Here is a 57671-nt window from a genome sequence, read left to right on the forward strand (position 1 = left end):
CGGCGTAAGGATCATGATCGCCAGCAGATAGCCGGCCACCCCGCCGGCCGCGCCGGTGAACGCCAGCAGCAGGGTCCCGCAGGCCATCAGCGTCAGCCCGAGCCGTTGCGTGTAGCGGTGACCGAACCGATCGACCAGCCGCCCGGCGGGCACGCCGCAGCACATGCCGATCAACGGCCCGGCCGCCATTACTATCCCCGCCTGGCCGTCCGCCAGCCGCAGCCCCTGGCTCAGATAAAACGGGCCGACCACCAGCGTGGTCATCATCACCGCCGCCACCAGCAGATTCACCGCCAGGGTGTTGAGCATGGCGCGGTCCAGCACCTGACGCAGGCCGGGCGATGCGCTTCGACCCGCCGGTGGTTGACCCGGCAGGGCGACCAGCAGCAGCAGCGCGACGATCGCCAGCGGCAGCGGCATCCAGAACAGCCCGCGCCAGCCGGTCAGCGGCAGCAGCAGACCGCCGAGCGCCGGGCCGAGCGCCGTTCCCAGCGCGGAGACGCTGCCCATCAGCCCCATGCTGCGGCCGAGCCGCCCGGCCGTGCTGGTCTGGCGCATCAGCGCCATCGACAACGTCATCATAAAGGCGGCCCCGATGCCCTGCAGTAGCCGCGCCAGCACCAGCAGCGACAGCTGGCTGGCAAGGCTACAGAGCAGAGACGCCGCCGCGAACAGCAGCAGCCCGGTGGCCAGCATAGGCCGCAGCCCGAAGCGATCGCCGAGCCGCCCGGCATACACCGCGGCGACGGTTAATCCCGCCAGGTAGGCCACCACCACCCTCTGTACCGCAGAGAACGGGGCGGCAAACGCCGTCCCCAGCACCGGCAGGGCGATATTGGCGATGCTGGTGCCGAGCGACGCCAGCAGCATCGCCAGCACCAGCGCGGTAGTGAGTCGCGCAGAGGCTAGCGGTGGGGCGGAAGGAGTGATCTGAGTCATAGGGACATTCTCTTGTTAAAGGCGGGGTGTCACGTTAGTCTACGAATTGAAGTCGACTTGAGGTCAAGTATGAAATTACTCGATATTGCCGAGGTGGCGGCGCAGTCCGGGATGAGCCCCTCCGCGCTGCGTTACTATGAGAAAAGCGGTCTGATTCACGCGGTAGCGCGCCACGGCCTGCGGCGGCAGTACGCGCCCGAGGTACTGTTACAGCTGCGGCTGATTGCGATGGGGCAAACGGCGGGATTTTCGCTGCAGGAGATCGGCGGCCTGTTTGGCCGCGGTGGGGTGAGCGAACTGCCGCGGGATAAGCTGCACGCCCGCGCCGACGAGCTGGATAATCAGATTCTTGAGCTGACGGCGCTGCGCGACACTCTGCGCCACGTGGCGGACTGCGGTGCGCCCAGCCATTTTGAATGCCCGAATTTCCGACGGCTGATGGAGATCTCAGCGGACCAGGCCAGAAGTGCCCGGGCGATTAAGCAAGGAAAACCCGAAAGAAAGACCTGACGGAAGGGCGTGGCACAGGGTGGGTCGGATATGCAGCGTCCGGGCGTTGCGGGTAGCGGTGGTCTGTAAATGGTGAGCGGACAGAGGAGTATGAACCCCGGGGGCCGCTGCTTCACCCCCGGAACAGCCAGCCCCGCGCTTATTTCACGTCAAAAATCACGTACAGCTTGCGCATCTGCGTTTCCATCACCCAGGTGCCTTCGGTGTTGGCCTCAAAGAAAAAGGTGTCACCGGCTTTATAAGTCAGCGTCTCTTCCCCGTCCGGGGTGAACGATCCGCTGCCGAACAGAAAGTGCATCACTTCCGCCTGCTTAACCCCACGGCGATAGCTGCCCGGCCCGCACTCGAAAATGCCGGTATCAATGCCGCTGGTGCCGGGAATGGTTTTCTCCAGCCCGAACAGCTTAATTTCCGGTGAGCCGGGCAGTCCGGCAATGCTGCCCTGCGGATCCAGCGCGGGGATAGCGGCGGGTTGTTCGATTTTTTGCACTTTCATGATGGCGTGATCCTTTTTGATGGCGGCATAACGGCAGAAATGGGCGCGCGGCAAGCCCTTCAGGGGGGCTGCCCGTTAACAACCAGCTTAACGGAGTGGCTGAATACTTTATGAAATATCCGCAGCCATGAATAACATAACTGCGGGTAAATGAGGGCGGGTTTGGCAGAAACGGTTGCGGGTGGCCTGACAAACGGGTTCACCCGTTGAGCATGCTGCACAACAACACCTGACCGCATAGCAAGTCTGATGTTATTCAACGCGATGGCATTATTGACCCCGAAGCAGGATGCCAGGTTTAACAGACGGCTAATAGAATCAGGTGATTACCGCTAATCCTCCGGGGTTGCAATGTTTAACGCCTGGCGAAAGCCAGCAAGTCAGGGTTAATTATTTCAGGGTTGGTCGAGCACATACCATGCGGCAGACCGGGATAGGTTTTCAGGGTGCCCTGTTTCAACAGTTTGACTGACTTATGTGCGGAGTCATCAATCGGCACTATCTGGTCATCTTCACCATGCATAACTAATACCGGAACGGTGATGGCTTTCAGGTCCTCAGTAAAATCAGTTTCTGAGAACGCGGCAATACAGTCATATTGCGCTTTAGCGCCGCCAGCCATTCCCTGTCGCCACCAGTTGTTTATCAATCCCTGGCTGACTTTCGCGCCAGGGCGGTTAAAACCATAAAATGGGCCTGCCGGCACGTCCATATAGAATTGCGCACGGTTTGCGACCAGAGCAGAGCGGAAACCGTCAAATACCGTTAACGGTAAACCTTGCGGATTGGCGGCTGTTTTCAACATGATTGGGGGGACAGCACCGATCAAAACCGCTTTTGCGACCCGGCCTTTTTCAGCATGTGCGACATAACGCGCCACTTCGCCGCCGCCGGTAGAGTGGCCGATATGAATGGCGTTCTTCAGATTCAGCGTCCTGGCAAGTTCGGCCACGTCTGCTGCGTAGGTCGTCATATCATTACCTGCATCGGTTTGATCGGAACGTCCGTGGCCACGGCGGTCGTGGGCTATTACGCGAAAACCTTCAGATAGGAAGAACAACATCTGGTTGTCCCAGTCATCAGCGCTTAACGGCCAGCCATGGTGGAAGACGACAGGTTGTGCACTCTTCGGGCCCCAGTCTTTGTAGAAAATTCGGGTGCCGTCTTTGGTAGTAATGATGCCGTTGCTCATAGGGATATCTCCTGAAGGTGATGATAAAAATGTTATGCCCTGGGCGAGGGATGAGTGAGAGAGCCCAATACCTGCCGACAGCGTGCTGCCGAGGATCAAAAGGTTACGCCGTGAAATTTTTAACTTTTCTATTTCTGCGCCTGACATATGCGCTCCTTTACAGTTTTCAGGCCATCGCGGTGATGACTTGTTGAACATGATTGTCAGGCATTACGTGAGGCGTTACACTTGTCATATATGACATTATAAGCGTTGAAAATGACAAATCTCAGTTCTGTTAAAAGCACGGTTATAGCTGAAATCGGTGTGTTGATTTACCGGGACTGCCAACTCGCCGCAGTGTACGGCCTGACCGATATGTTCAGGATCGCCGCTGACTGGGCTATGAGCATTTCCGGAGAGGAGCGTAAACGGGCGATACGGGTTTCGCACTGGCAGGTTACTGAAGGCGCTAATACCGTGGAATGTGTCTGGGACAGCCATCCGGATGAACCCCATCGTATGAGCTATCTGATTGCGCCGCCAAGCCTGGTGATGCCAGCACTGATGACTTCAATGAAGGTGCCCGCTGACTGGATGAATACACTTTATAACAAGGGTGTCACGCTGTGTTCGGTTTGTGCCGGTGCATTTGTTCTGGCCGAAACCGGGTTGATTAACCACCGTCGCGCAACAACGCACTGGGCTTTTGCGCAGGCATTATCCGATCGTTTCCCAGCGATTGACGTGGTAGCGGAAAAAATGGTCATCGACGATGGCGATATAATTACCGCTGGCGGGATCCTGGCCTGGATAGATCTGGGGCTGACGTTGATCGAGAAAATATCAGGAACGGGCACAATGCTTGCCACCGCCCGATTTTTGCTGGTCGATCCCCCAAGGCGTGAACAAAGTCCCTACAGCGTTTTTATCCCTGATTTCGAGCATGGTGACAGCAAGATTTTACTTATCCAGCATCATCTGCATGCCCACTATTCCGAGCAGCACAGTATTGAAAAGATGGCAGAACGGGTGTCACTGTCACCACGCACCTTTCTCCGCCATTTCCAGAAAGCTACGGGATTAAGGCCGACGGATTACCTGCAACAGGTGCGGATAATGAAAGCGCGAGACGCGCTGGAGCTTACAGGGCAGGCTGTCGATGTGATTGCCTGGGAAGTGGGATATACCGACGCTTCTGCCTTCCGCAAGGTCTTCCGCAAAATAATGGGTGTGACGCCCAGCCAGCATCGACAACGCTTTAACCATGAATAACGTGAAGACGCTCTGTTATTTTCCACTTCCCCAGCGGTCTCTGAGGTAGTTAACCGCGCTCTGCGTCTGTGGCAGGTTCAGGTAGTTCTCGCGGAACAGGATGGTGCCGTCGATCTGCGGCTGCGACTCGTTCATATCCAGCTGTTTTTTCAGCTCCGGTACGCCGTTGCCGAGGGTCCAGTCTGGCTCTACCTTTGAGGCCTCACCGACCTTATACAGCGCTACGCCGATATAGAGGCGGGTACGGGTCGGTTTCACCACTTCGGCCCACCAGTTGGCCAGCACGCCGTAGCTGGCGGCCTTACGCGAGAACGGCCAGTAAATCTGCGGGGCGATATAGTCGAGCAGCCCGCTCTGTACCCAGCGGCGGGTGTCGGCGAAGGATTCATCATAGGCGGCCGCGCCGCGCGTATCGGAGCCGGCGGCATCGTGCGACAGGTTGCGCCACACCCCGGCCGGGCTGACGCCAAACTCGACACCCGGCTTCAGCTGCTTAATGGTACGCGACACCTGTTCGATCAGCTGCTGGGTATTGTGTCGACGCCAGTCCGCCTTGCTGGCAAACCCCTGACCGTAGCGGCTGAAGGTCTGGCTGTCGTTGAGCATCGAACCCGGAGAGTCGGCGTAGAAGTAGTCGTCAAACTGCACGCCGTCGACGTTATAGCGGGAAACCACTTCCGCCACGATGCTGGTGATCCAGTCACGCGCCTCCGGAATGCCCGGGTCCAGCACGTAGCGCTCGCCGGAGATACGGATCCAGTCGCGGTGCAGCACAAACACGCTGGCCGGCTGCTGCGACAGGGTGCGGTTCAGCTCGGCGGTGGTTGAGGCTTTGGTATTCACCGACACCCGGTACGGATTGAGCCAGGCATGTACCTTCATGCCACGCTTGTGCGCTTCATCGAGGATAAACTGCAGCGGATCGTAACCCGGATCCTCGCCGATTTGCCCGGTCAGCATATCGGACCACGGCAGGATCTCAGATGGCCACAGCGCGGTGCCGTCGGGTTTTACCTGAAAGAATACCGCGTTAATCCCCAGCCCCTTCAGCTTATCCAGCTTAGCGATGAGCGCCTGCTGCTGCAGGCGAATGCGCTGCTCAGGGCGGGCGTTAACCGAGGCGATCGGCGGCCAGTCCAGCCGCGAGACGGTCGCCAGCCATACGCCGCGCAGCGGACCCTGCATCGGCGCGGGGTTGACCGGCAGCGGAGGCTTAACCACCACCGTCGGCGGCGGCGTCACCAGCGAACGCGGCGGGGTAGAGGAGCAGCTGGTTAACAACAGCGCGGCGGCGGTCAGTGCCGCGAGCCGTTTGACTGTGATTAGCGAAGTGAGGCGGTCAGCGCTGGCGATGGTAAGCTCCGAAACTAAGCGATATCCTAAGTGAATCCCTCTTTTTACGGCAATCGGCGGGGGGAATAAAGGATTTCATTTGGGGGTATGTATTGAATGAACAGGCCAAAACAGCAGAGCAAGAGAGTTATCGACGCACGGAGTGATTTGGCTTAAACAGGCCGCAAGACCTGTTGAAGCCTGTTTTAAGCCGAACTGTACGTTGTAAATGAAGGTTAACTTCAGGTGGTGAGTGTTCCGCGTGGGGTTAATTATGCGATTAGAATGTTGTAACTAGTAGCGCGTCAGTATTGCACGGGGCCGATCGTCTGCACGCGGCTGGTGATTTGCGACGAAGCTGTCTCCGCACTGGACGTCTCGGTACATCGCCGTACTGGCTTCATAACCAATGTTCTATACTGAACAAAATACCAGCAGCTGTTCAGTCCCTGATGCCTTACGCCCATCCTGAGAGAACATTTCTGAACTGATTTCGCAACTGCTCCTGCACGTTAACGTCGAATCAGAGCAACCCGATGAAAATGAAACCTGTAGCGTGGTTTAAGCGCGCTCGCATTCTGCCCGAAGATGGCGAACGCGTGCCGTTCCCGGCAAACGATACGGGAGCTGAAAATGGCTTACGAGCGGAGTTATTTTCAACGCCCCAGCTGGAGCGTTTCGGCCAAAGGCTGGCTCGTACACATAAGTTGTCCCGCGACAAACTACCGTACTACCTGCTTAAGCGACTCAGTGACAATGAGGCGGTGATTACACAAAGCTGTTACGCACTCAACGCCGGTAAAAAAACCAGTATCATGCCCGCAGGCGAGTGGCTGCTGGACAACTACTATCTGATTGAAGAGCAGATCCGCATGGTTCGCCAGCACCTGCCGAAAAGCTTCGGTAAAGGTCTTCCGGCACTGGCCATTCCTCATCAATGTCCGCGAATTTATGATATCGCCTCAGAGGCCATCGCCCATGGCGACGGGCGCTGGGATACCGCCAGTCTGACCAGCTATCTCACCGCCTATCAACAGCTAACGCCGCTGACGTTGGGGGAAGTCTGGGCTCTGCCGGGCATGCTGCGTCTGGCGCTGATTGAAAACCTGCGCCGGGTGAGTTGCGAGGTGGCTCAGGCACAGCAGGAACGCAGCCTTGCGGATACGTGGGTAACGCGAATTTTTGAATGTGCTGAGCATACCCCCGCCGACGTAATCATGGTTATCGCCGACATGGCGCGTTCTCATCCTCCGCTGAGTAGCGCTTTTGTCGCAGAGCTGGTCCGCCGCCTGCAGGGACATGGCAACGCGCTGGCGCTTCCTCTTAGCTGGGTTGAACAACGTCTTGCCGCGCAGGGAGTGACGACTGAGGCTCTGATTCATCGCTTCAATCAGCAGCTTGCTGCCAGCCAGCTCTCCGTCAGCAACAGCATTGCCGGTTTGCGCTTGCTGAGTGAAACAAACTGGGCGGAGTTCGCCGAGAGCATCAGCGTAGTGGAGCAGACGTTACGTCGTGATCCTGCGGGTATCTATTCCCGTATGCACTTCGATACCCGGGACCATTACCGCCACGTGATCGAGACGCTGGCCAGAGAGAGTCGTTTCAGTGAACCGGAAGTCGCAAACCGCGTGCTGTCACTGTCTGGTGAAATGGCCGCAGACACTGCGCACCGACACATTGGTTATTTTCTGCTCGGAGAGGGGCGCGCGCAGCTCGAAGAGTTACTGTCGGCTGAGAGGTCGGGTATCAAACGGCTGCGACAGAGTTTAAACAAACTGCCCCTGCTGTCATGGCTCGGCAGCATAAGCCTTTTAACCACGGCCGTTACGGCCGCCGTATTGTATGAGACGGCGCAGCAGGCGATCTCCTGGCTGCTGATACCGCTGGCGTTTCCTCTTATTGTTGCTGTCAGCCAGCTGGTGAGCGATATGCTCAGCGAAGCAACCACGCGTTTTCGCATCCCCAGCCCTCTGCCGCGGATGGACTTTTCAGACGGCATTCCTGTTGAGTATGCCACCATGGTGGCGATCCCCTGCATGCTGACAAGCCATGAAGGCCTCAGCAAGCTTCTCACTCGTCTCGAAGTGTGCTGCCTGGGTAATCAGGATGACCATCTCTGCTTCGCGCTTCTCACCGATTTTGCTGATTCATTAACCGAAAATACCCGTAAAAACAGTGCCCTGTTAAGCCAGGCAATTGCAGAGACGCAAAAGCTTAACCGGCGCTACCCCGGCAGCCGGCCTCGCTTTTATTTACTGCACCGCCAGCCCGAATGGAACGATACACAGGGGATATGGATGGGGTATGAACGCAAGCGGGGCAAGCTAGCGCTGCTGAACAGCTGGTTACGCCAGCCGGGAGCACAGTTTTCAAGCGCTGCAGGCTTGCCCCCGCACATGTTACCCGGACAGATTAAATACGTGATCACGCTGGACAGCGATACGCTCCTGCCACGCGATACCGCGCATAAACTGGTGGCCACGATGGCGCACCCGCTGAACAAGCCAGAATACGATCCGACGCGCCAGAGAGTCATTAAAGGGTACGGGATTTTACAGCCCGGCCTGGCGGAGGAGATGCCCCGAAACGGGCAAGGACGCTACGCCGCCCTGCGCAGCAGTGTGCCGGGTAATAATCCCTACTCGATGATGTCTTCCGATGTCTATCAGGACCTCTTCGGCGAGGGATCGTTCGTTGGCAAAGGTATTTATGATGTGGATATTTTTGTCCAGTCCACCGCCAACGTCTGCCCGGAAAATCTCGTTCTCAGCCACGATCTGCTGGAAGGTTGCTACGCTCGCTCCGGTCTGTTGAGCGAAGTCTTACTCTACGAACAGTATCCGAATGATTATCTCTCCGACGTCGCGCGCCGTACGCGCTGGATCCGCGGGGACTGGCAATTACTCAACTGGCTCAGGCTCTGGGTGAGAAAAGCAGACGGAACCAGGGATAAAAATCCGCTCTCCGCGCTTTCCCGCTGGAAGTTATTTGATAATCTGCGACGCAGCCTGGTGGCGCCTTCCTTCCTGCTGTTGCTGTTTAGCACGCTGCTGTGGGTCCCCAATCCGCAGTACTGGCTTGGCGTGCTGATGCTGATACTGCTGCTGCCTGCGGCGTTAAGCATCGTCTGGGATCTCTTGCATAAACCGCTTCGCCGTCCCTTCAGGCAGCATCTGATGCTGGTCGCAGCCGGAGCACTGAAGCGCGTTTCCCGTATCGGGCTGACCGTGGTGATAATGCCGCACGAAGCCGGTTACTCGATATATGCGATCGGCGTTACGCTCTGGCGTCTTGGCGTAAGCCAGCGCAATCTCACCCAGTGGGTAAGCCATAGCCCGGATAACGGCCAGAATAACGTCTCTGCATTGGGCTTCTGTCGGGCTATGTGGTTGAACGTCGCCTGCGGTCTGGCGCTTACGGCTCTGACGTCTGTTTTTGCACCGCTGCTGCTGACCATCGCGATAGCCATCGGCGTCACGTGGTGCCTGACACCCCTTCTGATGAGCTGGCTGAGCCAGCCGGCTGTCCGTAAGGCCTCCTTGCCGAATCAGCAACAGAAACAGCTGCTGCGGCAGACAAGTCGGGAAATCTGGGCCTTCTTTGAAACGTTTGCCACGGCGAAAGAGAACTGGCTCCCCCCTGACAATTATCAGGAAATCCCCCAGCCTGCGGTCGCGCATCGTACGTCACCCACCAACATTGGCCTCTCTCTGCTGGCTAACCTGACGGCCTGGGACTTTGGCTATCTGCACGGCGGCGGCGTGCTGCAGCGCATCATGCTGACCCTGGACACGCTGGATAAGATGGAACACTTCCGCGGTCATTTATATAACTGGTATGACACCCGTACGCTTGCGCCGCTCAGCCCGCGCTACGTCTCAAGCGTTGACAGCGGCAACATGGCCGGACATCTGCTGACGCTGCGTGAAGGGGTGTCAGGCATGCGTAATCAGCCGGTTTTGAACGGCGAAAGGATATTAGCCGGCCTGGACGATACGCTTTCCCTTCTGGAAAAACACTGGGGGCCGGGTGCCCCCGGTGCGCTGAAACTGCTGCGCAGTCAGTGCGCCAGTGCGGCGGCGCTGCCTTTGGGGCGACTGTATGACGCGCTTAAAAATATGCGCGCACAGTGCAACCATCTCACCGGCGCGTGTCGGCAGGAGGGGCACCTTGTGGTGCGCTGGACGGAGCGTCTGGAGCAACAGCTGGTCGAACTTTGCCATGAATGGTCGCATCTGCTCGGCTGGTTACCCCCGGCGTACTGCGGCGAGACGCTGCCGACGCTGAGCTGGCTGGCGGGCGCGACCTGCGCAGGTGAAGGGACGCCTCCGGCATCGGTTATTACCTACGCCCGCCTGCGGCTGGATATGATCGGCGAGCTTGAACAGCGGCTGAGCGACCATGCGCGTATGGATTTTGCGTTTCTTTACAGCGAAGCGACCAGCCTGCTCAGCGTCGGATTTAACCGTGACACGAATACGGCCGACAAAAGCCACTATGACCTTCTGCCCTCTGAAATCCGTCTGACCAGCTTTGTCGCCATCGCAACGAATCAGCTACCGATGAAAAGCTGGTACGCGCTCGGAAGGCTGTTCACCACCATCGATAATGAAACCGCGCTGATGTCCTGGAGCGGCTCGATGTTCGAATATCTGATGCCGAATCTGGTGATGCCGGCCTGGCACGGCAGTCTGCTTGATAAGATGAGCAAATCCGCGGTGATGCGCCAGATCCACTGGGGCAAGGAGCGCGGCGTGCCGTGGGGCGTCTCTGAGTCCGGCTATCATGCCTTTGATGTTCAACACAATTATCAGTATCAGGCATTTGGCGTACCCGGCCTGGGTCTGCGTCGGGGGCTTGCCGACGATATGGTCGTCGCGCCGTACGCTACGCTGCTGGCGCTGCTGGTTTCTCCGCAGAAGGCCTGCGAAAACTTGCTCAGGCTGGAGCAGAGCGGTGCGCGCGGCGAATATGGGTTTTATGAAGCGCTGGACTATACGCCATCACGGCTTGCTACCGGGCAACTGTACGCCGTGGTGCAATCGTGGATGGCACATCATCAGGGCATGGGATTTCAGGCGCTGGCGCATCTTCTGCTGGACGCTCCGATGACCGCTCGATTTATGGCGAGCCCTGCCTTTATGTCGGCAAACCTGCTGCTCCAGGAGCGCGTACCGGATGTGGTCGATCTCTACAGTCCCCGCCGTCATTTTGAATCCCACGACGGGAGGGTGAAACCGGTGCGCTATGAGCCGCGAGTCTTCACCCGTGCGGACAGCCCGACGCCCGAGGTACAGCTGCTATCCAACGGACACTACCACCTGATGATGACGCCGGGCGGCGGCGGATACAGCCGCTGGAACTCGATTTCCCTTACCCGCTGGCGCAGCGACACGACCCGTGATTGCTGGGGATCGTTCTGTTATATCCGCGACCCGCTTACGGATGAGGTCTGGAGCAACACCTGGCACCCCGTGGGCGGACACGCTGACGGCAACGATGAGATGATATTCACCGACGCGTGCGCGGAATTCAGGCGCACCTTCGGCACTCTGAGCATCAGAACGCAGGTTGTGGTCTCTCCGGAAGATGACATAGAGCTGCGGCGGATTACCCTGGTACACCGTGGGCGACTGCCGCGAACGCTTGAACTGACGACGTACGCCGAAGTAGTGATGGCCCCAGAGGCCAGCGATCTGGCACACCCGGCGTTCAGCAATTTATTTATCGAAACTGAGATTGACCCAGGCCGGGACGCTATTCTGTGCCACCGGCGTCCGCGTTCGCCGGATGAACCGAGTCCGTACCTGTTTCACATGATGGTCGTACATGGCGATAACGGCGCAGGCGCCTCGTTTGAAACCGACCGGGCTAAGTTTATCGGCAGGGGCAGAAGTCCGGCTGATGCCGCTGCTGCCCATGAAAACGGGCCGCTCAGCAATACGTCGGGTGCGGTGCTGGATCCCATCCTGGCAATACGCCACACCGTGACGCTCCTGCCAGGAGTGCCGGTAACCATTGATATCATTTATGGCATCAGCGAGAGCCGTCAGCACAGCCTGGCGTTGCTGGAAAAATACCGCGATTACCCGATTGCCGAGCGCGTCTTTGAGCTGGCCTGGTCGCACAGTCTGGTGGTGTTACGGCAGATGAACGCCAGCGAAGATGACGCCACGCTGTTTAACCGTCTCGCCAGCGCGGTGCTTTATCCCAGCCAGGAATTACGCGCCGACGGCGAGGTCATCAGCCGGAACAGGCGCGGTCAGTCCGCGCTGTGGGGCTGGGCTATTTCAGGCGATCTGCCGATTGTGCTGCTCAGCGCCGCCAGCGAGGAGAGTATGGCCTCCGTCACCACGCTGATTCAGGCGCATCGCTACTGGCGGCTGAAAGGGCTGGAGGTGGATCTTGTTATCCTCAATAACAGCCCCGGCGGCTACCAGCAGGTGTTGCAGACGCAGATTATGGATCTAATCTATGCCGGTTCAGAAGCCAGCATGCTGGATAAATCGGGCGGGATTTTTGTGCGTAACGGCGAGCATCTGTCTGCCGATGATAAGCAATTGTTAATGAGTGTGGCCTGTCTGTATCTCGACGATCGTGCCGGCGGTCTTAACGAGCAGCTTAACCAGCGGATCCACTCGTCGAAAAAAACGCTCAGGCCTTTTGTGCCGGGCAGCGCGGCAGGGAGTAATCAACACACGGACTGGACGCCAGAGACCGACAGGCTGCGACATTTCAACGGTCATGGCGGATTTTCTGAAGATGGTCGGGAGTATCAGATTGTCCTGAAGGAAAACCAGCCGACGCCTGCTCCCTGGGCAAACGTGCTGGCAAACGCCTGTTTTGGAAGCGTGATATCTGAAGCAGGACAGGCCTACAGCTGGTGCGAGAACGCCCATGAATACCGCCTGACGCCCTGGGAAAACGATCCGGTAAGCGACCGCAGCGGTGAAGCTTTTTATATTCGTGATGAAGAAAGCGGCGAGTGCTGGTCGCCCACTGCGTTACCCGTACGCGGGCGCGGCGATTATCTGACCCGCCATGGCTTTGGCTACAGCGTATTCGCCCACCGCGAGAGCGGGATAGACAGTGAGCTGACGGTGCTGGTCGCCGAACATGCCCCGCTTAAGCTGGCGATTCTGACGCTCAGTAATAATTCGGGCCGTGCGCGGCAGCTATCGGTCACAGGGTACGTGGAGTGGACGCTTGGCGAATCGCGCACGCGTTCAGCCCCCCACATTGTGACGCATGCGGTAAGCGTGCCGGGTGGTAGCAGCGTGATGGCCAGTAACTTTTACGGCGCTAGCGGTGAAGGGCGCACCGCATTTTTCGCCGTCAACGACCCCCATGGTTCCTTTACGGCCGACCGCCGCGAGTTTATTGGCCGCAACGGCTCTCTGCAAAACCCAGCCGCCATGAAGCTACGCAGGCTGTCAGGTAACGTGGGCGCCGGTCTCGATCCGTGCGGCGCAATCCAGTCTGTCACTACCCTGATTGATGGCGATCAAAAGACCTTTATTTTTATACTCGGCAGCGAGGAAAATTCTGCCCAGGCGCAGACGGTGCTTGCCCGCTATCTGGATGAGGATAACGCTCGCCGGGAGCTTAACGCCGTTCACCAACACTGGCACCGCATGCTTGATAACATCGTGGTCAACACCCCGGATAGCACCGTTAACTTACTGGTTAACGGCTGGCTGCTGTATCAGACGATGGCCTGTCGTCTGATGGCCCGCAGTGGTTATTACCAGTCCGGCGGCGCGTTTGGTTTTCGCGATCAGCTTCAGGATACGCTGGCGCTGAGCCACAGCGCGCCGGAACGACTGCACGACCAGATTGTGCTGTGCGCCTCCAGGCAGTTTATTGAGGGCGATGTGCAGCACTGGTGGCATCCTCCGCACGGCAACGGCGTAAGGACGCGTTGTTCGGATGATTATCTCTGGCTGCCGCTCGCGGTCTGTCACTACGTCGAAACGTCCGGGAATACCGGGATACTGGAACAATGCATCCCCTGGCTGGAAGGGCGCCAGCTCCAGCCAGGCGAGGAGTCCGTTTACGATACGCCGCTCATCAGCCACACCGAAGAGACGCTCTGGCTGCACTGCGTTAAGGCGATTAAGCACGGGCTACGGTTTGGCCAGCATGGTTTGCCGCTTATGGGTGCGGGCGACTGGAATGACGGGATGAACCGGGTCGGCATCGACGGTAAAGGGGAGAGTGTCTGGCTCGGATTCTTCCTGTACGACATTTTACAGCGTTTCGCGGCGCTCGCTGAGCGGCGGCAGGATGAACATGTTGCGTCGCTGTGCCGTATGGAGGCGCTGCGCCTGCAGAAAAATCTCAATGCCGCCGCCTGGGATGGCGAGTGGTTCCGGCGTGGCTATTTTGACGATGGCACGCCTCTGGGATCCAAAGACTCGCAGGACTGCCGGATTGATGCCATCGCGCAAAGCTGGTCCGTTCTCTCCGGGGCAGCCGATCCTGAACGCGCCGTTAAGGCGATGCAGGCGCTGGACAAGCACCTGGTCGATACCGATGTCGGGTTAATTAAGCTGCTTTCCCCTCCATTTGACGGTCATGGACCGAATCCCGGTTACATACAGGGTTATCTGCCGGGCGTGCGGGAAAACGGCGGGCAGTATACCCATGGAGCCATCTGGGCCGTGATGGCATTTGCCCGAATGGGGAATGCAGAGCGCGCGTGGCAACTCTGGTCTGCGATCAACCCGATACACCACACGCTGGATGCCAAAGGCGTGGAGAGATATAAAGCGGAGCCCTATGTCATGAGTGCTGATGTGTACAGCGTCGCGCCGCATACCGGTCGGGCAGGGTGGAGCTGGTATACCGGGTCCGCAGGCTGGGCGTACCGTCTGCTGACAGAAGAGCTGTTGGGGATAAAACGTTACGGTAATTCCCTTACCGTTCACTCTCTGTTGCCGGACAGCTGGCCGTCATTTAGCATGACTTATCAGCATGGCAGCAGTCTGTATCACATTACTGTTTCACGTGGCGAGGTAAGCTATCAGGTTACTCTGGATGGCATCCTCCTCGCGGATGACAGAATCCCGCTGATGGATGACGGAAAAGTTCATACGATTGAAATCATTCAGAACTGACGCAGGCATCTGATGCGCATTAACATCTGCCGTTAATGCGCTGATTGTCCCTGAGAACATCAATTGCAGTTTTCATCGCGACTTTATCATCTCTTCTTTTTTGTTTGCCTTGCATCACCTGCAAGTATTCAAGCAAAGTTCGGGTATTGATAGGCCTTCCCTGTCTTCCTACGGCGAGTACGGCTTCACCAAGGATTATTTTAACCGGAGGCAACTGTGCCGGATACCAGTCAAGGGTGTCTTCTGATTTCATCATAAATTTCTCACGGAAGGGTATCATATCATAAATTACGCACCTGCATTGAGAGCATCTGGAATCAGAATTTATTATAAATCAACACAATATGTGAGCACGTCATCCCTTGATTTAACATAATTAGTATTATGCGTATCAACCATGTAGTAGCTAAATTCAGATGTCCGCCTCTGACCAAATAGACATGTCCGCGCTACAGTCTCACCACAGCGATCGCTGCTTTCAAAGGATGAGACTCATGACGGCATACGGAACGGAGTTTTTCTCGATGAACGATGTGAACCGACTCAGGATCCTTCAGGACGTGATTGACCGGCGTCTGACAACACGCCTTGCAGCCAGCCGGCTGGAGATCTCTGACAGGCACTGCCGCCGATTGCTTGAACGCTACTGTGAACACGGACCGCTTTATCTTGTTAACCGCCGTCGTGGCCAGCCCGGGAACCGACAACTGATGCCAGGCCTCGCCGAACGTGCATTGCGCATCATTCGTGAACGTTACGCTGATTTTGGTCCGACATTAGCCTGCGAAAAGCTCGCTGAAGTTCATGATTTGTACCTTGCTAAAGAGACCGTGCGTAAGCTGATGACCCGGGCCGGTTTATGGATCCCCCCGTAAGCTACGACCGTCGCGTGTCCATCAGCCTCGCCCACGACGCGCCTGTACTGGTGAGCTGATACAGATTGATGGCAGTGACCATCGCTGGTTCGAGGATCGTGGCCCGGCCTGTACGCTCCTTGTTTATGTCGATGATGCAACCAGCCGGCTGATGCAGCTTCTGTTCGTCAGTTCTGAGTCTACTTTCACCTATTTTGAAGCCACTCGCGGTTATCTGGAGCGATACGGCAAGCCTCTGGCGTTCTACAGCGACAAGGCCAGTGTCTTCAGGATCAACAACAAACAGGCTACCGGCGGCGATGGCCAGACCCAGTTTGGCCGTGCAATGAACGAGCTGAACATTACCGGTATCTGCGCCAATACGAGTTCAGCCAAGGGCCGCGTTGAGCGGGCTCACCTGACATTACAGGACCGCCTGGTCAAGGAGCTGCGGTTGCGCGGTATCAGTACTCCTGAAGCTCCCAACGCCTTTGCTGATGAGTTTATGGCAGATTACAACCGCCGCTTCGCAAAGCTGCCCCGGCACGATTTTGACGTACATCGCCCGCTGGAGAATGGCGAAAACCTGCAGGCGACATTTACCTGGCGTGAACAGCGTAAGGTCTCAAAAAACCTGACTTTACAGTATGATAAAAAGCTTTATCTACTTGAGGATAATGAAGGAAACCGGCGTTTTCAGGGGAAATACATCGATGTCTGGCAGTATCCGGACGGCACTATTGAGCTCCGGGCCAATGGTACTTCCCTGCCCTTCATCACTTACGACCGGCTGGGAGAACTTGACCAGGGTGCCATCGTCGACAACAAGCGCCTGGGACGTACTCTGGAGATGATAAAGCTGGTTCAGGACAAGCGGGACAACACCCGCTCACAGGCCCTGCCATCACTGGACGGCCATACCTCACGCAGAAAGAAACAACCCGGCAAGAAATCACAGCGAAGTCTAAATCAGAACGACATGCTGGAAGCCCTGCAGCAACTTCAGACAAGGAGCAAGGAAATCTTCGGCCAGAGCTGAAACCTGACCCACATGCGGACGTCTTAATTTAGCTACAAAGCGGACCTCTGAAAACAGGCCAGACAGGGTGTGTAACTGCAATATTCTAATGTCACTTTTAACCCATTTAGAGATGTCACTTTTTATGGCATAAAGGATCCAATCCTCAGGCCATGGAGACATCAGGATGCTTGTGACCATGTCAGATAAAGAACTCAGTCGGATCAACCTCATTCAGTCAGTTGTTGAAAAGCGCATGCGCCGTCGTGATGCTGCTCATCAGCTTGCTCTGACCGAACGTCAGACACAGCGGTTAATGAACCGCTTTCGTGAGTCTGGCGCTGCGGGACTGTCATCCCTGAAACGCGGCAGACCCGCAAATAATCGTGCTCCGGATGAACTGCGGTTCAAAATTCTGACGCTGCTGCGAGAAAACTACAGCGATTTGGGACCGACTCTCTGGCAGCCGAGAAGCTCACTGAACGCCATGGCATTACCATTTCGACAGAAACGCTGAGAAAATGGATGACCGCTGACGGACTCTGGAGTTGTGGTCAAGACCCCGGAAATCACGCCCTTAACGTCGCACGCGCCGTTAAGTCCGCCCATCGGGGTTTCGGGTTTAATGGAGGCTGATTTATCGCTGCTCGTACGCTGCCCTGCCAGAGGTAAAACGAACCCTTTTCAAACAACGTTGTTTCGGTCAAAGCGTTTGGGGACATTATAAGCTGTGAACTGCCATGAACCATCCTTACGTTAAAAACGAGCATCGACCTTAACAACCCATCGTATCCCCTACAAAAAATACGCCATCAAGATCATTTAAAACAGGAGGATAGAAGCCAGTAAATAAGACTGGACTTAAATTTGTATGTATTTATAATTTGCTCAAATTTTAAGCAAATCGTAAGAGAGATTGCTGTGTGTATCAACAGGGAACGTTGTGCCGGAGCAGCCGTGCTCCTGATTTTATCCTGCCTTGCCCCCGCGACTGAGGCCGCCGTTCAGACGCTCAGCCCCGCCGATCAGAGCATTATTGAAAACCGTCAAAGAGCCCTGCTCGAACAGGCGAAGGCGCTGCGTGAGTCGCTGCAGAACCAGACGGATCTTCCTGTCGTAACGTCTTCATCACAGGCTAACGCCGGTGATGCCTGCCATCCGGTAAAGCAGATTCGTTTCCGTCAGTCAGCTCATCTGCCGGCCGGCGTGCAGGCTGCGCTTGCCCGCTCCTGGCAGAACCGCTGCCTGACTCTGGCGCAAATCAACACGCTGATACGGGAAACTACCGCTGCTTACCTGGAAAGAGGCTATATCACCTCGCAGGCCTGGCTCCCAGAACAGGATATTTCAGGCGGGGAGCTCATCATCGCCGTCAGCGAAGGACGTATCGAGTCCGTCACGCTTAACGGTGACACGCCGCTGGCGGTAAGAATGGCGATGCCGGCAGGAGCGGAACAGGTGCTGAACCTGCGGGACCTGGAACAGGGGCTTGAGCAGCTTAACCGGCTGCGTTCAGCGCAGGTGACCATTGATATTCAGCCGGGCACGCTTCCGGGCTATTCCCGCGTGGTACTGGTGCCGGCAGATAAAAAATCATCCGTCGGTGTCAGCGTGAGCGCCGACAACAGCGGGCAGAAGAGTACCGGTACGGCACAGCTGGCCGCCTCACTGACCGTTGAAAACCCGCTGCATCTGGCCGACCTGTGGCAGTTTTCCGCCTCGCGCGACGGCGAGTTCCGACACGACCGGCGCAGCCGCAGCCTGACCGGCAGCGTCAGCATCCCTTACGGATACTGGCTGCTGAGCGGGCAGACCGGCTGGAACGATTTCTATCAGCAGATCCCACTGCAGCAGGCCAGCTACCGCTATGCCGGCAGCGCTCTCAGCCAGCGTTTCTCCGTTGGCCGCACCCTGCTGCGTGACGGCAGACAGAAGCTGGCGTTTGAAACCGCGCTGAGCCGCAGGCGCAGCGAAAACAGGCTGGCCGGAGAAAAACTCAGCGTCAGCAGCCCGACCATAACCGGCCTGAGCGGCACCCTCAACTACAGCCGCAGCGCGGGCGGGGGGTGGCTCACATTAAGCCCGTCGCTCAGCCACGGCCTGCATGTGCTGGGTGCCACGCCGGACGCACCCGATCGGCCAGGGCTGCCCCGCAGCGGCTTTCGCAAATACAGCCTCAGCGCCAGCTACTTCCTGCCGCTTTCCTCCTCCGTTTGGTATCTGACCTCTTTCTACGGCCAGACCACGCCGGACAACCTTTGGGCCAGCGAGCGGATCTCCGTCGGCGGCCAGTACTCGGTGCGCGGCTTTAAGGAGCAGTACCTCACCGGCAACCGCGGAGCCTACTGGCGCAATGAGCTCACCTGGCAGATTGCCAGCTCTGCAAGCTTCGGCGGCCTGTCGCTGACCGGTGCGCTGGATATCGGCCGGGTGCAGAAGGAAGCCGAACGGGTGGAAGGCGGCAGCGTGGCCGGTGCGGCGCTGGGCCTCGGCCTCAGCGGCGGTCTGTTCAGCCAGTCGGTCACTGTGGGCAAGCCCCTTTTATCGCCGGACAGCCTGCAGCCGGACGCCTGGGTGGCGTGGTGGCAGGCCGGCATCACGTTTTAGCAACAGCACACAGCCGGGCACCGCAACGTGCTCTTTTTAACATCCTTCGAGGGAATGACGATGGACAAACTCAATAATCCGCTGGCCCGGGGGGCCAGCTATCTGCTGATTTACCTGACGGCGCTGCAGCCGCTGAACCCGGCGATTGCGGCAGGCATTACCGCCGCGGTCAGCGGTACGCAGGTGCAGTCCGGCACGGTACCGGTGGTGAATATAGCCCCCCCCAACGGGGCCGGGATTTCGCACAACACCTACAAAGATTTTAATGTCGCTACGCCAGGCGCGGTGCTGAACAACGCCACGGCGGCGGGCAAGTCTCAGCTGGCCGGTCAGCTGAACGCTAACCCGAATCTTAAAGGTAAAGCGGCAGAGCTGATTATTAACGAAGTGACCGGTGCCAGCCGATCGGAGCTGAACGGTAAGCTGGAGGTGTTTGGCAGCAAGGCGAACGTAATGATCGCCAACCCGAACGGTATTACCTGTGACGGCTGCGGGTTTATTAATACCCCCGCCGTAACGCTGACCACCGGCAAGCCGGTCATGGGTAAAGATGGCACAATGGAAGCGCTGGAGGTTAAAAAGGGCAGCGTCGTTATCGGCAGCAAGGGGTTGGACGGCAATAACGCGGATTACGTCGACATCATCAGCCGTGCGACTGAGATGAACGGCAAAATAAACGCAAAGACCCTGTCCCTGACGCAGGGCGCTAACCGCATCAGCTACGTGGATGGCACCCTGAAGCCAGTCAGTGGTGAAGGAACCAAACCGCAGCTGGCCGTGGACACCAAAGCGCTGGGCGGCATGTACGCCGGTAAGATCCGTCTCGTGGCGACTGAAGAGGGCGTGGGCGTCAACCTTCGCGATCTGACCACTAACCAGAAAGACATCAGCCTGAGCGTCAAAGGTCTGGTGGCCTTCACTGGCTCAGCCCAGGTTAAAACCGATCTCAACATCACGGCTAAGGAACTGCAAATCTCTTCAGCCAGCAGCATCAAGGCTGGAAGAGATATCACAGTGGACAGCCCCCGGCTGGCAAATGAAGGACAGTTCAGCAGCGCCGAAGATATGCGCATCTTCAGCGACGAAGCGCGAACCACCGGCGAGAAAACACTGATTCAGGCAGGAAAAAATCTGTGGATACAGAAGGATGCGACGGGAAATAAATCCACCTATCTGACCAATCTTTCCGGAACGATCAAAACGACGACCGGTGATTTGATCATCCGAACCAACAGGCTGGATAACGACCGACATAAGTTAGTTGTTGCCATGGCTACAGCGCCTAAAGATAACAAGGACTTTGACCGCTACGCGGGAGCTGGTTTCTATAATCACCCTACGGATTTTGTGGGATTCGATTACACTGCTGACATTGATGACAAGAGTTTTAAATGGGTAGGTCACATTGATTTCAAAAAATCTCTGGCAGTTAACAGCGACAGGGAAACATGGTCTGTTATTTCTGACAACAAACCAGCAGAAATCAGCGCAGGCAGCAATGCATATATCAATGCATCAGAACTTCGCAATCGCGCCAGTGAGATAAAATCCGGGAAAGACCTTATTATTACTGGAGGCAATCTTGAAGTTATTACAGAATCAACCGGGACTTATAACGAATACGCTAATTTCGAACGTATAACAAATCCTGAACCCCCACTTTACCATTACAACCCAACAGATCCCCGCAGTTCATACTTTAAAGATGATCCTGCTAATGCATACTTTCTCCTTATTTACAGCCAGAAAGGAAAAGAGGGTAGCTGGTCAGCAACAGCAAACAGGTCATCACTGCTGCAGGCTGGCGGCAATCTCACCGCAGATTTCAATAATTCAATCATCAGCAAAAGTAATACAAATTATAACCCAGCATCGGTTAGCGACATTACATCGATTGAAAACCCTGTAGTGTTTTCAGCCAACAATATCTTACTGAATAGCAAAAATATCACGCTGAGTGAAGGATTAAAAGCGACCGGCGATATCACCCTGATTGCAGGCGATAAAGCCAGTGTCAAGGAATCTACCTGGACCGCCGGAGGGGCCATTTCCCTCGCTGCCGGGAGCAATATTGACCTGCTGCAAAGCAACCTGAAAGCGCAGGATATCACGCTTATCAGCCGTGAGGGGGATATTAAATCAGCCACCAGCAGCAGTCCGTCTTATTTCCGCACTGACGGAACGCGCTGGCAGACCAACCTGGATGCATCCCGCGATCTGACCCTGAGTGCCGGTAAGTCAATTACTTTGAACAATGCGTTGTTGTCTACCCAGGGGCGAAATATTTCAATGACCTCTGCGGGAAATATTTCGTTAGTCCGTGATGATGCAATTTTGCAACGCGCGCGGCCAATGGAAACACTGCCAGCGACTAAGGCACAAGAGTACTTCAATAAATTACTCACCGCAGGGGCCATCAACGTCACTGATTCCGTGTTGATCAACAGCGGTGGCGACCTTGCACTTCGCGGCGTCAATATTAAAGCCGGCAAGGATATCACCTTGCTGGCCGGTAAAAGTGTCGACCTCAGCGTAAGGCCATTAGGAGAACAGTTTGACCCTCTGTTTGCTAACGTCCGTGTTGCGGAACTGCGAAGTACGGTAAACGCCAGTGGCAATCTGCTTTTAAGTGCCGCACAGAACATCACCGCCCAGGGGGCATCACTTGCTGCCACAGGCAATGCCACGTTGATGGCCGGTAAGGATCTGCTGCTTTCAGCAGTGGCCTGGTCAGCTATCGACAGCCAGAACGACAACAATAAGGATGACCGTAATCTGACCGCCAGCCTGAAAGCCGGTAAGGCACTGACGGCAGCAGCTAACGAAAACTTTATCGCAACGGGCACCGAGTTTACCTCCGGTAGTGATATGACGCTGAGCTCCGGCGGCAAGATGGAGTTTAACGCGGTGGCCAGTCATATCTACCGCGAGCGTAGCGATGGCTACAGCGAAGAGGTCACCCAGCAGAACAGTAAACTGAACAGTGGCGGCGTGCTTACCCTGCTGTCGAACGGCAGCATTCTTTTCCAGGCGACTTCGCTGATAGCGAAAGGCGCTATGGACGTGGCGGCGAAGGGGGGCTTCCTGTATGCCCAGGCGATGGAAGAGTCCAGCAGCTACGAAAAAACCACCACCAGTCGTAAATGGTACGGCAAAAAAACCACCATTAAGCAGACCAGCCATAAGGTAACCAATAAGGTCACCGAGTTTACCGCTGACGGCAATATAAACCTGCTCAGCCGTGATGACAGCACCTACCAGGCCAGCAAAATCAACGCCGGTAAAAATGCCACGCTGACCAGTACCAACGGTAAAGTGATTTTCGAAGCGGTAAAGAACACCACCTTTGAACAGCGCATTACCAATTCAAAAGGTTTCTGGATTAAGAATGCAGATAAGGGGTATACAGAAAGCAGATGGATTATGCCCTCGGTTTATACCGGCGGTATTCTGACGGTAAATGCGGCAACCGGTATCACTGCCGATATCAAAACAAAAAATGCACAGTCGCTGAACGAAGCCGTCACGCTGCTCGGCAATACCACCGGCACTGACTGGCTGAAGGGACTGAACACCCGTAAAGACGTGCAGTGGCAGCCAGTGCAGGACGCCTACAACAGCTGGGATTACAAGAGCCAGTCGCTGAATCCTGTCGCGTCAGCAATCATAGCCGTAGCTGTTGCGGCCGTTACCGCCGGCACAGGGCTGGCCGCCTGGGCTGGTGAAGCAGCGGTTACCGCCAGCGGCTCGGCTGCTGCAACCACTGCGGGTGCTGCCGCTTACGGTGTGGGAGCAGCCGGTATGACGGCGCTGACCTCGCAGGCGGCCGTCGCGCTGGTCGAAAACAAAGGTAACTTATCGAAGACACTGCAGGCGTTAGGCAGTTCATCTTCAGTAAAATCTCTGGCGACCTCAATGGTGGTTGGCGGAACCCTGGCGGGTTTTGACCAGGCAGTATTTGGTATTAATGCCACAGCATCGTCCACAAAGCTTCCACTTCTGAGTAAGGGTGACTGGGGTAAAATAGTCCAGCGTGTGGCAGGACAATCCATCCTCAGTTCAAGCCTGAATACCACAATCAATGGCGGCAGTTTTAAAGATCAGTTAACAAGCGGATTGCTGAGTAATGTTGCCGGTCAGATTAATGCTGAAGGTGCGAAATTTGTTGGAGACCGCGGGGGAGTATTAGGGATTCCTGGAAAGACTTTGTCACATATGGTTGTCTCAGGCATTGCCGCTGAAATTGGCCAAGGAAATGTTAAAGGTGCGGTAGCAGGAGCACTGGCAGCAGAGTTAGCTGGGATTATAATTAATGACAATCTTTTTAAAACTGTAGGCTGGCGGGAACGAGATGCACAGATCAGCCGTGTAGCAGGGGCTTTGGCCGGAGCGCTGGCAACTAACCAGGCTAACGGAGTAAATAGTGGTGCCAACGCAGCGGAGATAATAGAGAGGTTTAACCGACAGTTACATCAAGATGAATTAATCGCCATAAAAGAACTATCTAAAGGAGATAAGATATCTGAAGAAAAACTATTGGCTGCATCATGTCGCCAGACAAATTGCACCTATCAGGAAGCATTAAGCTCAGTTGAGAGAGATTTTTATGACACCTTAATGAAAAAATATCCAATCACATTATATGAAGATAGTATTCTATCAGGTTATTGGGTGAGCAAATCAAAAAACAGATATGGAAATTACCCTGCGCACACTGAAAATTACATAGAGCAGTTATTCACTTACACCGTAAATGATAGTATTACTGATAGTGAAACTTTTGCAAAAAACCAGTGGATAAGTGAGGCAAGAAATAAATTTGGATTATCTAATTCAACATTAACATCCGTGCATAATATGTTAGCAGTGGGTGCAATTGTCTTAGGTTCGAGAAAGGGGAATGTTAATGGCAGGCCTATTACTTTAGAAAATGGATTCTACGTAGCCGACGGGCTAAAAATAAGTACAAGTTACTACGACCGTTTGTGGCAACAAGGTAGAAAAGCGCCGTTCCTTCAGGCCAGGGAGATACTCAACAGTAACCCTAAAGTCATGCAAGACCCTAGAGGGGCCCCCGGATATATGAGATATGAAGTCGGAGGCATTGAAATGGTGTATAATCCCACTACAGGCCAAATTGGCCACATTCAACCACTGAAAAAATAAATTTGAGGATAAACATGGATATTTGGCCAGTAATGCAGGAAGATCTCATTCGATATCGAGATCTACGCGGTTCGATTGAGTTACATCTCTTGCATTATGAAAAAAGATGCACCGAAATCATTCAAAAAATTAGCCAATTATCATTTGATGAAAGTCAACTGCTGATTGATGAACTTTTTAGTATACAGAACGCACTTGCAATCTGTCAGTACAAGTACAAATTTCCATTAAATGAAAAATTACGGGGCTATGTTTATGAACTTGACCAACAGGATGATTTCACCAGAAAATACTGGTATGAAAGATTTACCAACGGAATGACATGGCCAACTTCTTAGCAAAGTAAGACTAAAGAAAATATATAACAGACAAGTGAATAAGCAGGTATAGAAGATTATTTTTATGGATCAACACACCGAGCCAAAAAATAAAAACTATACCTGTTAGTCGATAATAAAAATAACATTATGCCTCCCCCTCCCTCCGTTAAACGGAACACAATGCATCAAGCTATCCACCTTACTCGGAGCACCAGCGGGTGCTTCCACGGGGGCTAGCCTTGCGTCAGCGCCGTTCCCTCCGGTGAAGGCCATCGCACAGTTATCCCAGACTACGCGGCACAATAGCGCATTACTGTGCGGACAGATTCAGTTCCGGTTGTTCTCTTAATTGGTAAGAAGTGGTTACTGCCTCCCGTTAATATTCCCCGCGCCCACCACCAGCCAGACCCTGACATGTCATGTAGCCCAGCAGGAATTCTGGCCCAGCTCCGGCACCAGCATCAGCATCAGCATCAGCATCAGCATCAGCATCAGCATCAGCATCATAGAGCCTTCCAGCCGATTACTACAGCCGATAACCGGCCTCCAATACCTCAGTTCGCAACAAAAATGTGACGGGAATCACCGCCTTCATGTTGCATCCTTGTTAGCATTCGAAGCAACAAAACTTACGAACGAAGGTTTTTTGATGTTCGTTCGGAAAATGATGCAGCTTAATCCGGAGGAGTTACCATGAACATTTTTACATCGACCACATTGCCAGAAGACCACAAGGCCAGTATCCGTCTGATGAAACAACAGCTGCGCCAGCAGATCGGAGACGTTGAGGGGTTGTTCCAGAAAGTAAAAACCAGGATTATTCAGGAGATTGCAGCGGCAAAAGCCGATGAAGCAAAATATGGCACGGCATGGCCAGAGGTCAGCTGGGCTGATATCGCTGAAAAGAGAGTGAGCCCGGAAGCCGTTGAGCATATCAGACGCCGTGGCTGCCTTGTGGTTCGCCAGAACTTTGAACGGAGTAAGGCCCTGGCCTGGGATCGCTCCATGCTTGAGTATCTTGAGCGCAATAATTTCGATGCGCAGTACAAAGGCCCTGGCGACGCATTCTTTGGCAGTCTGGAGGCCTCCCGCCCGGAGATATACCCCATTTACTGGTCAAACGCGCAAATGGAGGCGCGTCAAAGCAGCGCGATGGCGCTGACGCAGTCTTTTCTTAATCGTCTGTGGAAATTTGAATCTGCGGGGGTTAACTGGTTCGATCCCGATGTAAACATCATTTATCCGGACCGTATCCGTCGCCGCCTGCCGGGGACCACATCGAAGGGGCTTGGCGCGCATACCGACTCAGGCGCGCTGGAACGCTGGTTACTCCCGGCTTATCAGAAGGTCTTCCGTAAAATCTTCACCGGTCAGTTCGACGATTACGATCCCTGGGATGCGGCTTACCGTTCAGAAGTAAATGAGTATGACGTTGATAATACGACTAAATGCTCAGTTTTCAGGACGTTCCAGGGATGGACGGCGCTGTCGGATATGGCGATCGGTCAGGGCCTGTTGCACGTCGTCCCTGTGCCGGTGGCGATGGCGTATGTTCTTCTGCGCCCCTTACTGAAGGATGTGCCGGAAGATGAACTCTGCGGCGTTGGGCCGGGTAAAGTTCTGCCCATTTCAGCGCAGTGGCATCCTGACCTGGTCGAAGGGCTGTGTTCAATTCCTGCATTACAGGCCGGGGACTCGGTCTGGTGGCATTGCGATATCATTCATTCCGTTGCGCCGGTCGAGGATCAGCAGGGCTGGGGCAATGTGATGTATATTCCTGCAGCACCGCTGTGTGAGAAAAACCTGGCTTATGCACGAAGCGTTGCCGATGCTCTGGACAAAGGAGCGTCGCCGGCAGACTTCCCCCGCGAGAATTACGAACAGGACTGGCAGTCGCGTTTCACCACGGCTGATTTAAACGCCATCGGCAAAAGAAGCCTGGGGCTTAGCTGATCGCGATCGCAGAGTTGCCCTGTCCGATAACGAACAGGGCAACTGCTTGTTATCTATGAATCTGCTAGACTCGACGTACTTATCCCTGCAAGCCTGAACTGAAATGAACAACAGACACGAACAGATAATACGGTTAGTCAATGAAAGAGGCAGCGTCAGCGTCAGCGAACTGTCTCAGCTAACCGGCGTTTCTGAAGTCACCATTCGTCAGGACCTGAACACGCTTGAAAAAAGTAACTTCCTGAAACGTATTCATGGTTCGGCGGTTACGCCAGACAGTGATGACGTCAGTTCGCGCCTGCGGACAAGATACAGCGTGAAACAGTCAATCGCTGAGTTTGCCGCTTCTCAAATTGTTGATGGCGAATCCGTGTTCATTGAGGGAGGCAGCACCAATGCCCTGCTGGCCAGAACGCTGGCAACCCGATCGAACTTAACCATCATTACGGTAAGCCATTACATTGCTCACCTGTTAAGGGATTCCCAGTGTGAAGTGATCATTATCGGTGGCCAGTTACAGAAGAGCAGTGAATCCGTTGTCGGTCCGTTAGCACGCTATTGCATCCAGCAGTTACACTTCCACAAGGCCTTTATCGGCGTCGACGGCTGGCATCCGCAAACAGGGTTTACCGGACGAAATATGTTGCGGTGCGATGTTGTTAATGCGGTGATGGGAAAAGTCACCCACACGGTGGCATTAACTGACTCCTCCAAGTTTGGCCTGGTGCATCCCTACCCTGTTTCAATTGAGCATACTTTCAACCAGGTGATCACTGATGATGCCATCCCTGATGATGCCAGGAAGCTGTTAATTAAACAAAATATCCGGTTAGATCTGGTTGCTGAGAGCCACCAGCCTGGGTGATTTCCATCGCCAGCCCGGCCGGACAGGTCCGGGCCGACGGCTCACACCATCGCTGTTTTACGGCGTCATTCTATGAGTGCGGCCGCGATTGATTCGACCTCTTTAACGTCTTTTGAGGCGCTGGCTCTTAGCGCCATTTCAGGAAGAGCCGGCTGCCCACCGGTTTCTTGCGGCCCCCCCACCACGGATGAGGTCTCTACGCGATCTGAGTGCTATTGCGCTGCACAATCTTGCCGCAGCCTGTAACATCGGCCTGCCCCAGTGTGCTAAGGGCTCCCGAGGGAGCAAGCGTGTCGCTGTTCACATTATTCTTTACTGGATAACGTTATTTATAGTGCTATTAAAGGCGCTTTTAAAAGCACCTTTTAAAGACCTAAAAAAAGCACTATCATCAGTACTGCTATTTACGTCTGATACGCAGACCGGAGGATGCATGATCACCGAAAACATTCTGAGTAGAAAAACCGCGTCCATCACCGAGTTCAAAAAGAACCCGACGGCCGCTATGAACGAGTCGCACGGCGAACCCGTTGCCGTGCTCAACCACAACAAACCCGCGTTTTACTGCGTGCCACCGGCGATGTTTGAGCTGATGTTCGAGCACGTGAGCGATGCGCTGCTGCTGCAAAAAGCGCTGGACAGAGCCGGAGACGACGAGCTCGACGTAAGCTGGGACGATCTCTGATGTCCGATACCTTCAAGGCCACCCTGAAGTTTAAGGCGCTGGCCAAAAAAGAGTGGGACTCTCTGAACCCGTCTATCCGGGAGAAGTTTGCCAAGGTGCTGAAGAAGCGCGCGGCGTCATATGAAGCGCTGACGATGCCGGCCAACCGGCTTTCTCTCCAGCATAACTGCTACAAAATCAAACTGAGAAACGACGGCTTCCGGCTGGCGTATACCGTCACCTCTGATGACGCGGGAAACGTCAGGGTTACGGTTACCGTGGTTGCCGTCGACAGACGCGACGAGATCTACGAAGACCTGAACAGGCGGCTGGCCGGAAAATAACCGTGCGAGGATAATAGGCCAGCATACACGCCGCCGTTCTGCCAAAGGCCACCGCTTCCCCGGCCACTCGATATCTGAGCCAGATCCCCGGGTTCACCAGCGGCAAACCCGGCACGCCCCATGTGACTAACGCACTGCGCCTCCCTGATACTCACCCACCAACGTAAAAGCCCGCAGATCACGACTTCACGCTGGCAATAAACGTTTTACGTGCGGTTTTTGATCCAAGCCGTTCCGCCTCATCCAGCAGCTTCAGCGCCTTATCGACATCGCCCACCTTCACTGCTTTCCTGATCGCATCGTTAAAGTAGCTTTCGGAATCGTCGAGCATCGGCGCATCCGGTTTGACCGGGGCTGGTGCTGGTGCCGCCGCAGGCACGCTGCTGCCCACCACCACCGGTGCGGCTGCCGGGGCCGGTGCCGGGAAGATCTGGCCAATCATCACGTTGCCGGTTTTCTGTTCGGCGGTTACCTTCAGGCTCAGCGTGCCGGTCGGCGTATGGCGCGCCACCGGATCGGGAATATCCGGCACGGCGTTACCCACGCCCGCCGCATAGGCTTTCGCCGGGTTAACCATCTGCGTGCTGCCGGCCAGATCCTGACGCGTGGTGTAGACCAGCAGGAAAATCTGCTTCTGTCCCAGCGCCGGCGTCAGCTTGAGGGTGCCTTCCAGCCGGTCGCTGGAGACAATCCCCGGCTGCTGATACGGGAAATAGCCTGAAGGGTAAAAGGCCGCCGGGCGCATCTGTTCATCCAGCACTAACACATTCGGCGCATACAGCGTTTTGCCGGCGGCAATGCTGGTCAGGGTGATCTCCAGCGATCCCCGATCGGCAGGCAGGGCAAAGGCCGCCACCGCGCCCTGGATATCCCCCTGATTAATTTCAGCGCTGGCGGTTCCCAGCGTGACGTCCTGCGTCACCGGCGGCACCAGCGGCGTCCATGACAGGTTGCGCAGGGTCTGGCTGGCGATCGCCGGTGCGGTATTCACATCATTCTGCGCGGCAGCCACCAGGGCAGGCGACGCCGCCATCAGGCTCAGCGACAGACACAGCGACAGCAGATTTTTTCTCATCGTGGTTTCCTTTTGCTCACAATAAAGGCTGGCGGATATCCACCGATAATCCACCAGCCAGCACGTCTCAGCTCATGTAAAACGCTACCACCACACTTCCATCTGCGCGCCGAAGGTGACTTCATCGTCATTGCCGCGGCTGAAGGTACGGGCGCTGGTGTCGTTCATCGCTAACCCGTTGCCGGCACCGCTATCGGTGTTGTAGCCCCACTTCTCGTCCCAGTTGGCATAGGTGGCAAACACGCGGATAGCCGGGCGCGACCAGATGCTGCTGCCCGCCTGCCACTGCTGGGCCAGAGTCACTTTATACTGACCGTTGCGGTCGCCGGTACGCTGCGACTTGACGTTGTCGTAGCCCACCTCCAGCAGGGTGCTCATGATCGGCGTCCATTTGTACATCGGGCGCATACCCACGGTGTACCAGGTGGTGCCGTTGTTGTTGTCACGGTCAACGTCCTGATACATCCCGACGTACATCAGGCTCCAGGTGTCGTTGAAGTCCATCGCACCGTGGTCCAGCACGCGCACCATGCTGCCGTTGTTGTTGATCGCCGAGCCGTTGGCGTGGCCGTTCGCCGCGCCCTGCCCCGGATCGGTCATCGCGTCGGCGGCATACTGCACCACAAACTTGTTAAAGCCGTTCCAGATGCTCTGCGTGTGCTCCGCCGTCAGCAACCAGCCGTCTTTGGTGGCATCGTCAGCCAGCGAGTAGCCGTCGCGCGCGTTGGCCCGGCCGTAATCGACGCCCAGCTCCAGCACGCCGCCCGGGTTGGTGTTCAGCCCGGCCAGGCGCACGTCGAACACGTCGTTAGAGGTGGCAACTTCATTACGCTGGTCGGCGATATAGCCGAACGAACCGCCGCTCTCGGTGTTGCGCGTTGCGGCCAGCGACAGCTTACCAAAGCCGAGGTCGATATCTTCCAGACCGGCGCCCGGGCCCGAGATATCCCAGTAGTAGAAGTCGATCATATGCACGTCATGGCGCTGATAGAAGCGCTTACCAGCCCAGATGGTGGAGCCCGGCAGCCAGTCGATCAGGTTTTTCCCCTTTACGTTGGCTTCGCGGAAGGCCGGGTCGGTTGACTCCCAGTCGTTCTGCTGTGAGACGGAGTAGGCCACGTTGGTATCGAAGTAGAAGCTCTTATCCCCCTCTTTCCACACTTCCTGGCCCAGCTTTAACTCGGCATAGGTCTCACACTCGTTGCCCAGACGGTATTTGCTGTCGGCGCCGGTGGCCTTGAAGCACTGCTGCTCGCCGCCGCTGCCGGACCAGCCAATCCCGGAACGGGCATAGCCGGTGAAATCAACCGCCAGGGCGGGCGTCGAGAGGATACCCGCAGCCACTGCCAGCGACAGGGAAGCTTTACGCATTGTTGTCATCTTTTTCTCCTGTAGGGGGATCGCGTGCTTTCAGACGCCGGGTTCGGGATGCAGCCGGCGACATGCCGTTCCGTCTTCGCGGAACAGATGGCAGCGGTGTGGCGGCAAACCGATGGCGAATGTTGCACCTTCTTCTACCAGCACCACGTCATTCTGGCGGTAGACCAGGTTCTGACGGATGGCCGGAATTTGGATATGAATCTGGGTTTCGTTGCCCAGCTGCTCAACCACCTGGACCTCACCGGACAGCGTCACCTCAGCGACGTCGCCCGGCAGCAGATGTTCAGGGCGCACGCCCAGCGACAGGTTGCTGCCGACGATGACGCCGCTGCCCTCGACCGGCAGCCAGACCCGCTGGCCGTTGGGCAGCTCAACCTGCACGCGCTGCGGCTCCGCACCGGTGACTTTGACCGGCAGGAAATTCATCTTTGGCGAGCCGATAAACCCGGCGACAAAACGGTTTGCCGGGTAGTGATACAGCTCAAGCGGTTTGCCGACCTGGGCGATATGCCCGGCGTCGAGCACCACGATTTTGTCGGCCAGCGTCATCGCTTCGACCTGGTCGTGGGTCACGTAGATCATGGTGCGCTTCAGGCGCTTATGCAGACGCGAGATCTCAATGCGCATCTGCACGCGCAGCGCGGCATCCAGGTTGGAGAGCGGTTCATCCAGCAGGAAAACCGTCGGTTCCGCCACCAGCGTGCGGCCAATCGCCACGCGCTGGCGCTGCCCACCCGACAGGGCTTTCGGGCGGCGTTCGAGCAGGTGCGCCAGCTGTAGCACCTCGGAGACCTGATTCACCCGCTGGGCGATGTCGGCTTTCTTCGCCCCGGCCAGCTTCAGGCCGAACGACATGTTCTCGGCCACCGACAGGTGGGGATACAACGCATAGGACTGGAAGACCATGCCGATACCGCGCCCGGCGGGCGGTACCTCGTTCATACGCCGGTCGCCAATTTTCAACTCACCGGAGGTAATGTCCTCCAGGCCGGCAATCATGCGCAGCAGCGTGGACTTACCGCAGCCGGAGGGGCCGACAAACACCACGAACTCGCCTTCTTTAATCTCCAGGTTGATGTCGCTGGAGATCACCGTTTTATCAAAGGCCTTGTACACGCCGTTAAGGGAAACGCTCGCCATGCTGAACTCCTGTACCTGACGCCTGCGGGAAAACTCGATGCAACGAAGAGTGAGGGATTAGCGGATAAGCGTAATCATCCGTAACAAAGTTTTTCACGGCGGAGGCGCAGGGAGGAACGGCGAGACAGGCAGCCGGAAAAAAGTTCCGGCCGGGTGGCAAATTCGTGATCGGGGTTGCAAAAAATGAAGGGGATTGCTGCGCGGTAAGCCACATAACGCCAGAGAGTGTCGGTGGGATCACACTCTGTGCGGTGGGGGCGTAGAGGGGGGGATGATGAAGCCGCGCCGGGTTGAATCCACACTGGCGCGGTACCCTGTCATTGCGTCTGTGACATCAGCATTACCGACTCCTAACAGAGAATAAAAGGACTGGATTATGACTCTCAGCATTAAGGCCCCTTCCATTAAACAAATCGTTAAAAATGCCCTGGCCGTGTCCGCGCTGGCATCGATGGTGTTGTCCTCTTCCGCCTTTGCCAGAATTGAAGAAGGCAAGCTGGTTGTCTGGATCAACGGTGACAAAGGCTATAACGGCCTGGCGGAAGTCGGTAAGCGGTTTGAAAAAGAGACCGGCATCAAAGTCACGGTTGAACACCCGGACAAGCTGGAAGAGAAGTATCCGCAGGTGGCGGCCACCGGCGGCGGCCCTGACATTATTTTCTGGGCGCACGACCGTTTCGGCGGTTACGCCGAGTCCGGCCTGCTGGCGGAAATCAGCCCGGATCAGGCGTTTAAAGACAAACTGTTCCCGTTCACCTGGGACGCCGTCACCTTTAACGGCAAGCTGATCGGCTACCCGGTGGCGGTGGAAGCGCTGTCGCTGATTTACAACAAAGACCTGATCAAAGAGGCGCCGAAAACCTGGGAAGAGATCCCGGCGCTGGACACCTCGCTGCGTGCCAAAGGCAAAAGCGCCATCATGTGGAACCTGCAGGAACCCTACTTCACCTGGCCCCTCATCGCCGCCGACGGCGGATATGCCTGGAGGTATGAAAACGGCAAATACAACATCAAAGACACCGGGGTGAATAACGACGGCTCCCGCGCCGGCCTGCAGTTCATTATCGATCTGGTGAAGAACAAACACATTAACGCCGACACCGACTACTCGATCGCCGAAGCGGCCTTTAACAAGGGCCAGACCGCGATGACCATCGACGGGCCGTGGGCGTGGTCAAACCTCGATAAGAGCAAAATCAACTACGGCGTGGCGCTGCTGCCCTCCTTCCACGGCAAACCCTCTAAGCCGTTCGTTGGCGTGCTGACCGCCGGCATTAACGCCGCCAGCCCGAACAAGGAGCTGGCCAAAGAGTTCCTGGAAACCTACCTGATCACCGACGAGGGTCTGGGCTCGGTCAACAAAGACAAACCGCTCGGGGCGGTGGCGCTGAAATCGTACCAGCAAACGCTGGAGAAGGATCCGCGCATCGCCGCCACCATGGCCAACTCGAAAAACGGTGAAATCATGCCGAACATCCCGCAGATGAGCGCGTTCTGGTATGCCGAACGCAGCGCTATTATCAACGCGGTGAACGGCCGTCAGACCGTATCGCAGGCGCTGCAGGACGCTGAGTCACGCATTACCAGATAAATCACCTCACCAGCTGATGCCGTTGAAGTCATGAAACAGAGGGTGCGGAGCCTGCGGGCTCCGCACCCTGCCTACAAGGAAGCCCCTATGCCAGTAGCCCAAACCGGTCTGACCGCTGAAAAAAAACGGCCGTTGAGTCATGTGCTGAAATGGCCGGCCATCGGCCTGCTCGCCTGCTTAACCGGTTATCTGATCGTGCTGATGTATGCGCAGGGTGAATACCTGTTTGCCGTTCTGGCCCTGATCCTCTCCAGCAGCGGCCTCTGGATTTACGCCAACCGCCGCGCCTTTGCGTGGCGCTATGTCTATCCCGGCCTGGCCGGAATGGCGCTGTTTGTGCTGTTCCCGCTGGTCTGCACCATCGCCATCGCTTTTACCAACTACAGCAGCACCAATCAGCTGACGTTTGAGCGCGCGCAGTCGGTGCTGATGGGCCGTGAATTCCAGGGGGGCAAAGCGCTAAACTTTGCCCTCTATCCCGCCGGCGATCGCTGGCAGCTGGCGCTGACCTCGGCGGAGAGCGCTGAGGTGCTGGTCTCACCGCCCTTCGCCTTTGATGCCGCCGTGCAGACGCTAACCCTGACGCCGCAGGCGCTTCCCGCCGGCGAGAAGGCCGGGCTGCGGGTGGTAACCCAGAACCGTCAGGCGCTCGGCAGGCTGATGGCCCGGCTGCCGGATGGCGCCACGCTGCGGATGAGTTCGCTGCGCCAGTTCTCCGGCACGCAGCCGCTCTACCGCCTGAATCAGCAGAACCAGCAGCTGACCGACGCGCAGTCCGGGGTGGTCTACCGGCCGAATATGCACAGCGGCTTTTATCAGGCGATCGACGCCGGCGGGGAGTGGCAGGCGGAGAAACTCAGCCCCGGCTTTACCGTCGGCATCGGCTGGGGCAACTTCCTGCGCGTGCTGCACGATGAGGGCATTCAGCAGCCGTTCCTGTCGATCTTTGTCTGGACGGTGGTGTTCGCGTTGCTGACCGTGGTGCTGACCGTCGCCGTCGGCATGGTGCTGGCCTGCGTGGTGCAGTGGGAAGCGCTGAGAGGCAGGGCGGTGTACCGCATCCTGCTGATCCTGCCCTACGCCGTACCGGCGTTTATCTCCATCCTGATTTTCAAGGGGCTGTTTAACCAGAGCTTCGGCGAGATCAACCTGATGCTTAACGCGCTGTTTGGCATCAAACCGGCGTGGTTCAGCGATCCCTGGACCGCCAGATGCATGATTATCATCGTCAATACCTGGCTGGGGTATCCCTACATGATGATCCTGTGCATGGGCCTGCTGAAGGCGATCCCGGATGACCTCTACGAAGCCTCGGCGATGGACGGCGCGACCCCGATGCAGAACTTCTTCCGCATCACGCTGCCGCTGCTGATTAAACCGCTGACGCCGCTGATGATCGCCAGCTTTGCGTTTAACTTTAACAACTTCGTGCTGATCCAGCTGCTGACCAACGGCGGGCCGGACATGATCGGCACCACCACGCCGGCCGGGCATACCGACCTGCTGGTCAGCTACACCTACCGTATCGCCTTTGAGGGCGGCGGCGGGCAGGACTTCGGTCTGGCCGCGGCGATCGCCACGCTGATCTTCCTGCTGGTCGGCGCGCTGGCTGTCATCAATCTGAAAGCCTCACGTATGAAATTCGATTAAGGAGCAACACCCATGCCGATGGTCAAACCAAGGTCGCAAAAAGCCAGGCTGCTGGTAACGCATCTGTTACTGCTGTGCTTTCTGGCGCTGATCCTGTTCCCGCTGCTGATGGTGTTCACCATCTCACTGCGGCCGGGCAACTTTGCCACCGGGAGCCTGATCCCGGATCAGGTCTCTTGGGATCACTGGAAGCTGGCGCTGGGCATCAGCGTGACCAGCGCCGACGGCAGCCTGACCCCGCCACCGTTCCCGGTGCTGCTGTGGCTGTGGAACTCGATCAAAATCGCCGGCATCACGGCGGTGGGCATCGTGGCGCTCTCCACCACCTGCGCCTATGCCTTTGCCCGCATGAAATTCCGTGGCAAAAGTTCACTGCTGAAGGGCATGCTGATCTTCCAGATGTTTCCGGCGGTGCTGTCGCTGGTGGCGCTCTACGCCCTGTTTGACCGGCTGGGTATTTACGTGCCGTTCCTCGGGCTGAACACCCACGGCGGGGTAATTTTCGCCTATATGGGCGGCATTGCGCTGCACGTGTGGACCATCAAGGGCTATTTCGAAACCATCGACGGTTCGCTGGAGGAAGCCGCGGCGCTGGACGGCGCATCGCCGTGGCAGGCGTTCCGCCTGGTGCTGCTGCCGCTGTCGGTGCCGATCCTGGCGGTGGTGTTTATCCTGTCGTTTATCGCCGCGATCACCGAGGTGCCGGTGGCCTCGCTGCTGCTGCGCGACGTCAACAGCTATACGCTGGCCGTGGGGATGCAGCAGTACCTTAATCCGCAGAACTACCTGTGGGGTGACTTCGCCGCCGCCGCGATCCTCTCCGCCATTCCGATCACCGCGGTGTTCCTGATTGCCCAGCGCTGGCTGGTCGGTGGCCTGACGGCCGGCGGGGTAAAAGGCTAGTTTACCGCACGCTTTTTTGCGCGTTATCCCGGCAACGGGTGTACTACTTTTCCTGTGTCCTCTGGGTGGCTGAATAAGCCGCCCTTTTTTATGCCGGGTCGGTCATTACCGGGATGCCGCTCCCGGTGCTGAACAGCCATGCCGTGCCGTGCTGGCCTGGCGCAGGGGCCGCCCTCTGTTCCGATACCGCAGTCTGCTTTCGCCTGTTTTATAACGAAAAAAAAGGGTTTCCCCCGGCGGGAGAAACCCTTTTCTTACTGCGTTACCCTCAGCTGACCGACACGCCGCGCCGCCGCTTATCGAGGTCCTTAATCAGCTTATTGACCCGATGGTCGGCGAACATCTCCTCCAGCGTGTGGCTGAGCTTACGTCGCCAGTTGGGATACTCATCGCTGGTGCCCGGAACGTTCACCGGCGCGGCCATATCCAGCCAGTCTTCCGGCTGCAGGCCCAGCAGCGCGCAGGCGCTGTCGGCGACATAGCGCTGCAGCCCGCGGTTGATCACCGGGGTCATCGCCATCAGTTCAGCGTGGCTGCCGGTTCTTTTGGGGATACAGCCGTAGTGATGCAGCCCGTCAAGCAGCCCCTGACGCGCGCGCGCGCGGTCCTGGTACAGCCCCTGCAGCACGCTGTCATCACGGTACAGCCCGAGCTTTTTGCCCAGCGTCAGATCGTCCGCCTGCCAGTAGCCGCGCAGCGTCGGCAGATCGTGGGTGGTGACGGTCGCCATCGCCTGCACCGGATAGGACTGCGGCGCGCGGAAGTGATGCTCCTCGTCGCGCTCGAAATAGAGCACCTTGTAGGAGTAGACGCCGCCTTCGCGCAGCCTGCTGACGATCTCCACCGGCACCGTCCCGAGGTCTTCGCCAATCACCATGCAGCGATGGCGCTGGCTCTCCAGCGCGAGGATCGCCAGCAGGTCGTCCAGCGGATAGTGTACGTATGCGCCCTTATCCGCCGTCTCGCCCGCCGGGATCCACCACAGGCGCAGCAGCGCCATCACGTGATCGATGCGCAGCGCACCGCAGCGGGTCATACTGGCGCGCAGCAGGTCGATAAACGGCTGATAGCCGCGCTGTACCAGCACCTGCGGATCCAGCGGCGGCAGATCCCAGTTCTGCCCCTGCGGGCCGAGGATATCCGGCGGTGCGCCCACCGAGGCTTTCAGGCAGTAGAGTTCGCCGTCGCTCCAGGTCTCCGCGCCGTCGCGGACCACGCCTACCGCCAGATCGCGGTACAGCCCCAGCGACATCGCCAGCTGCTGGCTGGTGTGATAACAGTCCGCCAGCTGCGTCTCCGCCAGCCACTGTAACCAGAGATAAAACTCCACCTCCTGCCTGTGCTGCTCGCAGAAGGCCCTCACCGCCGGGCCGCGCGCGTCCTGCCATTCTTCGGGCCAGTCGGCCCAGCCGCCGGTCGCGCCGCTGCGCAGCGCCAGGTGCGCGTGCAGCGCGTCAAAGGCGGCCTGCAACCGGAGGCACTCGCCCCCCTGGCGGGTAAAGTTCGCCAGCGCCTTGACCTGCGCATCCTGCGGTTTACGCATGAGGAAATGCGCCCAGGCCAGCCGCAGCCCCTCCAGTTTCAGCGGCATTACGCTGGCGTAATCCACCTCATCGCTGGCCCGTACGGCCTGCAGACGCTGCCGGGTCTCGGGCAGCTGCCACCAGCGCTGTGCCGCCTCACTCTGGCGGAAATCCTCCAGCGCGCCGACGTCGATATAAATCACGTTCAGCCAGCGGCGTGACGACGGGCTGTAGGGGCTGGCCGCCGCCGGGTTGGCCGGGTAGAGCGCATGGATCGGGTTCAGCCCGACAAAATCCCCGCCGCGTGCGGCAATCTGCCGCAGCAGCAGGGTCAGATCGCCAAAATCACCGATGCCCCAGTTGCTCTCCGAGCGCAGCGTATAGAGCTGCACGCAGGCGCCCCACAGCTTTTTGCCGGCCAGCAGCGCGTCCGGTTCATAGCAGCGTTTCGGGGCGATAATCACCCGGCACGTCCATGATTCCGCCGCCTGGGTCAGCGTCAGCTGGTGGTAACCGGGCGGGATTTTCCCCGCCAGCACCAGCGTCATCCTGCCGCTGATGCGGCCACGCTGCGTGGCGCCGCTCTCCGGCTGCAGCGTCCACAGGTACTCCCCGTCGCCCTCGACCGGCAGCGCCAGGCGTTGCCCGGCGACAAAGACTTTGACCGCCGGCACCGGCGTGGCCAGCGGGCGACGATCCGACCGCCAGCCCATCGCCGTCAGCAGCTCGCGTTTGGTTTCCGGCGCGGTGGCCTGCTGCTGGCCGTGGGCGTTAATAAACCCGGGGGCGATCCCCGCGTCCCTCGCCGCCTGCTCCAGCGTAATATTCTCCATGCGGACTCCTTAGCGTTTCGCCTGCCAGATGCGCTGCTGATAATCGCGGATCGACCGATCCGAACTGAACATGCCGACGCGGGCGGTGTTAAGAATGGTTTTGCGCGTCCACGCATCGCGATCGCGGTACAGCGCATCGACCTGCTGCTGCGCGGCGCAGTAGCTGGCAAAGTCAGCCAGCACCAGATACGGGTCGCCGCCGCCGAGCAGGCTGTCGAGCATCAGGCTGAACGCCTGTTTATCGCCGTTGCTGAAGAAGCCGTTTTCCAGCTCCTGCAGGATGCGGTCCAGATGCTTATCTTTTTCACGGACCTGTAACGGGTCGTACCCGCCCGCCTGCAGCGCTTTCACCTCATCGACGGTGTTGCCGAAAATAAAGATGTTCTCTTCACCCACCTGTTCGGCGATCTCCACATTGGCCCCGTCGAGGGTGCCAACGGTCAGCGCGCCGTTCAGCGCAAGTTTCATATTGCCGGTGCCGGAGGCCTCTTTACCGGCGGTGGAGATCTGCTCGGAGACGTCCGCCGCCGGGATCATCAGCTCGGCCACCGATACGCGGTAGTCCGGGATAAACACCACTTTCAGGCGGTCGCGCACCAGCGGGTCGTTATTCACCTTCTCCGCCACCTGGTTGATGGCGTAGATGATGTTTTTCGCCAGGTAATAGCCCGGCGCCGCCTTAGCCGCAAACAGGAACACGCGCGGCACCCTGTCCATCTCCGGGTTATCGCGCAGCTGGCGGTAGAGCGACAGAATGTGCAGCAGGTTAAGGTGCTGACGTTTGTACTCGTGCAGGCGTTTGATCTGCACGTCGAAGATCGCCTCCGGGTTCAGCGTCAGTCCGGTGACCTGCTTAACGTAAGCGGCCAGCGCGATTTTGTTGTCACGCTTGATCTGCTGGTAACGCTGGCGGAACGTCGCATCGTCCAGCGATTTTTCCAGCCCCTGCAACGCATCGAGATCGGTCACCCACCCGGTGTTCAGCTGCGTATCGATCAGCGCAGAGAGCGCCGGGTTGCACTGCTTTAACCAGCGGCGCGGGGTGATGCCGTTGGTGACGTTGTGGAATTTCGTCGGCCACAGCTGGTGATACTCCGGGAACAGGTCGTTGACCACCAGCTCGGAGTGCAGCGCCGCCACGCCGTTAACGGCAAAGCCGCTGACCACGCACAGGTTGGCCATGCGCACCTGGCGGTGCTGATGCACCGACAGTTTCTCCCACACCGCTTTGTCGCCCGGCCAGCGTTGTTCCACCACTTTTTTAAAGCGGGCGTTGATGGCTTTAATCAGCGAGAAGTGGCGCGGCAGCAGGCTGCGCACCAGCTTCTCATCCCAGCACTCCAGCGCTTCCGGCATCAGCGTGTGGTTGGTGTAGGCAAAGGTTCTCTGGACGATATCCCAGGCCGCGTCCCACGCCAGCCGGTGCTCGTCAAGCAGGATGCGCAGCAGCTCCGGGATGGCAATGGTCGGATGGGTATCGTTCAGCTGGATCACCTCATACGCCGGCAGATCCTCAATCCTGCGCCCGAGGAGATGATGGCGGCGCAGAATGTCGGCGACCGAACAGGCGCACTGGAAATACTGCTGCATCAGGCGCAGGCGTTTACCGGCGTCGTGGTGGTCATTCGGGTAGAGCACCTTGGTCAGCTTCGCGGCGTCGATGCCCTGCTGTTCCGCCTTCAGGAACGCGCCGTCGTTAAACAGCGTCAGGTCGAACGGCTGCACGTCGCTGGCCTGCCACAGGCGCAGCGGCTGGGTGACGCCGTTCTGATAGCCGACCACCGGCAGATCCCAGGCCTCGCCGCGCAGCGCATAAGCGGGCTGCCAGCGCTCGGCGCCCTGCGCATCTTTCACCAGCCTGCCGCCGAAGGCGACGTCCACCGCCAGCGCGCTGTTGTGGCTGAACCACGGATAGCTTTCGCGCTGCCAGTTGTCCGGCGCTTCCTGCTGCTGCCCCTGCTGAAACGACTGGCGGAACAGGCCGTACTGATAGTTTAAGCCGTAGCCGGTGGCGGACTGGCCGACGGTGGCCATTGAATCAAGGAAGCAGGCCGCCAGACGCCCCAGCCCGCCGTTGCCCAGCGCCGGATCGGTCTCCTGCTCCAGCACGTCGGCCAGCACCACGCCCTGCTCCTGCAGCGCCTGGCTGACCTCATCATACCAGCCGAGGTTAATCAGGTTGTTGGCGGTCAGGCGGCCGATCAGAAACTCCATCGAAATATAGTTCACATGACGCTGCGGCTGCTGCGTTGCCGCGGGTTCAGGCAGCGCGTTCAGCTGCTCTGACAGCGCCGCGCTGGTCGCCTGCCACCACTGGTGCGGCGTCATCTGCTCTGCCCGGCGTAAACCAAAGCCCTGCCACCGGCGTTTTAGCGCGGCGGTAAACTGCGTTTTATCAAAAGTCACCTGCATCACATGCCTCTTTATTCGCGGATCTGTAGGAAAATGGAGTGTTATTACGCGCTATGCTGCCGCCTTCAGCGCGGGGCGGCATCCTCCCGCCGGCAATCAGGCAGGGAGGAGAAACGGGGCGTAGCCGGAGGAGGCGGCCGGTGAGGAGGATGGGGGGTAAAATCAGCCTTAAAAAATGTGATGCAGAGCAAGTTAACGACATGTAACTCCTCAACATTGTTGCATTCAGGGTTTCAAAGGAGGACTTTAGAAAAAGTGATTAATTACGCGCTGCGAAATAAAGATTACGCCTCCTGATCACCTTCAACAGAATCGAAAAAAATGCTGATCCCATCAAAACTGAGCCGCCCGGTGCGGCAGCAAAATACCGTGGTTCGTGACCGACTGTTGGCCAGGCTCTCGGCGGCACCGAACTATCGCCTGACCCTGGTGGCCGGCCCGGCGGGCTATGGCAAGACCACCCTGGTGGCCCACTGGGCAGCGGGTAAGAGCGATCTTGGCTGGTATTCTCTTGATGAAAGCGACAACCTGCCCGAGCGTTTCGCCAGTTATCTGATCGCCGCCATTCAGCAGGCCTGCGGCGGCCACTGCGGCAAAAGTGAGGCGCTCAGCCAGAAACATCAGTATGCCAGCCTGCCGGCGCTGTTCGCCCAGCTGTTTGTCGAGCTGTCGGACTGGCACCGCCCGCTGCTGCTGGTGATTGATGATTATCATCTGATTACCAGTGAGGCGATCCACGCCGGGATGCGCTTCTTCCTGCGGCATCAGCCGGAGAACCTGTCGCTGGTAGTGCTGTCCCGCACCCTGCCGCCGCTGGGCATCGCCAACCTGCGCGTGCGCGAGCAGCTGCTGGAGCTGAACGCCGCGCAGCTGGCGTTCACCCACCCGGAAACGCAGCAGTTTTTCGACAACCGCCTGAACGACCCGATCGATCCGGCCGACAGCAGCCGCCTGTGCGATGAGGTTGCCGGCTGGGCTACCGCCCTGCAGCTGATTGCCCTCTCTGCCCGCCAGTCCAGTACGCCGTCACGCCAGTCCACCCGGCAGTCGGCGCGTAAGCTGGCGGGGCTGAACGCCAGCCACCTGTCCGACTATCTGGTGGAGGAAGTGCTGGACCGCATTGATGCGCCGACGCGGGATTTTCTGCTGCGCTGCTCGCTGCTGCGCTCGATGAATGATGCCCTGATCGTGCGCCTGACCGGCGACAGCAACGGCCAGCAGCGGCTGGAGGAGCTAGAGCGCCAGGGCCTGTTTATTCACCGTATGGATGACACCGGCGAGTGGTTTAACTTCCATCCGCTGTTTGCCACCTTCCTGCGCCAGCGCTGCCAGTGGGAGCTGACGGCGGAGCTGCCCGCCATCCACCGCGCCGCCGCAGAAGGCTGGCTGGCGCAGGGATTCCCGGCGGAGGCGATCCACCACGCCCTCGCCGCGGATGATATCGCGATGCTGCGCGATATTATGCTGCAGCACGCCTGGTCGCTGTTCAATCATAGCGAGCTGGCGCTGCTGGAAGAGTGCCTGGCCGCGCTGCCGTACGACTGCCTGATCCGCAACCCGAAGCTGGTGCTGCTGCAGGCGTGGCTGGCCCAGAGCCAGCACCGCTACGCCGAGGTCAACACGCTGCTGGCCCAGGCGGAATGCGAGATGCAAAAACAGGACCGGGTAATGGATCAGGACCTGAACGCCGAGTTCAACGCGCTGCGCGCCCAGGTCGCCATCAACGACGGGCGCCAGGACGAAGCGGAGCAGCTGGCCGCCGAGGCGCTGCGTTTTCTCTCCTTTGAGAGTTTTTACAGCCGCATTGTCGCCACCTCGGTGACCGGCGAAATCCAGCACTGCAAAGGGGACCTCGCCCGCGCGCTGCCGCTGATGCAGCAGACCGAGCAGATCGCCCGCCGCCACGAGGCCTACCACTACGCGCTGTGGGCGCTGATCCAGCAGAGCGAGATCCTGATCGCCCAGGGCTTTTTGCAGGCCGCCTTTGAGATGCAGGAGCGCGCCTTCGAACTGGTGCGCGAGCAGCACCTGGAGCAGCTGCCGATGCACGAATTTTTACTGCGCCTGCGCTCGCAGCTGCTGTGGTCATGGTCGCGGCTGGACGACGCCGAAGACGCCGCGCGCCAGGGGCTGGAGGTGCTGACCAACTTTCAGCCACAGCAGCAGCTGCAGTGCCTGGCGATGCTGGCGAAATGTTCGCTGGCGCGCGGCCAGCTGGACAATGCCCACCATCATTTACAGCGCTGTGAAGCGCTGCTGAAAACCGGGCAGTATCATATCGACTGGCTGACCAACACCGACAAGCCGCGGGTGATCTACTGGCAGATGACCGGCGATAAGGCGGCCGCCGGACAGTGGCTGCAGCAGGCGCGTAAGCCCGATATGGCCGATAACCACTTCCAGCAGGGGCAGTGGCGCAATATCGCCCGCGTGCAGATTTTGCTGGAGAAGTTCGCCGAAGCCGAAGCGGTGCTGGATGAGCTTAACCACAACGCCCGCCAGCTGCGCCTGACCAGTGACCTGAACCGTAACCTGCTGCTGAGCAACCTGCTTTACTGGCACACCGGCCGTAAAGCGCAGGCGCAGCAGGCGCTGATCGAAGCGCTGGGGCTGGCGAACCGCACCGGGTTTATCAGCCACTTTGTGATTGAGGGGGAGATGATGGCCCAGCAGCTGCGTCAGCTGCTCCAGCTTAACCTGCTGCCCGACCTTGAGCAGCGGCGGGCGCAGCAGATCCTGCGCGAAATTAACCAGCATCATCGCCATAAGTTCGCGCACTTCGACGAAGGGTTCGTCAATAAGCTGTTAACCCACCCGCAGGTGCCGGAGCTGATCCGCACCAGCCCGCTCACCCAGCGCGAATGGCAGGTGCTGGGGCTGATCTACTCCGGCTACAGCAACGACCAGATCGCCGGGGAACTGGACGTGGCCTCGACCACCATCAAGACGCATATCCGTAACCTGTATCAGAAGCTGGGGGTGGCCCATCGCCAGGACGCGGTGCAGCAGGCGCAGCATCTGCTGCAGGTGATGGGCTACGGGGCTTAATGGCCGTGCACGGTCAGCCCCACCAGCCGGATCACCACCGGGCGCACCACCAGGATGCAAACAAAGGCCGCAGGCATGGCAATCTGATAGGCATTCATCACATTTGTCATGTAATCCGTGCCCAGGCCGAACTCAGCCCAGGTGATCACCAGGCTCATCAGAAACGCCATGATCGTTGCCATATACAGCGCAAAGATATAGGGTGAGGCGTGCTTTGGCAGGCGGATGCGGGCGGGATTTTTTGCGACGGCGTCGGTCATGGTGTCATCCTGTTAACGATTAATAATAAACGGCGGTGAATAAAACAGCCGCTAAATTATCAGGCCGTTCAGGGCGGCGGTAGCCGGGCGAAGCTTTAATCATTATTAAGCAAAACTATCGAATATGACGTTGAGGCGGCGATGGATCTGTTAGGGCTGATTGGCACCTTTATTCGCGTAGTGGAGAACGGCAGCATCGCCGCGGCGGCGCGTGCCAAGGGGATGAGCCCGGCGGCGGTCAGCCAGAGCCTCTCCCGTCTTGAGGCACATCTGGGCGTACGCCTGCTGTCACGCACCACCCGCAGCATGACCTTAACCGAAAGTGGTCAGCGTTATTTCGAGAAAGTCCGCCACATTCCCCATGATATCGATCTCGCCTCTGAGGCTGCTGCGCTGGAAAGCAAACCGCAGGGCCCGCTGTGCATCGCCACCACGGCCGCGTTCGGCCGTCACGTTCTCGCGCCGCTGATGCCGGCCTTTAAAACGGCTTACCCAGGTATTGTTACCGAACTGATTAGCACCGATCGCAACGTCGACCACCGGCTGGAGGGCGTCGACGTCAGCATTCGTATTGAGGCACAGCTCAGCGACCAGCTGATTGCGCGAAAAATTGTCTCATTACCCTTTATCTTCTGCGCGGCCCCGGCGTATCTGGCGCACGCGGGCATCCCACAGCATCCCGATGAGCTGAGCCGCCACGCCTGCCTGGTATTCCGCTATCCGACCGACGGCCGTTTTCTGCCCTGGACCTTTATGGTCAACGGCCAGCCGGTCAGCGCCAGGCTCAACCCGGCATTTATCAGCGATGATATTGATATCATCGCCAGAATAGCCGTGAACGGCGGCGGCGTTGCGCGACTGGCGAGCTTTGTTGCCCGGCCGCTGATTGAGCAGGGTCTGCTGGTCCCGTTGCTGCAATCGGACCCAACCGACGGGATTGATATGGCGTCGTTACCGATGGATATTTATGCCTGCGTTAACGAGCGGTCGGCGCTGAATTCAAAGGTCAGAGCCTTTATTCAGTTTCTGGAGGAGTCGATCTGACGGGCCGTATCACCGTACAGACCCGCTTCGTCGGCGCTGCTGAACCAGAAAACCTGGCCGGCTTTTGCTTATCCGCCAGTCAGCAGATAGATCAGTGAAAATTTATCGGTGAAGTCGATCTGTTCGATCTCTGCCAGCAGTTTATCATCAGCGTATTTGTCATGCTTAGTGATGCTGTGATAGCTGTAAACGATATTAATCACCTCCTCTTCGCTGAATTCGGGGTTAAGTTCAACGGAAGCGGCAATCAGCCATTTTAACAGGAGCCATTCCGACATCAGCAGCAGAAGATGGGTTAAGGGTTCCCTGCCCTTTTTCGACGGGAAGCGATCCTCATAGAGTCGATACTGAATATAATTACTGAGCAGATGGGGGCGAGCCTGTAGCCACGGCAGCGCCTTCTCCCGCCAGATAGTATTCAGCTGCCGTGCTGGCGTCGTCACCTCGGTGGATTGCGTAACACCCTGGGTTAAATCAGTCAGGTTCTGATAATAGCGCTGTAAACGTTGTCCGCCGCGCCCTTCATTTTTGGTGCTCAGATAGCTTTGCAAACGTAACAGCAGCGCGGACTGCAGCTGATGATCGGGGTGCAGCTCGGCCATTTCTTTTTTTACCGTGCCGTTTTGCAGCGCCGTCTGGATATCCTCGAAAAAACGCAGCATTTTTTCCTGCAGGTCAGCGTCCCCGGCTAGCTTATCGCGATAAAGCAGCAGCATGGTGATGCCGTAAAACCCCTCTTCGATGTCTGACCCGCAACCGACCATAATATGCGTACACATCAGACCGATCAGCCGGTCCTCCTGGCTGATATCCGGTGCATCCAGCGGCTCGGGGCTTTGCCTGACCCTTTCGCCGAAGAGCATCGCCCCCGGTGTGGTTAACAGCAGCCTGGCGGCTTCCGGACAGGACAGGGTCAGGTTACTGCGGATCTCATATTTAAAGCTGCCATACAGCCGCGGATAGATCGCGCAGGTGCCGCTCAGCGCTTTTTCGCCCAGAGACTTATGGACTTTACACAGGCGGTCTTCATCGAGGAAAGAGCAGTTTCCGTTGCTTTGTAATTTAATCTTCCCCCAGCTGCCCTCATTTATTTCCGTCGTGATGACATTTTCCTGCGCTATATGACGTATTTCAATCTCATCACTCTGCAGGTAGCGGTTCACCGTCGGCTTATCAAGCTCGATATCCCAGCCTTTACAGCAATGATCGGGACAGGCGCTGCCCACACAGTGAAACTGGGTGAAAAATGCCGGCTCAACAATGACGATATCATGCATAAATTAAGGACTCTTCAGGGAAAGAAAAATGGCTCATGCTAAGATAACAAGCCATTGAGTCATCAATTGTCTTAAAAGGCAGCCAAATCAGCGCCTGTTTTGCTGATGACGCTGAAGAAGATGTCCCCTGGCTGCTCATCTTCAGATGACGGCATTAACGCCCTTTTACTGCTGTCGCGGCGTAAACGTCAAGTTTACGGCCGAGCTCAGTTTTACAGAGGAGGCGAGCTCGTGATGATTGTAAAGTTCTTCGGTTAATATCCTGAATGCTTCTGCGCGATTTGCATATTTCCTGCGAAACTGAGTCGGCGTGATGGAAAAATAGGACTTGAAGGTGCGGGTGAAATTTTGCTGACATGAGAAGCCATTCTCAACGGCGATTTCAAGCATCCCTTTATTCGTAAAAGCAATCAGATGTGCAGCTCTTGCAATACGTCTGAGCCGGATATAAGCAGCAAGATTAATACCGGTTCCCTGACGAAACAACCGCTGAAAGTGCCAGTGGCCGTAACCGCTGCGTTCTGTTACCGTTCTGACTCTTATCGACTCATCAGAAAGATTTTTATCAATCCAGGGAAGAATACCCTCAATCACAGCATCAGTGATTTTATTTCGTGCTGATTTCATCTTCTCTTCCGGCTAAATGCGTTTTCATTTCAATCTCAACAGGACTACGCTGGTCAGCAGGCGTGCGCATCAACAGGTTCGGGTGAGGCTGACAGGTTTCTCTTATACGGCCATTATGGCTCAGTTTAATCGACGTGTATGTTATACAAAGGGATAGTATACAAAGAGATCATTGCATATTTTCCTGTGCCTGATGCAGCTCGCCGAGGCGTGATAACGAACAGACCGGTGAAGTTTATATTTTAAAGCTCATCGCATCGGGTTATATTGACGTTCATGAAGAAAGCGTTGAGAGTCAGAAAGCGTCTCTATGGATAAAAAAATTTATATCGTTGACGACGATCAGTCTGTCATCAACTCACTGGATAACCTCCTCAGTTCCGCAGGTTATGCCGTTTCAAGCTTCACCTCGCCAGCCGAATTCCTTAGCCAGACGGATTACAGTACACCCTGCTGCCTGATCGTAGACCTCAACATGCCGGGGTCAGACGGTTTTGACGTCAGCCATCACCTGACCGAACGCGGTTACTCCATACCCACCATTTTTCTGACCGGCTTTGGCACCATCCCGATCACGGTCAGGGCGATGAAGGCGGGGGCATTTGAATTCTTAACCAAACCCGTGATGCCCGATGATTTACTGAATGTCGTCGCGGATGCGCTAAAACTTTCTGAAAAAAGCGTCGCCCTTTCTGAGGAAAAACGTCGGGTGAAAACGCGCTACGGTTCACTTACGCCGCGCGAGAAGGAACTTATGCTGCTGGTTATCCGGGGATTGCTCAATAAGCAGATAGCCGCCGAAATGGGGATCAGTGAAATCACCGCGAAAGTGCATAAGCGCCGGGTAATGGAAAAAATGGGTGTCCGCTCAGCGCCCGAGCTGGTCAGAATAGCGGAAAAGCTAGGGCTGCCTGATGATGATGCGGCCGCCGGTAGTGGAATTTACTGAGCCCCCTTCCACCGTCAGTGAATGCTCCCGCCACCCCGTGCGGGAGCTCCTCTCACTCCATTTTTCCCTCAACCGGGAGGGTGAACCAGAACAAACTTCCTCCCTCAGGGCGGTTCTCGGCGTGCAGAACGCCACCATGACGTTTGATGATCTCTTTGCTGATGGTCAGCCCCATGCCCATACCTTCCGCTTTGGTGGTGTAAAACGACTCGAAAATCTTTTCCGGCATCTCTCCGGGCAGCCCGCTACCGTTATCAGCCACGTCGATACGAATCACATCCCGGACCGGATGCGATGAAGCGATACGTAAATGTCGTACGCCGGCGTTTTCCGCCATCGCTTCAATGGCATTAATGACCAGGTTAAGCAAAACCTGCTGTATCTGGACGTTTTCACAAAAAATAGCGTCATTTCCCGCCGACAGATCCAGCTCCAGCGAGATGAGTTTGCGTTCCAGCTCCAGACGGGACAGGCTTAATATATCCCGCGTGATCAGGTGCATTCTTGCCGAAGCAAACTCAACGACCTGTTTACGGGTAAGCGCCTCAAGCCCGCGGATGATATTGCCGGCGCGTCGGCCTTCACTGATGATCTCATCAAGGCTGTTGCAGGCATTCTCCAGATTAGCGGGATCGCGTTTCAGCCAGCGCTGGCTGGCACCGGCATTAGCCACGATAGACATCAGCGGCTGGTTAATTTCATGGGCGATTGAAGAGGTAAGCTGGCCAACGGTCGATGCACGCGCCACGCGAGCCAGCTCCACCTGAGCGATCCTGACAGCGTTCTCTGATTCACGCTGTGCCGTGATATCCGTCAGCGTGCCAAAGTATTCAGCCACCTCTGGCCAGTTATCATTTGGCTCACCAATGCCCTTAATATAACGACATTCGCCATTATCGCGGATAATACGGAACTCAGCCTGCATGACGGTCCCCTTCATCACGCTGGTTTCAATTAACTCCCGCAGGCAAAGAATATCATCCGGGTGAACACGACGCTGGAATTCAGCCATCGAGGTGGTGGTCTGTTCATCCGGAAGGCCCATAATCCGTTTATATTCATCAGAGATGTATTGCACGTCGGGTTCCACATGCCAGTGCCAGGAGCCGGTATGACTGATTTTTTCCCCCAGCATCAGCGACGTCTGGCTGGACAGCAGTTTCTTTTCGATTTTACGGCGCTGATTGTTCTCCTCGACCAGTTCGGCATACAGTCGGGCCGTCTCCAGTGAGACCGCCGCCTGTGCGCCCAGCATGGAAACAATCCGCGAGTGTTCGGCGGTAAACATATCGGGCATCAGCCGATTTTCCAGGTAAAGTACCCCAACCATCTGAGCCTGCCGGTACATCGGCACGCACATCACCGCTGCCCCCGAGGCGACCAGATAATTATCCTGACTGAACGGGCTGAACACCTCAGGTTTGCCGGTGCGGATCTCCTGCCCGGTGCGGATCACCGCAGAGAGGACCGACAACGGCAGATCGGTCGCGACCGGTAATTCGCGGACAATTCTGACCTTTATGCCGTCAACGGTGGTGGTGGCTCTTGCCTGGATTTCAGGAATATTATCGTCGGTCAGCCTGATTAACATGCAGTGCTGGGCACCGGCGCGTTCCACCAGCATGATCATCAGGATGTGTATCAGCCGATCCAGGTTGATCTCTTCGGTCAGGGCGCGCATCACGGTTACCATGCTCTGCAGGTCGCCGATCGCGGCGCTGGGTTCAAAGGACAGGGTGCTGAGCGCAGTCTGAGAGGCGTGGCAGGCGAGTGCCGGATACCGTGTTTCCAGCTGCTTAACTTTGGCCCCTGCCCCCCAACGGTCCCATGCGGCTATTGCCCCCCTGATGTAAGCATCACCGGCGAACGACATGCCCCTGGCGTAGGCCAGACCTGCGGCCAGCTCGCAGGCCAGTCCGTTGATATGATGAAACTGCCCTTCACGTGACAACGCAATGGCTTTTTCAAACTGCTCTGATGCCCCGGTCGTTTCCCCTTCAAGACGCAGCAGCTCCGCGCGAAGCAGGGCTTCCTTATCTGAAAACGTTTTCGTGTTCTCATTTGACCAGGTCACAATCCTGTCGAAATGGTGCCCGAGCCGCTGCCGCAAATCCTCGGTCATGGCCCCGGTTTCTAAGGGAATGGTCAGGGACAACGCGCTGTAGAGGTGATAATCGAGCATATGTACATGCCCGGGGATGTGTTCGACAAAGGGTAACGCGTCTTTAAACAACTGCTCTGCCACTTCATATTCATGTGCAAAGAAGTGGGCCATCGCTTTGTACAGTCGCGACCAGAACCGCATCAGGAGTATCGGCTCAACGGCGTTTTCGGGTTTCACCACCTCCAGCACCGGCGTCAGGAAATTATCGCCGCTGAACGTATGGCCCCGTGGCTTACGCAGGAACAGGACGAAGTCCAGCTGCATGCCGAGAATAACTTCAACGTCGCGATACTGCGCCTTTTGCACAAACAGCAATGCCCGCGAGACTGACGTGTGTACCCCGTCGAGATGGTCTCCCCGGGCCAGCATATTCATAATGATATGCCGCAGCGCCAGGCAGGCAGAGGTCCGGTCGCCGGTTTCAACCCCAACGTCAAAGGCAGCCCTGGCCCGCTCAATCGCGTAGGTTAGCGGCATTGTCCACACGCTGACCTGGTCAAGCGGTAGCAGCGTACGCGCTTTAAAGCTCACAAAGTCATGCTTGTAAACCAGTTCACGCGCCAGCAGGGTGCTGGCAAAACCACGGCTGTACTCATCATACCGATCGCCACAGACCACCCCGTACCATGAGAGCGCGAGCGTGGATGCGCCACTCAGTCCACGGGCCATGGTCAGGTGCAGCAGCCTGCACAGCAGCATGAATTGCAGTCGTGGATTGGTAAAGGCGGCGAACGTGCTGGCGCTGGCCATCAGATTCATGATGGCTACGGTATTTTTACATTCCACCAGCGGAAGTGAACGGAACCGGGTATACGGATTTTTACCCACATCCTCCTTCAAAACCAGCCTTGCTGCATCGCACTCTTCCGGGCCAGGATGACGGTTCAGTTGCACACCAAACACCGCAAGCCACTCTAGCGCGGTTTCCAGCGCACGTTCACTGTCCGACTGCCGCATGTGGATTTCAGCGATCAGACAGGCAGCCTCCGCTTTGGTTGTCATCTCGCCGGATGAAAAGTGAAGCCGGGTACTTAACGTCAGTGCGGCAGCAAGATTGCCGTTAAGAAATTCGCACTCGGCCTCTTCAAGAAGGAACTCCCCGGTATCGCTCTTTCCCACGTCGTGGAGAAGAGAACGGGCCATTTTCAGGTAGCTCAGCGCTGAAACGTAGTCACCGGTGGTTTTTGCACGCCGGGTCGCTTTCAGTATCAGCTGGCAGCATCCCTCAATATCCTGAGCCAGCAATGAACGATCTTTAATGGCAACCAGATGATGCGCGGCGCTGAAAAGCAGCACATTGGTCACATCGAGGCTGAATTTACGCCTGTAAATAAGCGCGGCGGCGTAATGAAAAGCATCTTTCTCTTTATCTGTTAACAGGTCGAGTGCCGCCTCATGCATGCTCTCATGCATAAAAGCGTAACCCTGATCGCTTAACGCGATCAGTCTTGCCTTCACGGCGGGTAACAGCATCCGCTCAATGTCAGCCACGGGCAGGGTGGTAATGGTGCTAATCACCTCGAGCTGGCCCGCGTTTCCCGCTAACGCCAGCTTGCCCAGTAGCTGACGCGTCGGCACCGGTATTAATGAGAGATGCAGTAAAACACTGGCGGCAACGTTGGCCGTAAAATGGCTGTTTTTAAGCGCCTGCAGATCGCAGGCCCAGCGGCGCGGCGCGGTGTGGCTAATCAGTTCATCACGCAGGGCCTGACGGAAAAATTCATGGGTTGCAAGCGGATTGCCGGCGGTTTTCTCATGAATAACCTGCGCAAGTTCCAGGGTGGCCGAAGGGGTGGTGTGAAATATCCCGGCCAGCCAGCCGGCAATATGCGTCTCAGAAAGCGGGGCCGGCGTGATATCGGTAATGCGCATGGCACAGGCGCGAAGACGCTGCAGATTGCCGATGATGGTAGGGCAAGGTAATGAGACACTATCGCGATGTGCCATGACCAGCAGCAGCGGGATGTCTTCACTGGAGCTGAGCAGATTCTGCAGCAGGTGAAGCGTGGCCTGATCGGTCCAGTGCATATCATCGATAAAAATAACCAGAGGCCGCCCGGGCGCGGTGAACGCCCTGACCAGGTTACTGGCAACCAGCATCAGCCGTTTTTTTGCATCAAGCGTGTGCACATGAGTCAGCACAGCCACTTTTTTATTCAGCAGGATGCCCAACTCCGGGACCAGATTCACCGCCAGCCCGGCGTGTTCGCCCAGCAGGCGGGTTATGTGCGCCTTCCACTGCGTCATTTCTGCATGGGGAAGGCCGAGCACGTGGAGTGCCAGCACTTTGAAGGCGGCGGTAAACACCGTATACGGCATCACCGGCGAATGCTTATCCGCCTTCACTACGGTGAGCAGCGCTTTTTTATTACGCAGTCGTCTGAGTGACGATGCGATAAGTGATGACTTGCCCGATCCCTGAGCGCCACCGATCACCACCAGACTGTGCTTGCCGCTGCGGCTTACCTCATCAAAAGCCGCCAGTATCTCCGTTGCCTGTGGATGGTCCGTACAGAGCGTATCCAGTGAAAAATGGCTGTTGGGGGGATCCTGCAGCCCCGGCGTAAAAGGCTCAATCAGCCCGTCCGGCATCAACGTGGACGCGCATTGCCGCAGATCGGCCAGCACCGCCTCGGCCGTCTGATAGCGGTTTTCCGGAGATTTGGCCAGCAGTTTCAGGATAATGGCCGAGAGAACCACCGGAATCTCTTTGCGCAACGTATGCGGCGGCAGCGCCTCAGAGGCAATATGGTGATGCACCCACTCTGCGTGTCCGCCGTCAATATTGCCGTAGGGCAACCTGCCGGTCAGTAACTCGTACAGCACAATACCCAGACTGTAGAGATCGCTAACGCGGCTGACCGGATGCGCTGAGCGAGAGGTATGCTCCGGAGACATATAGGCCAGCGTACCGCCGGCGACCTGCAACGGTGGCTTCTGCAGTAAATCGTCATTAACAGATGACAGCCCGAAGCCGCCCAGCAGCACCGTGCGATCGTCCGTATAAAAAAAGTTGGCAGGCTTGATATCACCGTGTACCAGCCCCTGCTGATGCATCATGCTCAGCGTGCCGCAAAGCGTTGCGGCACGTGTGAGAAAATCAGTGATATCTCCGGGGGGCATGCACAAAATATCTGCCAGCGTGCGATAGTTAAACGGCGGGTAGATCAGCGCATATCGCCCTTGATAATGGGTGTGTTGCCGCGGTTTTAGCGCCCAGCTCTCCGATAACCTGCCGCGAAGCGCATATTCGTTTTTCAGCCGCTGGGTGATCTGGGAGAGCAGTTCATCATTGCCTGCGGTGGCAAGAATAAAGGATTCACCGCTAATGGCATGGCGACACAGAAACCAGTCAATCGTGTCATCCTGCACCAGCCGGCTAAAGGTAGTGTCCTCTGATAACAGGATTTCATCATGTTCTGTTTCGACAGACGGCCGCGTAGAGTGGCTCACTGACGCGCAGCCTGACAGGAAAACGCCTGGAGGATGTGTTCAAACAGGGTGTCAATCTCAATCGGCTTAGGTAAAAACGCTATCGCGCCTAGCGCGATAGCGTACCTGTGCATGCTTTCATCTCCATTGCCGGAAATGATAATACCCGGCGGATTTTTCAGCCGCCGGGTGAGATTGATGAAAAGCTCAAAACCATTCATGCCTTTCAGCTGCACATCAATGATAAAAAGCGCGGCATTCGCCATCGCTGCTTCATCAGAAAGAAGAGATTCTGCCGAATCAAACGCCTCTGTCAGAAAACCTTCTGACTGAAGCAGGTTGGTCAGACCACTGCGGACAGAACGTTCATCATCGACGACGATAATGCGCTGCGACAGCTGCATGCAGTTTTCCTTAGTTAATACTCAGGCCCGGATCGGGCGCTTCCCTGGGAGGATTTGTCCTCTGAGGACGAGGGATTATCCCCGATTTTATGGTGATACTGATGGCGAAACCAGTGCAGATTGACCGGCTGACGCTGAATCAGTCGCCTGGCTAGCGGGATAATGTGCTCGCCAGTCTGCATGCCCAGCAGCCCTACCAGCGCAACGATTGGCGGGGCCGGAGAATTTACGTCAATGATGGCATAGATCAGGCCCGCCAGTACGCCAACGATCAGTGAAACAGAATAGGTTTTCAACATGTTTATCCCGCCTGCTTAGCCAGTAATGATAACGACTGCGGCCGGTGGTCAGCGGTGACCGGGTGTTGTTCACTGATGGTAACCCTGGCTGATGAGGAAGTGTGAAGCAGTTTCCCTCCCAGGGTGCTGCCGATAACCATTCCCAGCAGTCCGATCAGTGCCACCGCTGGCGGAGCCGGAGACTGAACCCTGAGCAGCGCATAGATGATGCCGATCAGCGTGCCGGCCGCCAGAGAGAGTAATAAAGGACTCACAGGCCCTCCTTTATCTGAAAAAGCGGGCCGGCTCCGCAAAGAGCCAGCCCGCTGAACGGTTTAACGCACCGGTGCCGGAACCGGAGCCAGGGTACGGTGTTCGCTCTTCTGACGTGAAGGCGCCTTGTGTACCATGGTGTAGGCGTAATCAACGCCGATACCGTAAGCACCTGAGTGCTCTTTCGCAATGTCCATCACCGCGTTGTACGTCTCTTTGTGGGCCCAGTCACGCTGCCACTCCAGCATAACCTGCTGCCAGGTGACAGGAATAACGCCAGCCTGAATCATGCGCTGCATCGCATAGTCGTGCGCTTCTTTGGTAGTGCCGCCAGAGGCATCAGCCACCATGTAAATTTCGTAATCACCTTCCAGCATCGCGCACAGTGCGAACGTGTTGTTGCACACTTCAGTCCACAGGCCAGAAACAACAATTTTCTTCTTGCCGTTCGCCGCCAGTGCGTCGCGGACTTTCTGGTCATCCCATGAGTTCATTGAGGTACGCTCAAGGATGTCCTGGCCCGGGAACACGTCCAGCAGCTCCGGGAAGGTATTACCGGAAAAACTTTCGGTCTCAACGGTAGTCAGTACGGTCGGAATATTGAAGACTTTGGCCGCTTTAGCCAGCGCCACGACGTTATTTTTCAGCACCTGGCGATCGATTGACTGCACACCAAACGCCATCTGTGGCTGCTGATCGATAAAGATAATCTGGCAGTTCTGCGGCGTGAGTACTTCAAGCTTGCGATTGGTCATGTCATTTCCCATTGAGGTTAGAGGGGCTAAGTTCAGTAAAAAAAATTAATGGCATCAATTTGCAGCAGCCGCCGTTAGCGGGTAGCGCATTCCTGCTCGCTGCTATCCGTAGGGGTGGGTCACTGTTGCTGCGCAGTGTAGGAGCCTTTTATTTTTCAAACTATTATCTATAGGTATAACTATACGAAGGTATACCTATCCTTTTGTATAACTAGACCTGCTACCGACCTCCTGATCATAATCCCGTCATCCCACTATCCTGCTTTTACAGCAGAGCATTTCACTGGCTGCGGTCGTAATGAGCGCATCAGACCATTCAATTCTGGAGATCATATGGTTACCCTTGGTAAAGCCGACGTCATACTCACTAATGGACGATTTCACACTGTCGATCGCGAAAATCCGGTGGCCGATGCCGTGGCCATTCGCGACGGTAAATTTCAGGCCGTGGGCAGCCTGGCGGAAGTTATGCAGTACCATTGTGAGGGAACCAAAGTCCTCGATCTTAAGGGCCATACCGCCGTACCGGGCCTGAATGACTCACACCTGCACTTAATCCGTGGCGGTCTGAACTACAACCTGGAGCTGCGCTGGGAAGGCGTTCCCTCCGTCGCGGATGCGCTACGCATGCTGAAAAATCAGGCGCTGCGCACCCCTTCGCCACAGTGGGTGCGCGTGGTGGGCGGCTGGAACGAATTCCAGTTTGCCGAGCGGCGTATGCCCACGCTGGATGAGATCAACGAAGCGGCGCCGGACACGCCGGTGTTCGTACTGCACCTGTATGACCGCGCGCTGCTTAACCGTGCCGCACTGAAAGTGGTGGGCTATACCAAAGATACGCCTAACCCGCCGGGCGGTGAGATCCAGCGCGACGGCAACGGCAACCCGACCGGCATGCTGATCGCCCGTCCCAACGCCATGATCCTCTACGCCACGCTGGCGAAAGGACCGAAACTGCCGCTGGAGCAGCAGGTGAACTCTACCCGCCAGTTCATGCGCGAGTTAAACCGTCTGGGCATCACCAGCGCCATTGATGCCGGCGGCGGCTTCCAGAACTACCCGGAAGATTATCAGGTGATTGCCGAGCTGCATGAGAAGAAGCAGTTGACGATCCGTATCGCCTACAACCTGTTCACCCAGCGTCCGGGGCACGAGCTGGAAGATTTTGAAAAATGGACCGATCTGCTCACTCCGGGCCAGGGCACCGACTACTTCCGCCACAACGGCGCGGGGGAAATGCTGGTCTTCTCGGCGGCCGATTTCGAAGACTTCCTGGAACCGCGTCCCGATCTGGCGCCAGGCATGGAAGATGAACTTGAGCGCGTAGTCCGCCACCTGGTTGAACACCGTTGGCCGTTCCGCCTGCACGCCACCTACGACGAATCAATCAGCCGTATGCTCGACGTGTTTGAAAAGGTTAACCGCGACATTCCGTTTAACGGCCTGCACTGGTTCTTCGATCACGCTGAAACCGTTACCCAGCGCAATATCGATCGCATCAAGGAGTTAGGCGGCGGTATCGCGGTCCAGCACCGTATGGCCTTCCAGGGCGAATACTTCGCCGAGCGCTACGGCATCGAAGCAACCCGCCACACGCCGCCGGTGGCCCGCATGCTGGAGACCGGCGTGCCGGTCGGGCTGGGTACTGACGCCACCCGCGTGGCCAGCTACAACCCGTGGACCGCGCTCTACTGGCTGGTGTCCGGCCGCACGGTGGGCGGGATGCAGATGTATGACGTCAACGCCCGTCTGGATCGCGATACGGCGCTGATGCTGTGGACACAAGGCAGCGCCTGGTTCTCCAGCGAACAGGGTAAGAAAGGACAGATTAAAGCCGGTCAGCTGGCGGACGTCGTGGTCCTGAGCAAGGATTACTTCAGCGTGCCGGAAGAAGAAATTAAGGGTATTGAATCGGTGCTGACCCTGGTGGACGGGAACATCGTCTACGCTGCAGGTTCTTTCACCTCTGAAGCGCCGCCGTCAATTCCTGTGCTGCCAGAATGGTCGCCGGTGGTGAAGG

Annotated in this window: 35 protein-coding genes and 2 pseudogenes (1 of these 37 cut by a window edge); 19 read left to right on the plus strand and 18 right to left on the minus strand. The window is 57.0% G+C overall.

Annotated features, from left to right (window positions below; all coding sequences use genetic code 11):
- The coding region (locus NV64_RS00060) for an MFS transporter (protein WP_199177597.1) at nucleotides 1-939 on the minus strand (939 nt) is incomplete at its 3' end.
- A 69-nt stretch (nucleotides 940-1008) separates the two neighbouring features.
- Between NV64_RS00060 and NV64_RS00065 the strand changes: the two genes are divergently transcribed.
- On the plus strand, nucleotides 1009-1449 hold the full coding sequence (locus NV64_RS00065) for a helix-turn-helix domain-containing protein (protein ID WP_056237905.1): 441 nt from the start codon (nucleotides 1009-1011) through the stop codon (nucleotides 1447-1449).
- A 139-nt stretch (nucleotides 1450-1588) separates the two neighbouring features.
- On the opposite strand, the gene NV64_RS00070 is transcribed toward NV64_RS00065, so the two are convergent.
- Nucleotides 1589-1945: a cupin domain-containing protein gene (locus NV64_RS00070; RefSeq protein ID WP_056238459.1), complete on the minus strand. Its 357-nt coding sequence runs from the start codon at nucleotides 1943-1945 to the stop codon at nucleotides 1589-1591.
- A gap of 355 nt (nucleotides 1946-2300) precedes the next feature.
- On the minus strand, nucleotides 2301-3137 hold the full coding sequence (locus NV64_RS00075) for an alpha/beta fold hydrolase (RefSeq protein ID WP_101505010.1): 837 nt from the start codon (nucleotides 3135-3137) through the stop codon (nucleotides 2301-2303).
- Nucleotides 3138-3395: 258 nt separating this feature from the next.
- Here NV64_RS00075 and NV64_RS00080 point away from each other — a divergent pair, with 258 nt between their 5' ends.
- Nucleotides 3396-4391, plus strand: a complete 996-nt coding sequence (locus tag NV64_RS00080; RefSeq protein WP_101505011.1) for a GlxA family transcriptional regulator — start codon at nucleotides 3396-3398, stop codon at nucleotides 4389-4391.
- Nucleotides 4392-4406: 15 nt separating this feature from the next.
- On the opposite strand, the gene NV64_RS00085 is transcribed toward NV64_RS00080, so the two are convergent.
- Entirely contained in the window at nucleotides 4407-5744 is a 1338-nt protein-coding gene (locus NV64_RS00085; protein WP_369878846.1) for a glycoside hydrolase family 10 protein, read from the minus strand.
- 515 nt (nucleotides 5745-6259) lie between these two features.
- On the opposite strand from NV64_RS00085, the gene NV64_RS00090 reads away from it, so the two are divergent.
- On the plus strand, nucleotides 6260-14842 hold the full coding sequence (locus tag NV64_RS00090; protein ID WP_101505013.1) for a glycoside hydrolase family 94 protein: 8583 nt from the start codon (nucleotides 6260-6262) through the stop codon (nucleotides 14840-14842).
- A 19-nt stretch (nucleotides 14843-14861) separates the two neighbouring features.
- On the opposite strand, the gene NV64_RS00095 is transcribed toward NV64_RS00090, so the two are convergent.
- Nucleotides 14862-15095 (minus strand): hypothetical protein, encoded by a 234-nt coding sequence (locus NV64_RS00095; protein WP_101505155.1) that lies wholly within the window; start codon nucleotides 15093-15095, stop codon nucleotides 14862-14864.
- Between the two features lie 241 nt (nucleotides 15096-15336).
- On the opposite strand from NV64_RS00095, the pseudogene NV64_RS00100 reads away from it, so the two are divergent.
- The 9 genes and pseudogenes from NV64_RS00100 to NV64_RS00140 all read left to right on the plus strand — a co-directional run bounded on the left by NV64_RS00100 (nucleotide 15337) and on the right by NV64_RS00140 (nucleotide 28633).
- Nucleotides 15337-16735: pseudogene (locus tag NV64_RS00100) on the plus strand (ISNCY family transposase).
- Nucleotides 16736-16913: 178 nt separating this feature from the next.
- Nucleotides 16914-17326 (plus strand): annotated as a pseudogene (locus NV64_RS00105) (helix-turn-helix domain-containing protein); the annotation flags it as partial.
- Between the two features lie 345 nt (nucleotides 17327-17671).
- Nucleotides 17672-19321 (plus strand): ShlB/FhaC/HecB family hemolysin secretion/activation protein, encoded by a 1650-nt coding sequence (locus NV64_RS00110; protein WP_146005425.1) that lies wholly within the window; start codon nucleotides 17672-17674, stop codon nucleotides 19319-19321.
- 60 nt (nucleotides 19322-19381) lie between these two features.
- Nucleotides 19382-24487 (plus strand): DUF637 domain-containing protein, encoded by a 5106-nt coding sequence (locus NV64_RS00115; protein ID WP_158239866.1) that lies wholly within the window; start codon nucleotides 19382-19384, stop codon nucleotides 24485-24487.
- A 14-nt stretch (nucleotides 24488-24501) separates the two neighbouring features.
- Nucleotides 24502-24825: a hypothetical protein gene (locus NV64_RS23035; protein ID WP_146005427.1), complete on the plus strand. Its 324-nt coding sequence runs from the start codon at nucleotides 24502-24504 to the stop codon at nucleotides 24823-24825.
- Nucleotides 24826-25500: 675 nt separating this feature from the next.
- Nucleotides 25501-26760 (plus strand): DUF1479 domain-containing protein, encoded by a 1260-nt coding sequence (locus tag NV64_RS00125; protein ID WP_101505015.1) that lies wholly within the window; start codon nucleotides 25501-25503, stop codon nucleotides 26758-26760.
- Between the two features lie 103 nt (nucleotides 26761-26863).
- A complete protein-coding gene (locus NV64_RS00130; protein ID WP_101505016.1) occupies nucleotides 26864-27625 on the plus strand; it encodes a DNA-binding transcriptional regulator YciT in 762 nt (253 codons plus the stop codon).
- A gap of 433 nt (nucleotides 27626-28058) precedes the next feature.
- On the plus strand, nucleotides 28059-28310 hold the full coding sequence (locus NV64_RS00135; RefSeq protein ID WP_056237204.1) for a type II toxin-antitoxin system Phd/YefM family antitoxin: 252 nt from the start codon (nucleotides 28059-28061) through the stop codon (nucleotides 28308-28310).
- Nucleotides 28310-28633 carry a type II toxin-antitoxin system RelE/ParE family toxin gene (locus NV64_RS00140; protein ID WP_056237207.1) on the plus strand — a complete coding sequence of 108 codons (324 nt, stop codon included), beginning with the start codon at nucleotides 28310-28312 and terminating at the stop codon, nucleotides 28631-28633. Before NV64_RS00135 ends, NV64_RS00140 begins: the two co-directional genes overlap by 1 nt.
- A gap of 178 nt (nucleotides 28634-28811) precedes the next feature.
- On the opposite strand, the gene malM is transcribed toward NV64_RS00140, so the two are convergent.
- The 3 genes from malM to malK form a co-directional block, all read right to left on the minus strand.
- Nucleotides 28812-29708 (minus strand): maltose operon protein MalM, encoded by an 897-nt coding sequence (gene malM, locus NV64_RS00145; protein WP_056237210.1) that lies wholly within the window; start codon nucleotides 29706-29708, stop codon nucleotides 28812-28814.
- Between the two features lie 84 nt (nucleotides 29709-29792).
- Nucleotides 29793-31088, minus strand: a complete 1296-nt coding sequence (locus NV64_RS00150) for a maltoporin (RefSeq protein ID WP_101505017.1) — start codon at nucleotides 31086-31088, stop codon at nucleotides 29793-29795.
- Nucleotides 31089-31118: 30 nt separating this feature from the next.
- On the minus strand, nucleotides 31119-32228 hold the full coding sequence (gene malK / locus NV64_RS00155) for a maltose/maltodextrin ABC transporter ATP-binding protein MalK (protein WP_101505018.1): 1110 nt from the start codon (nucleotides 32226-32228) through the stop codon (nucleotides 31119-31121).
- Nucleotides 32229-32604: 376 nt separating this feature from the next.
- On the opposite strand from malK, the gene malE reads away from it, so the two are divergent.
- The 3 genes from malE to malG all read left to right on the plus strand — a co-directional run bounded on the left by malE (nucleotide 32605) and on the right by malG (nucleotide 36372).
- Entirely contained in the window at nucleotides 32605-33819 is a 1215-nt protein-coding gene (gene malE / locus NV64_RS00160) for a maltose/maltodextrin ABC transporter substrate-binding protein MalE (protein WP_101505019.1), read from the plus strand.
- An 87-nt stretch (nucleotides 33820-33906) separates the two neighbouring features.
- Nucleotides 33907-35469, plus strand: coding sequence for a maltose ABC transporter permease MalF (malF, locus tag NV64_RS00165; RefSeq protein ID WP_101505020.1), 1563 nt, complete (start codon nucleotides 33907-33909; stop codon nucleotides 35467-35469).
- Nucleotides 35470-35481: 12 nt separating this feature from the next.
- Nucleotides 35482-36372 (plus strand): maltose ABC transporter permease MalG, encoded by an 891-nt coding sequence (gene malG, locus NV64_RS00170; RefSeq protein WP_101505021.1) that lies wholly within the window; start codon nucleotides 35482-35484, stop codon nucleotides 36370-36372.
- Between the two features lie 268 nt (nucleotides 36373-36640).
- On the opposite strand, the gene malQ is transcribed toward malG, so the two are convergent.
- Nucleotides 36641-38728, minus strand: coding sequence for a 4-alpha-glucanotransferase (malQ, locus tag NV64_RS00175; protein WP_101505022.1), 2088 nt, complete (start codon nucleotides 38726-38728; stop codon nucleotides 36641-36643).
- A gap of 9 nt (nucleotides 38729-38737) precedes the next feature.
- The gene (gene malP, locus NV64_RS00180; protein ID WP_101505023.1) at nucleotides 38738-41140 is read right to left on the minus strand and encodes a maltodextrin phosphorylase; all 2403 of its coding nucleotides are present in this window, start codon (nucleotides 41138-41140) and stop codon (nucleotides 38738-38740) included.
- A gap of 321 nt (nucleotides 41141-41461) precedes the next feature.
- Here malP and malT point away from each other — a divergent pair, with 321 nt between their 5' ends.
- A complete protein-coding gene (malT, locus tag NV64_RS00185; protein ID WP_101505024.1) occupies nucleotides 41462-44188 on the plus strand; it encodes an HTH-type transcriptional regulator MalT in 2727 nt (908 codons plus the stop codon).
- Here malT and NV64_RS00190 read toward each other — a convergent pair.
- A complete protein-coding gene (locus NV64_RS00190) occupies nucleotides 44185-44448 on the minus strand; it encodes a DUF2798 domain-containing protein (protein WP_056237230.1) in 264 nt (87 codons plus the stop codon). The two genes, malT and NV64_RS00190, sit on opposite strands and share 4 nt — an antisense overlap.
- Before the next feature lie 141 nt (nucleotides 44449-44589).
- On the opposite strand from NV64_RS00190, the gene NV64_RS00195 reads away from it, so the two are divergent.
- Complete coding sequence (locus tag NV64_RS00195) at nucleotides 44590-45492, plus strand: LysR family transcriptional regulator (protein ID WP_056237235.1); 903 nt, start codon at nucleotides 44590-44592, stop codon at nucleotides 45490-45492.
- A gap of 68 nt (nucleotides 45493-45560) precedes the next feature.
- Here NV64_RS00195 and fliB read toward each other — a convergent pair whose 3' ends face one another.
- Both fliB and NV64_RS00205 read right to left on the minus strand, forming a co-directional pair.
- Complete coding sequence (fliB, locus tag NV64_RS00200) at nucleotides 45561-46769, minus strand: flagellin lysine-N-methylase (RefSeq protein WP_056237236.1); 1209 nt, start codon at nucleotides 46767-46769, stop codon at nucleotides 45561-45563.
- 165 nt (nucleotides 46770-46934) lie between these two features.
- Nucleotides 46935-47396, minus strand: a complete 462-nt coding sequence (locus tag NV64_RS00205) for a helix-turn-helix domain-containing protein (RefSeq protein ID WP_101505025.1) — start codon at nucleotides 47394-47396, stop codon at nucleotides 46935-46937.
- A gap of 310 nt (nucleotides 47397-47706) precedes the next feature.
- Here NV64_RS00205 and NV64_RS00210 point away from each other — a divergent pair, with 310 nt between their 5' ends.
- Nucleotides 47707-48345: a response regulator transcription factor gene (locus NV64_RS00210; protein WP_101505026.1), complete on the plus strand. Its 639-nt coding sequence runs from the start codon at nucleotides 47707-47709 to the stop codon at nucleotides 48343-48345.
- 52 nt (nucleotides 48346-48397) lie between these two features.
- Here the strand turns inward: NV64_RS00210 and NV64_RS00215 are convergent, their stop codons facing one another.
- Genes NV64_RS00215 through NV64_RS00235 form a run of 5 tightly spaced genes read right to left on the minus strand, consistent with a single transcriptional unit; the run spans nucleotide 48398 to nucleotide 55651 of the window.
- The gene (locus tag NV64_RS00215) at nucleotides 48398-53962 is read right to left on the minus strand and encodes an AAA family ATPase (protein ID WP_101505027.1); all 5565 of its coding nucleotides are present in this window, start codon (nucleotides 53960-53962) and stop codon (nucleotides 48398-48400) included.
- Nucleotides 53959-54345: a response regulator transcription factor gene (locus tag NV64_RS00220; RefSeq protein ID WP_101505028.1), complete on the minus strand. Its 387-nt coding sequence runs from the start codon at nucleotides 54343-54345 to the stop codon at nucleotides 53959-53961. The genes NV64_RS00215 and NV64_RS00220 overlap by 4 nt, the downstream gene beginning before the upstream one ends.
- A gap of 14 nt (nucleotides 54346-54359) precedes the next feature.
- Nucleotides 54360-54644, minus strand: coding sequence for a DUF1427 family protein (locus NV64_RS00225; RefSeq protein ID WP_101505029.1), 285 nt, complete (start codon nucleotides 54642-54644; stop codon nucleotides 54360-54362).
- Nucleotides 54645-54646: 2 nt separating this feature from the next.
- On the minus strand, nucleotides 54647-54898 hold the full coding sequence (locus NV64_RS00230) for a DUF1427 family protein (RefSeq protein WP_101505030.1): 252 nt from the start codon (nucleotides 54896-54898) through the stop codon (nucleotides 54647-54649).
- 60 nt (nucleotides 54899-54958) lie between these two features.
- Nucleotides 54959-55651 carry a hydrolase gene (locus NV64_RS00235; RefSeq protein WP_056237255.1) on the minus strand — a complete coding sequence of 231 codons (693 nt, stop codon included), beginning with the start codon at nucleotides 55649-55651 and terminating at the stop codon, nucleotides 54959-54961.
- A gap of 333 nt (nucleotides 55652-55984) precedes the next feature.
- On the opposite strand from NV64_RS00235, the gene NV64_RS00240 reads away from it, so the two are divergent.
- A protein-coding gene (locus NV64_RS00240; RefSeq protein WP_056237257.1) for an amidohydrolase crosses the window boundary here: on the plus strand, nucleotides 55985-57671 show its 5' portion. The gene runs 191 nt beyond the window's last position; 1687 of the gene's 1878 nt are visible here — the first part of the coding sequence; its start codon is at nucleotides 55985-55987; its stop codon lies off the right edge, out of view.

It is taken from the genome of Erwinia sp. B116, from assembly GCF_002865965.1.
Taxonomy (GTDB): Bacteria; Pseudomonadota; Gammaproteobacteria; order Enterobacterales; family Enterobacteriaceae; genus Erwinia.

Bases quoted from the DNA above. Each gene is read 5' to 3' on its own strand.
- malE (WP_101505019.1), top strand. From the start codon at position 32,605: ATGACTCTCAGCATTAAGGCCCCTTCCATTAAACAAATCGTTAAAAAT.
- NV64_RS00080 (WP_101505011.1), top strand. From the start codon at position 3,396: ATGACAAATCTCAGTTCTGTTAAAAGCACGGTTATAGCTGAAATCGGT.
- malG (WP_101505021.1), top strand. From the start codon at position 35,482: ATGCCGATGGTCAAACCAAGGTCGCAAAAAGCCAGGCTGCTGGTAACG.
- NV64_RS00190 (WP_056237230.1), bottom strand. From the start codon at position 44,448: ATGACCGACGCCGTCGCAAAAAATCCCGCCCGCATCCGCCTGCCAAAG.
- NV64_RS00130 (WP_101505016.1), top strand. From the start codon at position 26,864: ATGAACAACAGACACGAACAGATAATACGGTTAGTCAATGAAAGAGGC.
- fliB (WP_056237236.1), bottom strand. From the start codon at position 46,769: ATGCATGATATCGTCATTGTTGAGCCGGCATTTTTCACCCAGTTTCAC.
- NV64_RS00095 (WP_101505155.1), bottom strand. From the start codon at position 15,095: ATGAAATCAGAAGACACCCTTGACTGGTATCCGGCACAGTTGCCTCCG.
- NV64_RS00070 (WP_056238459.1), bottom strand. From the start codon at position 1,945: ATGAAAGTGCAAAAAATCGAACAACCCGCCGCTATCCCCGCGCTGGAT.
- malF (WP_101505020.1), top strand. From the start codon at position 33,907: ATGCCAGTAGCCCAAACCGGTCTGACCGCTGAAAAAAAACGGCCGTTG.
- NV64_RS00135 (WP_056237204.1), top strand. From the start codon at position 28,059: ATGATCACCGAAAACATTCTGAGTAGAAAAACCGCGTCCATCACCGAG.
- NV64_RS00205 (WP_101505025.1), bottom strand. From the start codon at position 47,396: ATGAAATCAGCACGAAATAAAATCACTGATGCTGTGATTGAGGGTATT.
- NV64_RS00225 (WP_101505029.1), bottom strand. From the start codon at position 54,644: ATGTTGAAAACCTATTCTGTTTCACTGATCGTTGGCGTACTGGCGGGC.
- malQ (WP_101505022.1), bottom strand. From the start codon at position 38,728: ATGGAGAATATTACGCTGGAGCAGGCGGCGAGGGACGCGGGGATCGCC.
- NV64_RS00125 (WP_101505015.1), top strand. From the start codon at position 25,501: ATGAACATTTTTACATCGACCACATTGCCAGAAGACCACAAGGCCAGT.
- NV64_RS23035 (WP_146005427.1), top strand. From the start codon at position 24,502: ATGGATATTTGGCCAGTAATGCAGGAAGATCTCATTCGATATCGAGAT.
- malP (WP_101505023.1), bottom strand. From the start codon at position 41,140: ATGCAGGTGACTTTTGATAAAACGCAGTTTACCGCCGCGCTAAAACGC.
- NV64_RS00150 (WP_101505017.1), bottom strand. From the start codon at position 31,088: ATGACAACAATGCGTAAAGCTTCCCTGTCGCTGGCAGTGGCTGCGGGT.
- malK (WP_101505018.1), bottom strand. From the start codon at position 32,228: ATGGCGAGCGTTTCCCTTAACGGCGTGTACAAGGCCTTTGATAAAACG.
- NV64_RS00090 (WP_101505013.1), top strand. From the start codon at position 6,260: ATGAAAATGAAACCTGTAGCGTGGTTTAAGCGCGCTCGCATTCTGCCC.
- NV64_RS00115 (WP_158239866.1), top strand. From the start codon at position 19,382: ATGGACAAACTCAATAATCCGCTGGCCCGGGGGGCCAGCTATCTGCTG.
- NV64_RS00140 (WP_056237207.1), top strand. From the start codon at position 28,310: ATGTCCGATACCTTCAAGGCCACCCTGAAGTTTAAGGCGCTGGCCAAA.
- NV64_RS00195 (WP_056237235.1), top strand. From the start codon at position 44,590: ATGGATCTGTTAGGGCTGATTGGCACCTTTATTCGCGTAGTGGAGAAC.
- malT (WP_101505024.1), top strand. From the start codon at position 41,462: ATGCTGATCCCATCAAAACTGAGCCGCCCGGTGCGGCAGCAAAATACC.
- NV64_RS00065 (WP_056237905.1), top strand. From the start codon at position 1,009: ATGAAATTACTCGATATTGCCGAGGTGGCGGCGCAGTCCGGGATGAGC.
- NV64_RS00210 (WP_101505026.1), top strand. From the start codon at position 47,707: ATGGATAAAAAAATTTATATCGTTGACGACGATCAGTCTGTCATCAAC.
- malM (WP_056237210.1), bottom strand. From the start codon at position 29,708: ATGAGAAAAAATCTGCTGTCGCTGTGTCTGTCGCTGAGCCTGATGGCG.
- NV64_RS00075 (WP_101505010.1), bottom strand. From the start codon at position 3,137: ATGAGCAACGGCATCATTACTACCAAAGACGGCACCCGAATTTTCTAC.
- NV64_RS00235 (WP_056237255.1), bottom strand. From the start codon at position 55,651: ATGACCAATCGCAAGCTTGAAGTACTCACGCCGCAGAACTGCCAGATT.
- NV64_RS00220 (WP_101505028.1), bottom strand. From the start codon at position 54,345: ATGCAGCTGTCGCAGCGCATTATCGTCGTCGATGATGAACGTTCTGTC.